Source organism: Acidobacteriota bacterium (genome assembly GCA_040756905.1).
Lineage (GTDB): Bacteria > Acidobacteriota > Aminicenantia > JBFLYD01 > JBFLYD01 > JBFLYD01.
In genome coordinates this window covers 1-57671 of sequence record JBFLYD010000069.1, presented here as the reverse complement: position 1 = coordinate 57671, position 57671 = coordinate 1, and the positions used below count along the sequence as shown (strand labels likewise).

Below are 57671 nucleotides of genomic sequence, written 5' to 3'. Positions count from 1 at the left end.
TCAGATATATAAAAAAGCATCAAATTTTTCTTTTTATTTCCGTTATTTTTGTCATGGGGTGCTTTTTAAGAATATGGGGAATTTCTTCAGTCTATCAGAGAATAGATGATATTCCTGTTGCTAAAGATATTGAGAGAATTTACCATGGAAACTGGAAACCAGACCCTGTCCTTTTCTATCCGATTTTCTTTAATTATATCGTTGCAGTAATATTAAGATTAATTTCAGGATTTCTGTCTTTAATAAGTTTCAATTCTTCTTTTGACCTCTATAATTTCTCATTTGATCATATACTTTTAATTTCAAGAATTGTATCCTCATTGATGGGTTCATTTACAATTCTTCTTGTTTATCTTACAGGAAAGAAGTTGTATTCAGAAGAAGAAGCTATTGGAATTTCTTTTTTATTCTCAGTTTCTTTTATACATATCCTTTATAGCCATCAAATTGTTCTTGATGTTCCAATGACTTTCTTTTATGCCCTATCTTTTTATTTTTGTGCATTAATTATGAAAAAAGGCATGCTGATTTATTATCTTTTAGCTTCTTTTTTCAGTGGTCTTGCAGTTGCCACTAAATACAATGGAATATTCATAATTTTTTCGATTCTTCTTGCACATTTTCTGTATGGATTTGAGGCAAAGAAAAGGTTTTTTAAGATTTTAAGCGATTATAAAATATTTTTAGCTGGAATATTTACAGTTCTTGGCTTCTTTGCTGGACATCCCTATGCTTTATTAAGGTTCAAAATGTTCATAAAAGCTTCAGTTCTATTAACCAATCTTGTTCATGAAACTGAATGGTATTTAAGGCCAATTAAACCAGAGAATTTAATTGAACAAATAAAATTTAATAGATATGTTCAAGGCATCTGGAATATATTTACCACTGAAGGGGCGATATATTTCATTTTAATTTTATTTGGAATTGCTTGGATTTTTTATAAAAAAACCAGAGAGAATTTATTTATTTTTCTGTCAGGACTGATTTATTTTTTTGGAGCTCTTGGATTTCTTGGGTTTTCTCGCTTAAGAGATCTTTCAACTCTTTCTATTTTTTATTCTTTTTTTGGTGTATTTGGCATATTATTCGTCCATTCTCTTCTTAAAAGTAATAAGATTACCAGAGTTTTTTTTTCTATGTTGATCGCTTTTTTGGTAATTTCAATGGGATATAGAGCTTTCTCCAAAGTTTATTACCTCTGGGAAGATGATACAACTCAAATAGCAGAGAGATGGATAAGAAGAAATGTTCCTGAGGAGAGTAATTTTGGAAATGAATGGTTTTTTCCTGTGATATCTGATAAAAATTACAAGTACACTTTCTTTACAAGACCCTATCTTTTCTGGAGAGATTTTCCTCCGTTTGGAAATTTTGATTTTATTTTATCGACAAGTGCCTGTTATTCTCATTTTTTAAAAAACCAAAAATACTATCCTGATTTAGCTCCTGTGTATAAAAATTTAAATTTTAAACATGAATTGATCAAAGATTTTTATTTTAAAGAAATAGAATTCAAGAACCCTGAAGTAAAGATGTACAATGGGAAAAATCAAAATAGAGTGAAACAGAGAATTTCATTACCTTCCGTTATGGCTGATAAAAATCCGGTAAGAGAATTTGAAATTTCTGACGGAAGTGTTTATGGGAAAGATATAAATAGTTTTTTTATTGATAAAAATCAGGAAGTAAAAAGAATATTCATAAGCAGAAAAAAAATACCTCAAATTGCTATATTTATATTTAGTCCAGAAAGCGACGGAGAAGTTTATGTAAATAATTTTTTGTTAAAGAAAGGAATAAAAGTTAAAAAAGGAATCAATTCATATGAAGTTATTGACCCAATGCTTTCTTTTCCTTTCTACAAATATATCTATAAGATAACAATAAAAGCGTCAAAAGAACTAAACAATGCTTTTATAAAACTGAGTGCTGATGAATTTGATATAGCTTCAGAATTCTTAAAATTACAAAACTTTAATATGGCTGAGGAGTTTTTTTTAAAAGCCCTTAAAAACAAGAATAAAAATAAGAAGGATTTAGAAATTTATCTGTACTTGGATTATTGTTCGAAGATGCTCGACAAAAACCAAGAAAGGAAAAAGTATATAGAAAATATTTCAAAAGATAGAGATTTTAAAAAATATCTGAAAATCTTCGATTCCTTCGGGAATGATAAAGAATGGATTAGAAACTTTGAAAAATTCTCAGGAATAGGTTACATATTATATAAAGGGACTCAAACAAATTTGATAGAAGATGACGAGTTTAAATTTATAAATGGGAATTTGATTGAATCAGAAATTTTCTTTAATGGCAAAGCTTTGATGCCCTCGTTCAATCAGAATGGTAACGTATTCGAGGCCGTTTCTTCTGAGAAAAGACTCATCCCTCAAAATTATATAGCTGAATTGTATTTTTATAATCCATCAAGGATCAGAGGTTTAATAGGAGAATTAGAAATTATTTTTAAAAATGAAGAGAAGGAAGAATCGATTAAATTTCCTTTAGACCTTAAGGTAGAAGTAAAAGAAAATTATTCACTGGCTTCCTTTGAATTCAAAAACAAAAGTTTTAAAAACAGAGTTCAATTTGTTATAAAAATTGATGGAGATAAAAATCTGGCTTTTGATTATATGAAAATATACCCAGATTTAAAGAGTTTTTTTAAGAATAAATACACAATGTTTAAAGATTTTATAGAAGACTTAAATTTTGATTAAAATGCCAGACCAAGATGTAAATAATAAAACTTGTATTCTCTGTGGTGAAAAGAAATTAAAGCTGTTGTTCTCAATCGAGAATAACAATTTCTATAAATGTAAAGATTGTAAATTGATCCAGATGAACCCAATTGTAAGACTAAAATCTTTAGGAGAGGACTATGTAGGTTTTGATATTGAAAGATACAAAGAATTTATAAGACTCTTTAGAATACCTCAGTATGAAAGAGAAATCGAGTTTATCAAAAAATACAAAAAAGAAGGCAAGCTCTTGGATGTTGGTTGCGGAACAGGAGGGTTTCTTGAAATAGCAGGAAATAATAGATTTATTTCATATGGAATAGAGCCATCAAGAATTGCATACAGCATTGCCCGAGAGAGAAACAAAGTAATAAGAGGGGAATTAAAGGATATAAACTTCAAAGAAAATTATTTCGATGTGGTGACCATGTGGTCAGTGTTTGAGCATGTACCAGACCCATATTTATTTCTTAATAAAATAAATTCCATAGTTAAAAAAAATGGAATAATTGCCATGCGCATCCCTTCATCCCATGGACTTTTGTCATCTCTTGCAATTTTGCTTTATAAAATTACTTTTGGGAAAATTAAATATCCCCTTATTATTCTTTTCCAATTAAAATGGGATTATAAGCACTATTACTTTTATAATTTGAGAAATATTAAGTTGTTACTCGAGAAGTGTGGATTTGAAGCCTTAAATTACAAGCATGAAAATAGCATCGACACAAAAAATATTGATTGTAGAATGAATTATATTCCTGAAAATTTTATCTTAAGAAAAATGTTCAAACCTATCTTTTTTTTGCTCATTTTATTTTCTGCATTTTTAAATAAGAAAGACGAATTAATACTCATCGCGAGGAAAAATGGAAAAAATCTTTGAAATGGAAGGCTCCTCTTTCAGGAAAAAGTTTGGTTTATTCTTGGCTCCTGTTGCTTTTATTTTAGCTTACATTTCTCCTTTATTTGAACAAAATTTTCAGGCTCATAAAGTGTTCAGTCTGTTTATTCTTGTAGTAGTTTTGTGGGTTACAGAGGCACTGCCCCTTCCCATAACATCAATATTAATTCCTGTAATGGGAATAATTATGGGAATAACAAATTTTAAAGAGTCCTTTGAAGAGTTTGCGAACCCAGTTATATTTTTGTTTTTAGGATGTTTTATTATCGCAAAAGGTATGAGTTATCATAAGCTTGATGAGAGAATTGCTTCCTCGATATTGTCAAGTAAATTTGTGGCCGGAAACCCCATAAGAATTCTTTTCGCTTTCGGGATGGTTACAGCATTTATATCGATGTGGGTCCAGAATACAGCTACCACTGCAATGATGCTTCCGATAGGGTATGGAATTTTCCTTTCTATGTCATCAAAAATAGAAACTCCCCAAGCAAAAAGATTTGGAATAGCTCTTCTACTATCAACAGCTTATTCGGCTTCTATAGGAGGTGTAGGAACACCTGTAGGAACAGCACCCAACATGATCAGCCTGGGTTTTATGTTGAAGTTTTTAGATAAGAGAATTACTTTTTTCCAGTGGATGGAGTTTGGCCTTATCGTTGTTTTTTTAAGTTATCTTATACTTTTTCTTTTTTTTAAAAGATATTGCCCAAAAACTAAAATTCGTGTTGACAGCATTATCAAAAAACAGGGTAACTTAACAAACGGACAGATTAACGTTTTAATTATCTTTTTGATTGTTGTTTTTTTGTGGATTTTTCCAGGGTTTGTTTCGATTGTTAAAGGCGCAGAAAATTCTCTGTATAAATGGTTAAATTCCCATCTTCCAGAATATTCTGTATCGCTAATTGGAGCAATACTAATGTTTATTTTTCCTACAAATTGGAAAAAAGGTGAATTTACTCTTCCTATTAAAGAAGCATTATCGATAGATTGGGGAACACTCCTTCTTTTTGGAGGAGGGTTAACGCTTGGTGGTATGATGTTTAAAACTGATTTTACAAAATTATTAGCAAACTCCCTCGTTGAAAATTTTAAAATAAGTAATGTTGGAATTTTGGCATTGATGTGTATTATTTTCAGCGTCATCTTAACTGAATTTGTCTCAAATACAGCAACCGTGAGTATGTTTATACCAATAGTGATAGCAATTTCAGAATCTCTTAATTTAAATCCAATACCTTCTGTATTGGGGGCAACCCTTGGTGCAAGCTTTGCTTTTGTACTGCCAGTTTCAACCCCTCCAAATGCTATAGTTTATGGTTCTGGATTGATTCCTTTAGTTTCTATGGTAAAAAATGGGATAGTTATTGATTTAATCGGAATAGTTATCATCTGGACAGTTGTTATGACAGTTCCCAGGCTTATTGGCCTTTAGTTTACCTATGCTAAAAATTCAATAATTCAATTAATTAATCAGTTTTTGTTAATTGATGGACATTTGAAAAATCAGGAAAGAATGATTTTGTTAAATCTATATGCCCTTTTAATGTCTCTTTTTCTATTCCGTCGATAAGAAACTTTACCTTTTCAATTGTGGGAAAATTATAAGCGAGTGAATTTACAATGCAGTAGATAGCGGAGAGTTCTGATGTTGTACCCCCTGGAATTCCATCTGAAAACTCCGTTGACAGATTTACAAAAGCTGTTCCATCCTTTGAGATAAAGAGTTCTCTCAATTTAGTTTCCGGAGGGACTGGTGATATAAGTCCCTGCTTAGAGCCTTTTATAGTTTCAATTATTACCTGTTTTGCCTGGTTGGATATCGATGTACTCTTGAATATCTCTCTTTCTTCTAAATGAAACATTGACTCTTCTTCAGATAGAAAGAAAAGCTTTATTTTAATTTTCTCATCCTTCTCCGAAAAAAGCGGGGTTTTTGCTAAATAGATTTCTTTTCCTTCAGACCTTTCTTTTTCTCCTGTGTTTTTTGATCTCACTGCTAAATAGACCCCAGCAGATATAATAATCAATGTAAAGATCAATATGATAAATTTTGAAAATGTCCTGCTTTTAATAGATTTATTTGAACTTTTCTTTAAATACTGGCTTTTTCTCATAATCTAAAAATTCTCTTTTAGGAATTGAGAAATCCCCTTATAGATAGAAGATGAAATAGAATAATGAAAATTTAAGTCCATAATCTTTTTTTCGTCCTCCTGGTTTGATAAATATATCATTTCAATTACCATGGCTGGCATGTTTGTCCCATTCAGTATTTTAAAAGGTGCAGCTTTAGGGTTTCTTTCGGGTATCTCAAACAAGAAATTTAATTCTTTTTGTACTAATTCCGATAAATATTTACTTCTCCCAAGATGCATTATTTGAGCAACATTCCATGGAATGAATGAAATATCTTCATTTCCAAAAGCTTTACCTTTTTCCAAAATTTTATCTGAGCCTGCAAGATATCTTGAATCTTCGTAGGTTGAAGATGGGTTAAAATAATAGCAGTATGGCCCATTCTCATTTTTTAGAAAAGAGAAGTTTGTATGAATACTAATAAATAAGCTGGCTCTTAAATTATTGGCAAATGAAACTCTTTCATCAATTGTCATTTCAGTATCTTCATCTCTTGTGAGGGATATTTTAATTCCCATTCTCTCTTCAATGATAAACTTTAATTTTCTTGCTATAGAGAGATTTATGTCCTTTTCCTTGATCCCTGAGCTACCTATAGAACCATAATCTGACCCCCCGTGTCCAGGGTCAATTACAATGCTTCCTACAGGTTCGACTCTTTTTATTACAATTCTGCTTATATTATTTTTCTGAATAGGATGTAAAGAATTACCTATCAGTAGGAAAGTAATCAGAAATGTCAACTGGACATAAATAAAACGAGCTTTCTCTTTCCCGTTCAATTTCATATGAATATCTTCCATTTCTTGGGGTTAGTTCTTTATATTTTTCTACTACTAATTTTGCACGTTGTTTTTTATAACTTTTCAAATCATTATACCTGCAATATAGGCTTTATCACTTTCTGTTAAATTTTCTACTTTTTTGTACATTTTATTATAAAAATGGAGGCGGTGGGATTCGAACCCACGTCCGAAAGCATTTAGTAACGGGCATCTACATGTTTAGCTTTCTTTTAATCTCGTTTGAATATCCCAGAAAGCAGGAAATATTCAAACCAGCTCTTCTTAAAATTTGCTCCTGAAAGAGAGAACATTCTTTCAGGAACTATCCTGCTTCATCACGCCTCAAAAGCTCCGCAGGAAAAAGCTTAAGAGACGGTTGCCTATTCACTTAGGCAGCAACAGGCAGTGTTTCTGCACTTAATTTTTTCCGCCCTTTTTACAATCATGGCGGCAACTTGACATGCTTCCCATTCTTTCAATACCTCGTCGAGTCCTTTTCGCCCCCAAATTTTCAAATAACAAAAATATCGGTTTCTTCGATATTTACTTCTTATAAAAAATATAAGCTTTTTTGATTTTTTTGTCAAAATTTTTTTACATATAAATTTTAAGAAAATTATGGGGTTCAGTTCCAATTAGCTCAAAATCAGTAAGAAAATTTAATGAAATAAAATATTTAATTATTTTAAAACATCTTGAAGACACACAAGAGAGGGCTTAAATTTCCTTTTTATTTCGATTGCTTTTACCGCAGCGCTGGCTGAAGGAATTGATGTAAAGCATGGAATTCGATAAGTAAAAGCCATTCTTCTAATTTTTATTGCGTCTTCATGTTCGTGTTTCCCTGAGGGAGTGTTTATTATCATTCCCACTTTTCTATTCTTAATGTCCTCTATAATGTTTCTTTTTCCTCTGTAAACTTTCTCCAATGTTTCCACTTTATGTCTGTGCTTTCTTAAATACTGCGTGGTTCCTTCTGTGGCGACAAAATTAAATCCTAAATTGTCAAGCTTCTCAATCAATGGAAGAATCCTCATTTTGTCAGAATCCTTAACGCTTACAAAAATTCTTCCTTTTCCTGGCAATTTAAATCCAGCTGCTTCCTCAGCTTTTAAAAATGCAAGGGGAAAATATCTATCTATTCCGATTACCTCTCCAGTCGAGCGCATTTCTGGACCGAGAACTGGGTCTACTTCGGAAAACTTATCGAATGAGAAAACAGATTCCTTAACTGAATATAGATTTGAAGTATTCGTTTGCAGGTTTAATTGTCTGAGCTTTTCTCCAAGTATTAATCTTGTAGCTATTTTTGCAAGAGGTATTCCAGTGGCTTTTGATATGAAAGGAACGGTTCTTGATGCTCTTGGGTTTACCTCTATAACATATATCTTGGCACCTTTCACAGCCATCTGGACATTCATAAGTCCAACGATTTGAAGCTTTTGTGCCATCAATGTAACCTGATTTTTGATTTCATTTGTGATTTTATCCGGTAAAAAATAGGGAGGAATAACCATCGTAGAATCACCTGAATGTATCCCTACTTCCTGTATGTGTTCCAGTATTCCTCCCAAGAAAGCATTTTCTGCATCAGAGAGAACGTCCACATCGAGTTCAACTGCATCCTCGAGAAATTCATCGATAAGAACAGGATATTCAGAAGAAAATTCCTGAATTGTTTCTAAATATTTAGTAAGCTCATCAGGGTCATGAATTACCTTCATTGCTCTACCACCTAAAACATAGGAAGGTCTGATTAATACTGGATATCCAATTCTTTCCGCTATCTCCAATGCCTCTGAGATCTTTCTTGCCAATCCATTTCTGGGAGAATTCAGATTTAGTTTTTTTAGAAATAAATTAAACTTCTCTCTGTCCTCTGCTTCATCTATAAAATTTGATTTTGTTCCTAAAATTTTTATTCCGTTTTTTTCAAGGGAAACCGCAAGTTTTAGTGGAGTTTGACCTCCAAACTGCACGATAATCCCTTCAGGTTTTTCTCTATTATACACAGATATTACATCTTCTAAAGTAACAGGCTCAAAATAAAGTCTATCAGATATGTCATAATCAGTTGAAACTGTTTCTGGATTTGAATTTATCATAATAGCTTCATACCCTTTGTTTTTTAAAGAAAACACCCCATGAACACAGCAATAATCAAATTCGATTCCCTGACCGATTCGATTTGGGCCTGCACCAAGAATTATTGCCCTTTTTTTATCTGAATTTTTAAATTCATCTTCTTCGTCATAGGTTGAATAAAAATAAGGGGTTTCAGCTTCAAATTCACCAGCGCATGTGTCTACGGTTTTGAATACAGGGAGAATATTTTTCTTTTCCCTTAAATTTCTTATTTCCTTCTCATTCGAAGAGATTATCTCGGCTAATCTTCTGTCGGCGAAGCCCATTTCTTTTGCTTTCTTAAGAACTTGTTCATCTAAATTGTCAATTTTGTATTTCTCCAATTCTTTTTCCTTTTCAACTATTTCTTTTATGTTTCCGATAAAAAATGGGTCAATTTTTGTTAACAGATAAATTTCTTCAACTGAAAAACCTGCCCTTAATGCATCTGCTATAGCCCAGAGTCTTTCAGAGTTAGGAATCTGGAGTTTTTTTCTCAGGGATTCTCTATTGTTTAAATCAAACTTTTGTTCTAACCCAAATTTTTCTATCTCCAGCGACCTGATTGCTTTCTGTAATGCTTCTTTAAATGTTCTTCCAATTGCCATTGTTTCGCCCACTGATTTCATCTGAGTCGTTAGATATTTTTCTTCTTCAGGAAACTTTTCAAAAGCAAATCTGGGTATTTTTACAACTACATAATCCAACGCAGGCTCAAAACATGCAGGAGTTTTCTTTGTTATGTCATTTGGAATTTCATCCAGTGTATATCCGATTGCTAATTTAGCAGCAATCTTTGCAATTGGAAATCCAGTTGCTTTTGAAGCCAGTGCAGATGACCTCGATACACGGGGGTTCATTTCGATGACCATCATTCTTCCATCTTCAGGATTTATGGCAAATTGGATGTTTGAGCCTCCAGTTTCAACTCCTATTTCTTTCATGATATCAATCGAAGCATCTCGAAGGATTTGATATTCTTTGTCAGTAAGAGTCTGGGCTGGAGCTACAGTAATTGAGTCACCCGTATGGATTCCCATCGGGTCGAAATTTTCAATGGAACAAACTATAACAACATTGTCCTTTCTATCCCTCATCACCTCTAACTCAAATTCTTTCCATCCAATTATTGATTTTTCAACTAATACTTTAGAAATCGGACTTATCATAAAAGCCAATGGGACGAACTTGTCAAAGTCTACCCAATCATAGATTATATTTCCTCCACTTCCACCAAGAGTGAATGAAGGTCTTATAACTACAGGAAAACTAAGGTTTTTTAAAATCTCCCGTGCTTCCTTAACATTTGAAGCATAACCAGATTCAGGAACCTCAAGACCTATTTTTTTCATTGATTTCTTGAAAAGGTTTCTATCCTCAGCTTTTCTGATTGATTCAGCATTTACTCCAATTAATTCAACACCATATTTTTTTAAAACTCCATTTTCTTCAAGTTCAAGGGCAAGGTTCAAAGCTTTCTGCCCACCAAGTGTTGCTAAAAGAGCATCAGGTCTTTCAGCTTCGATTATTTTCTTTAAATACTCAAAGGTTAAAGGTTCAAGGTATGTTCTATCCGCAAATTCAGGGTCAGTCATAATTGTTGCAGGATTGGAATTTACAAGAATTAACCTAAAATTTTCTTCCTTAAGGGCTTTTAAGGCCTGGGTTCCTGAGTAATCAAATTCAGATGCCTGACCTATTACTATAGGTCCTGAGCCTATAATTAAAATTGATTTTATATCTTCTCTTTTAGGCAACTTTTTCTCTTTTGAAATCTTGAATTAGTTTTACAAATTCATCAAAAAGATATCTGGAATCTCTTGGACCTGGGGAGCTTTCCGGATGATACTGAACTGAGAAGAGAAATTTTTCTTTTAAGGACAATCCTTCAACTGTGTAATCGTTTAAATTTATATGGGTAATCTCAATGTTTTGTTTTAAAGAGCCAGGGTTAACTGCAAAATTATGGTTTTGAGTGGTTATTTCAATCGCATTCTTTTTGATATTTTTGACAGGATGATTACCCCCATGATGGCCAAATTTTAATTTATAGGTTTTGCCTTCGAGAGCAAGGGCAAGGAGTTGATGTCCAAGACAGATTCCAAAAATCGGAAGCCTTCCTATCATATTTTTTATGTTTTCAATTGCATAAGAAACAGGTTCTGGATCTCCCGGTCCATTTGAAAGAAAAACCCCATCTGGATTAAGATCGAGAATTTCTTTGCATGAAGTTTTTGCTGGAACCACATAAACTCTTATTCCATAAGAGACAAGGTTTCTGAGAATGTTTCTCTTTATGCCAAAATCATAGGCAACGACAAAATACTTGAAGTTAGTCCTTTTTCCATACCCTTTTTTCCATTCCCAGATTCCTTCTTTCCATTCATATGGTTTTTCTGATGTCACATATTTTACCATGTCAATTCCAACGATCGATGGAAGGCTCCTAACTTTCTTTATCAATAAATCATAATCTAAAGTGGTTGTAGAAATTATTGCATTTTGAGCTCCATGAGTTCTTATGATTTTTGTAAGTTTTCTTGTGTCAATCCCAAATATTCCAGGAATTTTCTTTCTTATTAGATATTCTTCAAGAGATTCCTTTTTTCGCCAATTAAAGGGAATATAGGGTGGTTCTTTAATCACAAATCCTTCTACCCATGGCTTTGAAGATTCCACATCTTCCTCATTACACCCATAGTTCCCAATAAGAGGGTAAGTCATAACGACAATTTGACCTTTATAAGAAGGATCTGTTAATATCTCCTGATAACCAGCCATGGATGTATTAAACACAATTTCTCCTTGGGCATCACCTTCATAACCAAAAGAACTTCCAAAAAATATTGTCCCATCCTCAAGTATTAATGCCGCTTTTTTTAGATTTCCAATCATTTTTTACTTTTTACCAGGACCATAAAGAATTTTTCCAGACCTTGCTCCTGTATGATTTCCTTTATCTATAACCAAGATTCCATTAACAATTACATATTCAATTCCTTCAGGGTATTGATGGGGATTTTGAAAAGTAGCTTTATCGATTACTGTTTCTGGATTGAATACAGTTATGTCCGCAGACATTCCCTCCCAGATAAGACCTCTATCCTTAAATTTGAACCTTTGGGCTGGAAATGATGTCATTTTTCTTATCGCATCCTCAAGAGTTAAGATTTTTTCTTCCCTTACATATTTTCCCAGAACTCTTGGAAAAGTTCCGTATGCTCTTGGATGAGGCTTTCCCTCACCAAGTATTCCATCGGGCCTTAGAGCGGACCAGTCAGAATCAATCATAACCCATGGAGTCTTCATAATTGCTTTCACATCATTCTCTGCCATTGAAAAGTAGATTGCCCCAACAGAGCCTTTTTCTTCTACTATCAGGTCAAACACAAATTCAAATGGGTCTTTCTTTGCGATTTTAGCTGCCTCAGATACACTCTTTCCTTCGTATATTTTATTTTTTTCCTGTTTAAGAGATGCTATAAGAATGTTCTCCCATCCACCTGGACCCAGATACATGTTTTCCCATCCTTCTTTCTTATGTAACATTTCATCCTTAATTTTTTTTCTTAATTCTTTATCTTGAAGTCTCGAAAGATATTTTTCCGTTCCGCCTTCATGAACCCAGGGAGGAACTGTAGCGTTTATGCTGGTTGATGAGGCGATGTAGGGATACTGGTCTGCTGTGATATCCAACCCTTTTGATCTTGCCTCTTCGATTAAAGAGATTGCAATTTTGCTGTTGCCCCAGTTTTCTTTTCCGGCAACTTTAAAATGGAATATTTCAACTGGCAAATTCGCCTTCATTCCTATTTCAATTGCTTCTTTTAATGCTTCAACTTGCCTGTCACCTTCATTCCTTATATGGGTTGCATAAATTCCTCCATATTTTGATACAACTTTACAGAGTTCAATCAATTCATCAGTTTTTGCGAATGAACCTGGCGGATAAATGAGTGCGCTTGATATTCCAACTGCTCCATCTTCCATTGCCTGTGCTACTAATTGTTTCATTCTTTCCAGCTCATCATGAGTAGGTTCTCTATTCTCAGCACCTATAACTGCCATTCTTACTTGAGCAGCACCTACATATGTGGCAATGTTAACTGAGATCCCTCCTTTCATTAATTTTTCATAATACTCTTTAAGAGTTGTCCAATCGAGAGTAATACCATAATGCTCAGCCTCTCTTTTCCATTCATTTTTTATGAAATCAGTAAGGGGCGCAGCTGAACCTCCTTCTCCATAAATTAAAGTTGTCACTCCCTGCCTTATTTTGCTTTCTGCATTGCCATCAACGAGAATCGTAAAATCTGACTGGTCAAGAACATCGATAAATCCAGGTGCTACTACCAGACTCCTGGATTCTATGACTTTTTTTGCATTTCCATTTCCAGTTTTTCCGACGAACACAATTTTCCCATCTTTTACCCCAACATCTCCATAGAACCATGGGTTTCCTGTTCCATCGATTATTCTTCCATTTTTGATAATTATGTCAAACTCATATGAAAGCAATAGAAGATTTAATCCAAAAAATAAAACATAAAATCCAATTACCTTGTAAATTTTTTTCAACCTAACCTCCTCGCCATAATTTATGATATTTTATCATAAAAGATTTTTAAGATGATATAATTTATTTTTAAAGAGTTTTTATAATGAAGTTTTTAGCAGATAAAAATGAAATTCTAAAGTAAATTTCTTTTATGATTATAAGTGACCTAGTGTGCTGTCCCATAAATATCTTTACAGGCAAAGAATTTCTCCTTAAGCACACTGAAGGTCACTTCCCCATGTCTGGGGGGTGCTCAGCAAAGTGTGTAAGGGGGCTTGCCCCCATAGGGAAAGTGTCATATCACAATAATATAACAAAAGGCATTTAAGTGAGATGACACTAGGTATTGACTTTTCTAAAATGAGGAATTATCTTTAAATTAGAAAGAAAAAAATAATAAGGAGGTAAATTAAAATGATTGGAATGGATTTTTTGGCAGCTCTCTTTTTATTTATCATCAGTGTTATAGTTTCAGTGATAATGTTCTTTTTGTTGAAAATCAAAATTGGAAAGGGAATAATCGGATTTATTGCTGAAGTTTGTGTGGGATGGTTCGGAGCCTGGCTGGGATGGATTCTCGAGCATTGGTGGATTAAATTATGGGATGTTTACATAATTCCTGCAATCCTTGGCTCCGCTTCATTAATCTTAGTTTTGCATGTTCTATTCCCTCCTCCGAAAGAATAGAAAAGAGATAAAATAGAGCTTTAAAACTAAGTAGTTTTAAACTTACAATCTATAAGTGCTTAGAGAGCTTAAGAGCGTAGATTTTTTATTATCTTTTAAAAAAGTTTTTTGTTCCAACTTATTTTATTTTTGGATATTCGGGATGTTCTAACAAAGGCTAACTGGCGGGGCCGACGGGACTTGAACCCGCGACCTCCGGCGTGACAGGCCGGCGTTCTATCCAATCTGAACTACGACCCCTTTATCTTATTATTATATCATTTTTTTTATTTTTTCAATTAATAATATTTTGAATGGGCGGTAGAGGATTCGAACCTCTGACCCCCTGCGTGTAAAACAGATGCTCTACCGCTGAGCTAACCGCCCAACATTATCCTCTAAAAATTAGCAATTTTTTTATTCTGTTGTCAAATATTTAAGTTTCAGGGTGGAGCTCAAACCTCATTTAACTTTTTTATATTTCTTCAAAAAATATCTTAATAATAAATAAAAAATTAGGATGATTATTATTGTCCATATAAAGAGATGAAAGTTTTTTATTATTTTTACAAGAAGATAAAAGTTTTTGCTCAGGATTATTCCTGCAAAAATTATTAAGGTATTCCATACAGTTATACTGATAAGAGAAGAAAGAGATACCCAAGTAACTTTAATGTTGCTCATTCCAGCTGCAATAAATATAAATGCTCGAATCCCAGGCATGAATCTATTTAACAGTATGGCAAAAATACCCCATTTTTCGAACATTTTTAAAGAAGAATTAATTTTATCGTGTATATTGTTTGATCGTTTGAACTTTAAGAGCCATGTTTCTTTTTTGTTTTTTAATACATTTCCTATGTAAAAATCAAGCATTGAACCCAGAAAACTTCCTGCTGTTACAGCAAAAAAAACTATAAAAAAATTATATCCATAACTTCCAATGAGTATGGCGCCTGCTAAAGTAACTGTGTCTCCTGGAAATGGAGGAAAAATATATTCTACAATTGCAGAAAAAAATAAGATTACCACAACCCAATGAGGTTGAGAAGAAACGAGGAATTTTATTACAGTTTCAATATCCATGAATTTTGAATATTACATTTAAAATAATTTAAAGTCAAAAGAGAGTTGCATTAATTTTGTTTTTTCAATATAATTTCCGAGAAAAAAAATGGAAATAATTGATATAGATCATATTCTCAAGTTATCGAAATTAGAACTATCAGAAGAAGAAAAAGATACATATAAGCATCAAATGCAAAATATAATAAACTGGGTTAGAAAACTGGAAGAACTTAAATGTGACGAACTCGATATTTTAAATTTGGAAGCTTTTACGCTTTTAAGAGAAGACAAGTTAAAACAAGGCCTTGAAAGAGATTCTGCACTAATGAATGCACCAGAGAGAGAAAAAGGTTTTTTTAAAGTTCCAAAAGTCATTGAGTCAAAATGAATATATATGAGTTAAGTTTAAACCAGGTTTCAAGTTTGTTAAAGGAAAATCAGGTTAGACCTGAAGAGGTTCTTGATTCTCTTAAAAAAAGAATTGAGGCGGTAGAAGAAACAATAAAATCTTTCATAACCATTGATTGGGAGCATGCTTATAATAGAGCCAAGGAATTAGAAGAAAGTAATGATAAAAAAGGAAAATTATGGGGATGCCCTGTTTGCATAAAAGATAATATAATAACAAAAGACATTAGAACAACTGCTGGTTCAAGGATTTTAGAAAATTTTATCCCTCCTTATGATGCAACAGTAATCGAGCGATTAAAAGAAGAAGGGGCGATAATTTTAGGGAAGACAAACCTTGATGAATTTGCGATGGGATCTTCAACGGAAAATTCAGCTTTTTTTGTAACAAGAAATCCCTGGAATGTAGAAAGAGTCCCTGGAGGCTCAAGTGGCGGTTCAGCTGCTGCTGTAGCTTCTTTCGAAGCTTTTGGAGCTCTTGGCTCTGATACTGGTGGTTCAATCAGACAGCCAGCTTCTTTCTGTGGGCTTGTTGGTCTTAATCCAACTTATGGAAGAGTATCTCGTTATGGATTGATAGCCTTTGCTTCTTCTCTCGATCAGATAGGCCCGATTACTCGAAATGTAGAAGACTCGATTTTGCTGTTTGAAGTTATTTCAGGACATGATGAAAAAGATTCAACGTCTGCTCATCTTGAAAAATTTAAATTTAATAAAAATAAGAAATTAAAAATTCCTTTTAGTTTCGGGGTTCTTAAAAAAAATTTTTTTGATGGAGTGGATTATGAAATAGAATCAGCTTATAATGAAGTTTCCGAAGAAATAGAGAAAATTGGAGGGGAAAAAATAGAAATCGAGTTTCCACTTCTTGATTATTGTTTGCCAACTTATTATATTATTGCAACATCTGAAGCAAGCTCAAATCTTTCAAAGTATGATGGAGTTAGATATGCATTCAGGCATTCTGATTACAGGAATCTTGAAGAAATGTATATGAAAACAAGAAATACAGGGTTTGGAAAAGAGGTAAAAAGGAGAATAATCCTTGGAACTTTTTCATTAAGTTCTGGCTATTATGAAGATTATTATTTGAAGGCTGTAAAAGTGAGAGAAATGATTAGAAATAGTTTTAATGAAATATTTAAAAAAGTTGAAGTTGTTCTTTTCCCAGCCAGCCCAGAGCCAGCTTTTAAGATCGGAGAGAAAATAGAAGATCCACTAAAAATGTATCTTTCTGATATTTTTACAGTATCATCAAATCTTGCCTCAATTCCTTGTATTTCTATTCCTGTTACTCTTACAAAAAATAATCTTCCTATTGGAATTCAGATTCTTGCAGATCGATTTGAAGAGCAAAAATTATTTATGATTTCTTTGGAGTTGGAAAAAAGATTTTTTTTTGATATAAAGAAGATACCATGTTAAGGAGGGTTTTATGAAAAGAAAAGTTCTTTTAATTATTTTGTTGTTATCGGTATTAATTATAGGGGGATGCAAGTATGCCGCAGAAAAAGCTATTCTAAATAAATACTTCAATGCTGTTCGTTTGAATGATAAAACTACAATGGGATCTCTCGCAGTTGAACCAATGGCTTTCACTTTTAGCAAATGGGAAATAGTTTCAATAAGTGAAGAAAAAGTCGGAGATACTGTCCTTCCAAAATTAGCCGATGAAGAAAAAAAATTAAAAAATCAGCTCGATGAACTCATGAATAGAAGGATAGAAGCTAATGATGAATTAAATTTAGCAAAGAGTAATCTTGAAAATGCTATTGGCCGTGCTGCTCAAAGAAAGTTCCAGGCTGAGGTGGAGGAAAAGCAAAAGATCCATGATGAGTTGTTCAATGAATGGAAAGAGTTACAGAAAAAATACACAGATGCAAAATTAGAATTATCTCAGGAGAAAAAAGTTGTAAATTTGTCGCTCCTTCAGGAAATTCCTGGAGTTGAAGACATGACCGGAACTGTTCACGTAAAAAATGTAGTGGTAAATATAATAAGCCCCCAGGGAACAAAAAAAATTGATATTAATTTAAAAAGATATTTATTAAAAAATGTTCTTGGAAGGCAGTTTCGTGGAAGGTGGATAATATATAAATTTACTCCTGTTGATTAATACTTTTGAGTTTGACAAAAAATTTAGATGGATGGTAATATATAACTCGCACAAAAAGGAGGGAACATGATAAAAAAAGGAAGCTATACAATTGCTTTTATTTTAGCTTTCTCTCTTTTGGTCCTTTCTTACGAACCAGCAAAGAAAGGACAGACAGGCATTTTTAATATACTTTACGCAAAATCGCTCGAAAAGGGAAAGTTCCAGGGAGGTTTATTTTTTGATAATTACGATAGAGAGAATAGAGATACAGATGTCAGTAATTTCAATTTTTCTCTAGCCTATGGAGTTAGTGATAAATTTGAATTGAGTGCTGGAATTAATTTTCTCAGGAGAGTGGAAATTGATAATCTAAGCGATCCTTACTTTTTCAATAGCTTTCCTTATGGAAATAAAGCTTTTCAGGAGGGACTTGGAGAATTAGATATTGGAGGAAAATACAGGATACTGGGTGAAAAAGATAAATTCTCAGGGATTGCCCTAAGTGGGTTTGCTTCAATTCCTTTTTCAAACAGAGAAAAAGGAGTTACAACTACTAAGTTATCAGCAGGAGGTGATTTAATACTTAGCCAATCTCTCGGAGAAAAAGTCTATGTTTCTTTTAATGTTGGATATACGTATCATCAGAGTCCTGATGATGTGGAATTAAGCAATGAATTCAGATATGGAGCTGGTATTGAGGTTCCCTTTGTTTCAAACCTAAAGGGGTTAGCAGAGTTATATGGAAGGTCATACACAAATGATGAATTGAAACAAAAAAACCCCCTGGATCTTGCTCTTGGCTTTAAATATAAATTTCCCAATGGGTTTGGAGTTGGTGTTGCATACAAGAGAAACCTTTCATTCACTGAAAAAGTACAAAGACCTGATGGAGGAATGGCATATTTAATATGGAGTCCTGAAAAGAAAAAAGAATTTCCTCCGCCACCTCCTCCAGTTGAAGAAATAAAGGAAGTTCCCCCGCCACCACCTCCAGCGCCACCTGCTCCCAAGATTGAAATTAAATTTGATGAGGCTTATTTTGCTTTTGACAGTTATGAATTGACTGCTCAGGGAAAAGAGGTTCTTGATAGAGCTTCGAAAGTTTTGAATGCGTATCCTCAGATGGAGGTTCAGATTGAAGGTCATGCATGCAATATTGGAACTGATGAATATAATTTAGCTCTCGGGGAACATAGAGCCCATGCAGTTAAGAATTATCTGGTTAAAGAGAAAGGAATTGATGAAGAGAAATTGTCCACAATAAGCTATGGAGAAGAAAAACCAAAGTATGATAATTCTTTTGAGGAAAAGAGAAGGTTTAACAGGAGAGCTGAGTTTAAAGTAACCAAGGAGAAATAAGGAGGAAACAGGATGAAAATTAAAATAAATTTTTTAGTAGCTCTAATTCTTATTTTTAGTTTATCTCTTATTTCTCAGGAGATATCTTTAGGGACTTTACATTTTCCAATGGAAGTTAAACATGGTGAAAAGATATTAAAGCCAGGCAACTATAGAGTTGTTTTAATAGAGAAAGAAGAGAATTACTATTTTCAGGTTTTTAAAGGTAAAGATCTTAGAATTGAAGAGCTTGGAATTGTGATCCCAAGAGAAAGAAAAGGTCCTTTCAAAGTTGTAAGTGAAACATTAAAAGGAAATGATTATTTCAGAATCAAAGTTTACAGAGAAGATAAGATTATCCTTGGGTATTTTTATTCTCCCAAATAACTAAATTTTTACAATTTCTTTTCGAATAATTATTTTTTTTAAAAATTTTTCTTCAACTTTAACACCGATACCAGGGGATGAGGGTACTTTTATAGTGCCTTTATTTGTAAGTTCAAAGGGAGGGTTAACCAAATCTTCTTTAAAATATCTTCTGCTTTCAGATATGTCATTAGGTAAGATGAATTGTTTCATTGAGCTTAAATGAACATTATGAGCTCTGCCTATGCCTGATTCAAGCATTCCTCCACACCAGAGTGGAATATTTTTTTCAACTGCAAATTTATGTATTTCATTCGCATTAATCCATCCGCCAATTCTTCCAACTTTCATGTTAATTATTTTATAACTTCCCATTTCATGCCCTGCCACAGCTTCGTTTATAGATTTAATACTTTCATCAAGACATATGGGAGTTTTTATGTTTCTCTGGAGCTTTGCATGTTGCCAGAGGTCGTTTTCATAGAAAGGTTGTTCTATCATCATTAGATTATAATTATCCAGTTTTTTTAGAACGCCAATTTGGTCAATTCTATAAGAGCAATTCGCATCAACCATCAATTTTATTTCCGGAAAATATTTTCTTATCTCTTTTACAGTATTTACATCCCATCCGGGTCTAATTTTCACTTTGATTCTCTGATACCCTTTTTTCAAAAAATTTTCAATTTTATTCATAAGAAACTCAACTTTTTCTTCTATTCCCAGGCTAACTCCAGCCTGAATTTTATCCTTTTCTCCTCCCCATAGTTTCGAAAGAGAAATTCCCCTTTTCTTTGCTTCGAGATCCCAGAGAGCTAACTCAAAGCCTGCTTTTGCCATCGGATGTCCTTTGTACTGGCTGGCTATTTTGTGAAATTTATAAGATTCAAGCTCTTTTTCTTTTAAAGCCATAGGAATCAATATGTCTTTTAATACATGCCAGGAAGTTTCAATTGTTTCGTAGCTGTATTGAGGAAGTTTTTCTGATACCACCTCTCCCCACCCTTCGATACCGTTTGAATATAACTTAATAAGTAATATAGTTCTTTCATTTATCCTTCCGAAACTTGTTTCAAAAGGGAAAACTAATGGCAGGCATAAAATTAAAAGCTCAACCCTTTCAATCATTTTATTCGTTTTTCAAGGACAAAGAAGCATTTGTTTTTTTTCTTTATAAAATCGACTATTTTGTATCCATTTTTAAAATAATTAATAAGAGTCTCTCTCAATATTTTTTGGAAATTTAAAATAGCTTTTAAGCCTCGATCGATGATAATTTTTTCAGCATTTTCAGGCACCTGAGCAAGAAGAACTTTTCCTTTTAATTTCATATTTTTGATTATTTTGAAGTTTTCATCGATCTCCAGACATTTTTTATAATCTTCGGCATTATAATTTTTATAATTTCCCCTTATAATTCTGCATGTTCTCTTTTCTTTGAGATTCCACCATGCAAGTAACCTATCAGTTGGAATTCCATGATGCAGTGGAGAGGATGTGATTCCATAAAAATTTGGAAGGTATGTATTGCAGATAACTCCTAATTTATGGAAATTTAAATAGCAATTTATCAACTGAAGAGGGTCGAAAGTCCAGGTAATAGCATCATATCCTTTTTTTATTGCGAATTCTCTTTGTTTGAGTTTAAGTTTTAGCCCGATTCCTATTTTCCTGTATTCCGGAAGAACTGCAAGCATGTGGGAGTGCTGGATGAGTTTTTTCTCATGAATTAAAGGGAAAGAATACACAAACCCGATTAGTTCATTTCCAGAATATGCTCCTAAAACTATTCCTCCCCATTTTTTTGCGAGTATAAATAATGGAATGGGAACAATTTCAATCGGGTCAAATTGCCATGCCTCTTTCTGAATTGTTAATATTTTTTTTAAATCTTCAAGTTTAGTGACTTCCTTTATTTTAATCTCCATTTTACTTGCTCAATAATTCCTTTTTATTCATAATCATTTTGTATAAATCAAGAGTTTTTTCAATCATTGAGTCTAAAGAAAATAATTTTTCAGCCCTATTTAATCCTTTTTTGCCCATTTGTTTCATTCTCTCAGGATTTTTATAAAGAAGATAAATCGCATCGGCTAAAGCCTGAGGATCTTTTGGAGTGACGAGAATTCCATTGACACCATCCTCAACAGCTTCTGGGATTCCTCCTGTGTTTGTAGCAATTATTGGAATTGATGAAGCCATCGCATCTAAAAGAGAAGTGCAGAGGCCCTCTAAATAGGAAGAGAGAACAAAGAGGTCGATGGATTTTAAAAATCGAGGGATGTGTTCAATGAATCCAAGAAATTTAACAACATCATCAACTTTTAAATTTTTTGATAAATTTATCAGAGAATTTCTGAGTTTGCCATCACCTGCAATAAGAATTTCAAAATTATCAATTCTTTCCTTCAATATTTTTGCTGCCTGGAGTAAATATTTATGGCCTTTGTGGTCAGAGAGAGAGGCTATATTTCCTATTAAGAAATAATTCTTTTTAAATTCTAATTTTTCCCGCCAGTAATTCTTATCGCCCTCTAATTTAAATTTATTCAGGTCAATTCCACTGTAGATTGTATGGATAATATTTTCTTTGATCCCATCTTTTAACAGGACTTCCTTTATTCCCTTTGAGACCGTAATGATAGTATCTATTCCATTTATATATTTGAATCTTTTAAAGAGGGTTTTTTTTATTGGGAAATCGACTCTTCGAGAAATTATTTTTATAGGTACTTTTTTAAAACAAGCTGCTAATTTTCCAATGGTTATTGAATGGGAATCATGAAAGTGAACGATATGGGGTGATTCTATTGAATAAATTTTTGCTAATTTAAGAGTGGCTATTAAGTCATACTCTCCTTTTATTTTCAACCCGTATGGGAATACATTTTCTTCTATTGCCTTTCGATAGAGAGGAGAATCTGTTCGGCATACGATTTTTGAGTCAAGCCCTCTAACTTTAAGGCCTTTTGCCAGATTTAATGTCTGGGCCTGGCCTCCTCTCCATGCTTTTCCAGTATCAATGTGAAGGACTCTTATCATTTTTTGTTCTATTCATTTCCCATAATTTCACGTATTTTAAGAAGATGTAAACTGAAGACAGGATTGAAATTATTAAACCCTGGATTCCATCAAAAATTCCCCCGCGCAGGAGATAAAACCTTATAAATGTGAGTGGAATCGAAAATAAAGCAAGAATTATGTTGCTTTTTTTTCTTTCTTCAAACATTTTTTGGGCTGATAAACTGGAATAACTATTTATTCTTTTTACATGGTCTGAGATATTTCTGTAAGAGTAATGAAGGATATTATTTTTGAGTTTTCCTGCTTTTCCTCTTAAAATTAATGATTCATGAACATATTCGCCTTCCCAGTTAGCCTTTTCTTTTCTGAACAATCTCAGTTTCCTGTCTGGGTACCAACCAGAATGTTTTATCCATTTTCCAAGGTAGTAATTTTTTCTTTTTATAAAAAATCCATCCTCTTCAGGCTCTGTTTTCTTCAGTGTTAAAATCTCATTTCTCAATTCCTCAGAAATTCTTTCATCGGCATCAATGCTAAGAATCCATGGAAAAGAAGCTTTTGAGATTGCGAAATTTTTTTGGTTTGAATAATCTGCCCATTCTTTTAGAAAAATCCTCGCTCCCGATGATTTAGCAATTTCGATAGTTTTATCTTTACTGAAAGAATCGACCACAATAATTTCATCAGCAATTTTCTCGATGCTTTTCAATGTTTCAGGAAGTCTGTTCTCTTCGTTATGGGTAATAATACAGACGGAAATTTTCATCTAAAAGATATTAACATAAATTTGATTGTAGAAAAATAGAAAAGGGTGAGAATTATTTATTTTATTATTTCATTAAATTTTATGTTATGAGCTTCAAGGGATTTTCCCATTGCTTTATTGAGTTTTGCAATTGAAAGGTTGTAATCGATTATTGCTTTTAACTCAGATGTTTGGGCTATCGAAAGGTCTCTCTGGAACTGAAGTACCTGATAGTTGGTGCTCAGCCCCACATTCAATTTTTTCTGTTCTGCCTCCAATTTTTTCTCAGCCAATTCCCTTGCTTTTTTTGTTGCATCAAGCTTTTTAAGGTTGGCCTCAATTTCCCTAACAGCTGTTCTTACATCTAAGTTGATCGTCTGTTCTAAGCTTTTAATTCTTAAGAGGGATTGGGATAGTTCCAGTTGAGACCTTGCAAGGTCAGCTTTTATAGGAGCGGTGAAAAGAGGGTATGAAATGTTTAAAGCTACATAATAATTTTTATATAGAGCTTTCAACGCATCTTTAATAGAATCAGTTGTGGAACCTTCTATTTTTCCAATTATTTTTCCAAAAAAAGGATTATTATTTTCATAAATTACCATATCTCCTGATCTCCCTGTGCTCCATACGGAACCTGTTAGATCAAGAGATGGTAGAAGCTGATTTTTATAAAATTTTATGTTAATGTTGTTATTTTCAACATCGATTTTTAACTGTTCCAGCTCAGGCCTTGTTGAAATTGCGGTCTCGATACATTTATCAAGGTCGATTGCCATTTTTTCAAAGCTTGGTTTGCTTGTTGGGACTATTTCAACTTCCCATTTTTCTTCCTCTCCAGGGAGATTTATTATTTTTTTGAGTTGATCCTGCCATAGTTTTACCTGGGTTTCGGATGATAAAATGTCAACCTCTCTATTTGCAACTTCTGCTTCTGCGACAAGAATTTCTATAGGGGCAAGTGTTCCGATTTTAACCTGGATTCTGTTCTGTTCAAGGAGATCCTGTGCTAATTTTAATGATTGTCTTTTGACCTTCAATTCCTCGATAGCAAAAACGAGATTCCAGTAAGCTTCCTGAACCTGGTAGATTAAATCATTTAGTTTTGATTTAACCTGGGCAACGGAAATTTCTTTATTGTTCTGAGCGACTTTAATTTCCTTGGTATTTATCGCTTCTCCAAAATTCCTTAATAGTGGTTGTATAATGTTTACTCTTAACTGACTTGTATAGTTTGGATTATAATCATAGAACCTACTATTGGTGCTGAATATATTGTTATTGAGTGAAACTTGGACATTTGTTCCTAAATTAAATCTTTTTTGAAACGAAAATGAAAAATTTTTTGTGTCCTGAGTGGATACCCTAGCTCCTTCTAAAACAGAAGTGGAGGGTTGATTCATTTGCTGATATGTAGAATTTAAAGAGAAATTTGGGGAAAAAATTCCTTCGCTTTTCAATATTAACGCATCAGATATTTTTGGGGTGAAAATTTCAACGTTTATATCCAGATTGTTTTTCAGGGCTTTTATAATGGAGTCTTCAAGGGATAGCTCTCGTATTTGTTTTTGTTCTTGGGAATAAGAAAATAATGAAAAACATATAATTAAAATTGTTAGAAAGCTAAATCTAATTCTTTTCATTCAAACCTCCTCTTATCAAAATATAATACGATTTGCTCTTCTCTAAAGTTTCAAAGATTTAAATTTTTGTATTTATTAAGATTTAATATTTCTACTTTTAGATTAATAATTTTTCTATTTTTTATATAAACTTTTATTTTTAATTTTCTATTATTTTTCTTTTTTTAGATTTTTACTCATGCCGTTAAAACTTGATGTCCCTAATATATATTCCCCGCCATAGAAAATTGGATTTCAAAATAAGTAGTTGTAACAGCAATAATTACCTTTTCCTTGCAACTGTCTACTAACTGCTGTCCTTTGTTTTTCCGCCTCCCCCTTCTCTTCCTCCGCCTCCTTTAGAGGATGAGCCTCCTCCTGAAGAGCCAGAAGATCCTGAAGAGCCTGCTGAGCCACCTCCCCCTGAACCTCCTGAGCCTGCTGAATGGCCTCCTCTATGCCGATTTGTCCATCTTTTGGAAGATTCAAAGTGTTTTTCCCAATCAATGTTTTTTCTATTGTTATTAAACTTTTCCACTTTCCATTTGGCTATGTTTTCTATTGGTTTTGAAAATCCAACATCAGGTTTTATATGAGTATAAGATTCTTTAATTGTGACTTTAGGAGTTTTAACAGAGTCTCTTGCCTGAATATTTTTGATATTTCTATCCATTGGAGTTTCATAGATAATCTGTATTTTTCCTGAATTGATTAATTTATTTTCTTTTAAGGTTCTGATCAATTCTTCTGGTGGAGAATTACTGCTATTCTTTTCTATATCTTTTTTGTCAATTTTATTTTTTATATCTTTATATCTGAGATATTCGGTTATTTCACCGGTTTTATGAATTCTATCTTTTTCAATGAATACATATTTTTCAATGTCTTCTTCAGGTTTTGTACCAGGCTTTTTTATGGCATCTTTTCTTAATCTCGGTCTCCAGTTGTCCCAAAATTTATCTGACCAATAGTAAGGCTTCCAGGTCGCTCTCTGATAATCCCAGTAAGTCCATGGACGCCATCCATAGTAAGGGCCAAACCAGCCCCAGTAGACCCAGCTTGGAGCCCAGTAACTATAAGGAATCCATATCCAACCCCATTTTGAGGTCCAATGCCAGTAACCATAATGATAAGGAATCCATCCCCACATGTAAGGAGAAACCCAATAAGGGTACCCGCCATACATATACCAGTAGCCATAGTAATAGGGATGCCAGTAGTAGTCTAAATAATATGGTCTCCATCCATACAATCCAAGTTCATCAATGTAACTCCAGTATCCATAGTTATTGAACATCCCTGAAAAGCTTCTCAATGACTTGGGAAGATAATTTCCCTCATGAGTTTCATTGTAATGGGTGTTGATGTATTCATTCCAAATTTCAAAATCTGAATATTCACTGTATTCTTGTTCTTGGACTTTATTGTCGAGAGTAATAAGAAATGCTTTTTTCTTTTTCATTTCAAAAGTCTGTGTCTCTTTTTTCTCATCTAAATATCTTACCTGGACTTTTCCATTTTTAACCTGAATGAAAGTACCATCCTCTTTTTTAGCGATTATGCTAACAGTATGATTTTTGAGTAAAATCCCAGCATTTTCTGTCATTATCTGAAACATTTCAAAGGCTCTGTAACCACTGTGCATAACATATAATCTGCCTTCTTTGAGAATAAACGACGAAACATCGAGTTTTATTTCCTTATTTTCTCTGAGGATTGATTCAATTTCCAGCTCTGTATTTAAGTCAAGCCTTATGACAGTTCCATTATCAAATTGGATTTCGCACCTTCCTTCTTTTCCAGTTAGTATTATGTCTCCTTCTCCAACCGGCAAATTCAGAGTTGCATCTTCATATACATCGTAATCAGTTCTGTAAACTTTTGTTCCTTTTTCTGCATAACTTATATGACCGTAGTAATAGTTATATTTTTCGAAGGAACTGGAATAAGAAATAAGCATCAAAAGACAGAGGGGGATTAGAAAAGCTATATATTTTTTCATCTTTTCCCTCCATTAATAATATAATATTGTTAAAATTAAATTTCAAGTAATAAAAAAATTAACGTGTCTATTGTCTCACCTTGCTTTCCAGTGGTCAATTGTGTGTATCAAGATCAATTCTAAATATTCAAATTGACCAAACTTCTTTTCTTGCTAATGAGAACGTATTTAATTTTAATACATTTCTGCCCCCTCATCCCCCTCTCCCCTAAAGGATAACAGAGTAGACATATTGAATATGCAGATGAAGGAACAGTATTTTTTGATGGGATAGGAAACCTCTCTTTAGATCTTCAGTCAAAACTTCTTCAAGCTGTAGAGGAAAGATGCTTCACAAGAGTCGGTGAGAATGAAGAAAGGAGGACTGATTGCCGATTGTCAGTTGGAAGAGAAAAAGGCAAATATGTAAAAGTTATAAGAGATTTTGGTTAAAAATGTTAATTTTGTTTTGTAGAATTATTGAGGAAAACCCTCAATATTTAATTTACTTAAAAAGAACATTGAAAAAGAAGTAAAATATACTAATATATATTTTGGTGAAATGAAAAAAGAGGAAGGGAAAAAATGAAAGGGAGAAAAAAGATAATTTTTGTTTTTCTTTTAATTAATGTTTTCACTCTATTTTCGCAAGAATATTATTTAGGAAATAGAGCAAGATTTGAATGTGACCTAGTGTTAGGAAAAGATGAAAAGGATGAAAATTATATGTTTGCTGAAATAAATGATGTTAAAGTTGGAAAGAGCGAAAATATTTTTGTACTTGACAGGAAAAACTGCAGAGTTCAAGTTTATGATAAAAATGGAAAATTCCTTAAAGGCATAGGAAGGAAAGGTCAGGGACCAGGTGAATTTTTTGTACCCTCATTTATATCTCTTGATAAAAATGAAAGGCTATTTGTAGTTGATTATAGAAAAGTTCACATTTTTGATGAAAAAGGAGAGTTTATAAAAACATTTAAGATTGATTTCCGAGCCTATAATATCTGCGTAATAGAAGACAAGATCTTACTGTTGGGCTATAAAAACGACAAAATATTTCATTATTTTGATTTCAATGGAAATTATTTAGAATCATTCGGGAATATTTCAATGTTTACTCCAGAATCTCAACCAATTAAATACAAGGAATATTATGAGTTAATGGTGCCCATGGGGTTTATTGTTCTCAAAGATAATATTTATGTAGTAAATCAATTCGAGTACAAGATAGTCATATTTAAAGATAAAAAGCTCGTTGATAAAATAGAGAGATCTTCCTCGTATTTTCCTAAAAGAAAAATAGTAGAAAGAACCTATGAAAGAGGGGTTAGTTTAGGGGTAGAGCCTTGGTTGTTTTGTTTTATTTCAGGTCATAAGAATAGGATTTATATATCATTACTTACATCTAATGGAAATGTGATAGATATATTCAAAGACAAAGAGTACATAGGATCAATAAAAACCAATGAGTCTATTTTAGGGGTTGATGAAAAAGGGAGGTTATATCTGGCTGATAATACAGATATACCAATATTAAAAAGATGTAAACTTACAATAAAATAGTGCTGCACTTAAATATCGAAAACTTGAAAGAATAAATGGAGAAGTAAAGATGATAACTTCAAAAAACAATAAAGAGATATAAACTTTTAGCTCCTAAAAAGTAGAGTAAGGAAGCTATATTGGGAATCACAAAAACAAATAAATGAGGCAGAAAAAAATGACTTACAAAATTTTGCAATTTTGTCTAAATAATAAAAAACATGACAAATGAAAATAGAGGTCTTAAATATAAATTTTCCGATTTACCTGAAATGAGAGGTATTCTAAACCATGTTTATATAAGATTGACAAATGCTTGTAACTCGAGGTGTATTCACTGTTCAGTAGATGCAGGGCAAAGATTAAAAGAAGAATTGAAGAAAGAAGAGATATTTGATCTTGTCGATCAGATATATAGGATGATGGTACCAAGGGTAACTTTTACTGGTGGAGAGCCTACCTTGGTTAATTATTTACCTGAACTGATAAAATATGCAAGTAATAAACCTATGAAAACGCATTTAATGACAAATGGCTACAAAATCGATGAATCATATGCTGAACTATTAGTAAAAAATAATTTAGTGCATATTAATATAAGCTTAGATGGAGCAGGTGAGAAAACCCACGATACTTTTCGAGGTCTAAAAGGTTCGTTTAAAAAAGCAATTAAAGCAATTAGAATATTTAAGGATTTAAATATTTATGTTGAGACAACAACTGTAATTCATGAGGGGAATCGTAATGAAGTCATAGATATTATAAATCTCGGGAAATCTCTGAAAGTAGATAATATGAAATTTCTTCCAATTACGCCCTTTAAAAGAGGGAAATATTGTAATTTTGAAGATTCTTTAACTTATTATATAAACAACTTGAGGAATTTTTTATTTGCATATGATAATATTTATAATAAGCTTATTAAAAAAGACTTGAGTAAAAAACTGCAGAAAGAAGATCTCTTTCGCTGTAACGCTGGCACTGGAATTATTGCAATATCACCCCAAGGGGATGTTTTCCCTTGCAACAATCTTGAAAATATTGTATTAGGAAATATTAGGGCCAAAAGATTAATTGAAATTTACAACGAATCGAGTAATGTTAATGATGTATTTAATGCACTTTCAATCCGAAATTCTGAATGCGAAAGCTGTAAAATTCTTGATTATTGTCATGGTGGATGTGCAATGCTTGCATATAGCTACCACGGAGATTACAAAAAATGTGATATAACAAGAAAGCCATACGTTCTTGAATTAATGAAAGATTACAATAAAGGTGAATTATGAAACAGAAAAAATTATTTCTTTTCGCAACAATAGCTATTTTTTCTTCATTCCTTTCTTCCTATGAAGAAAAAGTTATAAATATCGTTGGGAAAATCTCAATGTTTAAAGCATATAAAAATTGTCTTTACTTTCTAAATTCAAGCGAAGGAAACATTTGGAGATTTGACCAAGAGCTGAAACTTTTAAATAAAATTGGAGAAAAGGGCGAAGGTCCTGGTGAAGTATCTAATCTTTCCAACTTCAATTTTTTAGAAGACAAGATTTACACTTTTTCCCGCAATAGACTTTTAATTTTTGGTTTGGATGGGACTTTATTGAACGAAGTAAAAATTCCACCTACTAACAATTTCTATCTCCTTTTAAAAAACGGCAACTTTATAGAAAAAACTAGAGATTTTTCATATGAAAAAGGAAAAACCATAATCCAAAAAATAAGATTCCTTGATAAAGATTTCAATCAAATAATTGAGATTTTAGATGAGCGTTTAGAAGTCACACCAGGCTACCAATTTGAAGCAATAGAACCATTTATCAGTGTTAAATATTCGGATAAGACCGATCTTGTATACATTTCGAATCCTGTAAGAGATTTTCTAATTATGATTTTCGATGAAAATGGAAAACAGATCGGTAAAGTATTCAAGCATTGTGAAAGAATAAAAGTAAGAAAAGAATACAAAGAAAAATTCGCTGAAACCCTTATTCATGATCCTCACATAACAAGCAAACAAATGGCTGATGCGTTTTTAAAACAACTGCACTTTCCAAAATATTTTCCACCGTTCCATAGCTTCTTTCTGGACGATGAAGGCAATGTTTATATAAGAACTTATAAGAAAAAAAATAATAAAACAATATTTGAAAAATATTCCCCAAAGGGAATCTTCTTAAGAGAATACCTTTTGGAGGATAAATACATTAATATTGTAGATTCCCACCTTTTTATTTCCTTCTCAGCAGGTAATTATTATTATTTATATGAAGATGAAAATGGCGATTATATTTCATACCGGGAAAAACTGTATAAGCATTTCCCAACTCGGATTCAAAGATAAAATTGAGGCTCAAATAGGAAAGGATGAGGGTTCATGAAAGATTTCTATAATGACCTGTTTTTTATGTATATAGACAAATATGATAAATTAAGTAAGATATTTTAAGGACTGCACCCCTTCTCGGGAACTTCTTCAGGCTCAAAAAGATTCATAATTTTTATTCCATTTAAATTTTTGCCATATTTTAATTTTTTGGATTCTGGTACCTCCTATATACTTGTAAACCTCAGCTCAAGATAGAATTCCTGCCCTTACATAAGGGTTTTTCATTTTAAAATTCCTTCGAGTTTAAGGAGTTTCTTTTTTCTCCACAATCCTCCGGAGAATCCTCCAATAGATCCATCCTTTGCAACTACTCTATGACAGGGAATGATTATAGCTATTGGATTTTTACCCAGTGCATTTCCCACAGCTCTTACTGCTCTTGGTCTTCCAATTTCCTCAGCTATTTGAGAATAAGAACTTTTTTGCCATATGGAATTTTAAAGCAAGCGTTTAAAACATTTCGTTCGAAGGGAGAATTTACAAAACATAAGTCTAAAGTCCCATTAAATTTTTTCCTTTTTTTTGAAAAGTATTCTTCGAGTTGCTTTTCTAATTCGGGAAATCCTTCTTCTTTTTTTATAAATTTTATGTGTTCACCTTTTTTAGAAGAAATTTCCCTGGACCGAGAAAAATTTTCAAATGATACCAAACAGATTCCTTTCTCAGTCATGCCTATATAAATTTTTCCAACAGGTGTTATTTTTACGAAATAAGAAATTTTCTTTTCAACCATGAACACTAATTTTATATATTTTTTTCTATTTTTAAAAGAAAAAAAGAGTAATTTTATTTTCTTAAGAATTTCATATTTTGGAAGCAAGTAAATGCTACAAAGCTTCCCTTGTTTCCTTAATGGTCAGCTTGACTTTAAAAAATATTAATTATCTAATATAGTGAAATATTATTGTCCATGCCAATGTTTATTACATTGGAAAAGGTTAATTAGAAGTAGGAGGTCAATATGAAAATAAAAGCAAATAGAAGATTGAGATTTTTAATAATTTTAATATTTTCTATTTTTTCAGCTTCGGTTTTCGGAAATGGGTTAAATTTAAATAGTTTAGGCTCAAAAGCATTAAGTATGGGTGGAGCTTTTGTTGGATTGGCTAATGATTTTAGTGCTGTGTACTGGAATCCCGCTGGAATTGCTCAATTTGATAGCAAATATTCCGGATTTTATTTAACAGATGTTATACCTTCTGGTAACTATAAATATTCCATTTCAGAAATGACTTTAGTCGATACAAATTTCACAAAGCATTACTTTTCAGGTTTAGCTGCTTATTATTACCCATTGGCTGATAAATTGATGGGAGGGATTGGGATATATGCCCCCTCAAATTTAGGTTCAGAATGGACTGGAGCTGATCTGAAAGCCTTAACAAAAGGAAAAACTGTTGATTGGATGAGTAGAATTGGTTTGATATCAATTTCTCCTGTGGTAGCTTACAAAATCAGTGAGAGACTGTTTATTGGTGCGACTTTAAATATAAATTATGGAGCGATGGAATTAAAAACAGTTGCCGGTGGTGAACAATACTCTGAAGAATCAAGTGGATGGGGTATTGGAACAACTCTTGGGATTTTAGCAAAACCCAATGATATGATAAGTTTGGGACTTACATTCAAAACAGCCAGTAAGTTAAGTTTTGAAGGTGAAGCAGTAATGTTGGCCCTTCCAGTACATTTAGGGGTTTCTCCTAAATCGGACTTTGAACGCGATATTACATGGCCAATGTGGCTCGGAGGAGGGATAGCTATTAAACCTTTCCATAATTTTACTTTAACCGCTGATATCCAGTGGACTCAATGGAGTATAGAAGACATAGTAATCACAGATTATAAAGCTATGACATGGAATATTATATTTAGGTTAACTCCAGAAAAAGAAGAGGAGATGAAATTCTTATGGGTAGATAGGACTCAAATTCGTTTTGGTTCTGAGTATCTTATAAATGGGAAAATTGCTTTGAGAGGTGGATATTACTATGATCCCACCCCTGTCCCTGATGAGACTATGAATATTTTACTTCCAAGCTTTACTTTTAACGGAATTACATTCGGATTAGGATACAAAAAAGATAGATTCCAGTTGGATTTTGGGCTTGAATATCTAATGGGCAAAGAAAGGAAGGATATAAAGCCAACAGAAGAAAATATGCCCGGTACTTATGGAATGAATATTGTAATTCCTACTATCTCGATAAGCTTTAAATTTTAAATATATTTTCTTCATTCTAAATGAGAAAGATTTATTTTATCTTTTTGCTCTTTCTTTTGTTTATTTGTTCAATATATGCAAAAGAAACTGGCGAGATCAGCGGTAAGATTGTAGATGAGGAAGGTAATCCTTTGCCAGGGGTAGTGGTTACAGCCAAAAGCCCTAAACTCCAGGGACAAAGAGATACTATTACCGAACAAGATGGTTCCTTTACATTCCCTCTCTTACCTGTTGGAACATACACTTTGATCTATGAACTTCCAGGGTTTGCTACAATTGTTCAAGACAATGTCATAGTTCAATTGGGAATGGTAACCTCCTTAAAGATAGTCATGAGACCAGCAAAAATTGAAGAAAAAGTCTTGGTTGTAGCTGAAACACCATTAATTGATAAAACCTCCACTGATACCAGTTATAGAATAAGTTCAGAAGATTTAGCAATTATTCCTTCCCAGGCTAGAACTGTACCAGATGTGGTTAAATTTACTCCAGGAGTAACTGGAGTAAGATCAAATACTCGACGGGGAACAGCTGAAGTAGGATTGCCAAGTTTTAGAGGGGAGGGTGAGGAAGGCAACAATTGGTTAGTAGATGGTCTTTCTATGAGAGGTGTTAGACTAAACAATGCTGGGATACGAGTTAACTATGATGCTATTGATGAAATTCAGATTATTTCCGATCCTTTCAGCCCTGATCTGGCTTCCACCTTTGGAGGGATAGTAAATGCTGTCACAAAAACAGGAGGTAATGATTTTCATGGTGAACTGGTACTCCTTCTTAGAGATAAAAAATTGCAAGCTTCGAGAGAGACGCAATTATCTATTGCCTCTGAACCGGAGAGATTTTCAAGATATAATTGGTATTTGAATTTTGGTGGACCAATTGTCAAAGATAGATTATGGTTCTTTTTTTCCAACAACATTTTTATTGATCAGGATGTTACTAAGGAGAATTATATTGACTATCTATACATTTCTAAGGGAAGTCAGAGTCTAAAAACCAATAATTTCTTCGGAAAATTATCTTGGGCTTTAACAAATAATCATAACATTTCCTTCAGCAGTGCATATAACAGACCATTTAAACAAAGGGGAGGTATTGGTAGACCCGAGCTCTATAAAATAGATTTCTTTACTGATTATATGTACCGTTTTAATTATAAAGGAATTATTTCTTCTAACACGTTTGTAGAAGCCTCTCTGGGACAGGTAAAGATTGAGTCGTTAATCAGACCTAAGGATGATGATTTGGGTCCGGCCTTATATTTCATTGAAGATGTAGCCCAGAATGTTAACAATTCCTTGGGAAAAGTAATAGATAATGAGCGAAGAGCCGATCTCACTCTTAGACTTACCCATTATCTTAATACAAGAGGTCTTGGAGAGCATGAAGTTGGATTGGGATTTGAATATTATAGGGTTTCTTCTGAGTTTAGAGTGGATTTCTCAGGTAAAGATGAAGATCCTTTTCCAGAAAATGGATTTGATAGCGGGACTAAATATTATTTTGACACCTGGAGAAATAATAGGGGGACTCCCACATTCTTATGGGAATACGGGCCTTTTAATTTTGTTAATTCAATTCGAGGGATAGGTTTATATTTTAAGGATAAAATAACCTGGGATCGATTTACCTTGATGCTGGGATTTAGAAGTGCTACTCAGATAAATTATAATGACAAAGGAAAAGAACTCTGGAAGTGGGATTTAAGAGATTTTCTTTCACCAAGGGCTTCCCTCGCAATAGATTTAGCCAGGGATGGGAAAAACATCCTAAAATTAGGCTGGGGAAAGTTCTCTGATGTAACAACTACTATGCATCTGGGATTTTTTAATCCTCAGGCACCTATTCAATTTAGAAGGTATGGATGGATAGGCCCTTTAAACCCTGATAGAAATCAATTGCACAATCCAATGAATTGGAAGTTTATCAATGAAGAGCATCAAGGTCCTTTTGAGATTTCCGGTAATTTAAAACCAAATTTTCTTACTAAATATTTAGTGGAATTTGATAGAAAACTGGGTGCAAATTGGGCCTTAAAAACTCGTTTTGTCCGGTCTCAGGCAAAGGATCTCCTGGAACTTCTTGGAGTATTCGATCCATCACCTCCCTATTATAAATTCATCTTTGATAACTTTGAGTATAAAAGAAGGGATTATAAAGGGTTTGAAATAGAAGTTAATGGAAAAATCAGGGAGAAATTCGTCCTTAATGCCTCTTATTCATACGCATCTGCTAAAGGGACAAACCCTGGCCAGGTAGAAACTGGCTCATGGAGTCAGGAGGAGGGGAGTACCTATTATGTCGGTCTTTTTGGAAATCACATTTTTGTCCCTGATCTACCTGAATTGCGAGAATTGAAGAAGCTGTTTGACTGGGGATTAGGGGGTTTAGGAGGGAGAGAAATCGGCGATGAAGGTTGGTATGGGAAACTTCCTTACAGTGTGGATCATAATGTTAAAATGAACATTGTATATTTCGCACCGTTTGAGATTGCTTTTTCTACAGCTTTAGAATGGATTTCAGGCTATCATTGGGAAAAATTAGGTCTGGTTCCTTTTTTTGGCTATTATGCATTTCCAGAAGGACGGGGCTCCAGAGAAACTCCTTCCCATCTTTATGTGGATGTTGGAGTTGAAAAAAGGCTTTTACTATCCGATTTTTTTAAAATTTTTCCAGAGAATTTGATCTTTGATGTACGATTGGATGTTTTCAACCTGCTTAATAGTCAAAAACCAATATCATTTGTGAAAGAGGATACAATTGTTTTTGGACATGTCTGGGCCAGACAAGAACCCCGCCAAGCCCGCATAGCTATTAAATTTAAGTGGTAACTTCCCCCTTCGCTCACGGGATAGTTGACTTCTTCACTTTACGACTTAATAAGAGCTTGACAAATGTTTAAATAAAAAATATTATATAAATGGTTGTTTATATATTTATATGAAAGAAATAGTGGATGCCTTAAAAGCTTTAGCAGATGAGCAAAGGCTAAGAATAATAAATGTGCTCATGGATAATGAATTGTGTGTATGTGAAATTCGAGGGTCTTTGCGAATTTCACAACCTCTAATTTCTCATCACCTTTCGATTTTGAGAAATGCAGGGGTTTTATCAACAAAGAAGAGAGGACAGTGGGTTTATTATTTTGTTGATAAAAAGAACATAAAAAAAATTCAAAAGTTAATTCTTTTATCTTTAAAAGAGATGAAAAACCAAAAGCCATTTTCAGACGATGAGGAGAGGTTAAAAAAATGTTTAATCGGAGCTATTTCTCGCAAATGTAAAAAAAATGGAGAGGCAAGAATATGTCCAAACGAAAACATGAAAAGGGAGGCTAAACAATGGAAATGAACGGAAATTTATTAAGAATTGAAAATTTAAAAATTGAAGTCGAAGGGAAAGAAATCTTAAAAGGTATAAATCTTTCGATTAATAAAGGAGAGATTCATGCCTTGATGGGCCCAAATGGCACAGGAAAGAGCACCCTTGCATTCACTCTTATGGGTCATCCAAGGTATGAAATTAAAGAGGGTAGTATATTTTATTTGAATGAGGATTTAACAAAGTTGAATACTTCTCAGAGAGCAAAAAAAGGCATCTTTATGGCATTTCAATATCCTGAAGAAATTCCCGGGGTTTCTTTGGAGAGCTTTCTAAGAAATACATACAATTCAAAGAATGGAAAAGAAATCTCTTTTCTTGAATTTAGAAAAATCCTGAAAGAAAAGATGAAGTTTCTTGAAATGGATGATGTTTTTTTGAAAAGATATGTAAATGAAGGTTTTTCAGGGGGGGAGAAGAAACGAAACGAAATATTGCAAATGGCAGTTTTTGAACCGACCCTTGCAATTCTCGATGAGACAGACTCAGGGCTTGATATCGATTCATTAAAAATAGTATCGATGGGAATTAACAAATTGATGAATCCAGAGCTTGGCATTTTGATAATCACTCACTATCAGAGAATCTTGAATTTCATTAAGCCTGATTTTGTTCATATATTAATGGATGGAAAAATAGTAAAATCAGGAAGGGAAGAACTTTCTAAAATGCTTGAAGAGAAAGGATATGATTGGGTGAGAAAAGAACTGAATAGTCAAAGATTATAAAGAGTTTATGGGATGAATAAAAAAATATTTGAGATAGGGAAAAAATTTATTGATATACCAAATCCTGAAGAATATTCTTACAGGGCAAAAAAAGGCTTATCCAGAGAGATAATAGAGGAAATCTCATATATAAAAAATGAACCAGATTGGATGAGAGAAAAGAGATTGAGAGCTTATGAGATATTCATAAAAAAGCCAATGCCAAATTTTGGCCCTGATTTATCAGGTCTTAATTTTGATGATATTACTTTTTACATAAGACCAGGTGAAATAAAAGCGAGGAGCTGGGAGGATGTTCCTGAGAACATAAGGAGAACCTATGAAAAACTTGGAATTCCTGAAGCTGAGAGGAAGTTTTTAGCAGGAGTTGTAGCTCAATATGAATCAGAAGCAGTTTATGAAAGCTTGAGAACTCATTTAGAAAATAAAGGGGTAATTTTTTGCGACATGGATACTGCAGTGAAAAATTATCCTGAAATTGTAAAAGAATATTTTATGACAAAATGTGTTCCAGATACAGATAATAAATTTGCCGCCCTTCATGGAGCAGTATGGAGTGGAGGGAGTTTTGTGTATGTTCCAGAAGGAGTTAATGTTCCTTTTCCTCTTCAGAGTTATTTCAGGATGAATGCTGCCCAGAGTGGTCAGTTTGAGCATACCTTGATTATTGCTGAAAAAGGAAGCTATGTCCATTATATAGAGGGATGCACAGCACCTTTTTACAGTCTTTCATCTCTCCATTCAGCAGTTGTTGAAATATTTGTAAAGGAGGATGCAAGAGCAAGATATACAACGATTCAGAACTGGAGCAGGGATGTTTATAATCTGAACACAAAAAGAGCAATTGTTGGAAAAGATGGGATTATTGAATGGGTGGGTGGCTCTCTGGGAAGTGGTATTACAATGCTATACCCCGGATCAGTTCTTGTTGGCAGAGGAGCAAAAGCAGAGCATCTTAATATTGCATTTGCTGGAGAAGGCCAGAGAAAAGATACAGGGGCAAAAGTTATTCATTTAGCCCCCCGCACAAGTTCTGTGGTTGTTTCCAAGAGTATAAGTAAAGATGGAGGCGTTTCCACATACAGAGGGCTTGTTAAAATTGTTGAGGGAGCTGAGAATTCAAAATGTAGTGTAAGCTGTCAGGGGCTTATCCTTGATGAAAAGTCAAAAGCAGACACAATTCCAATCCTCGAAATTCACACCGATAATGTTGAAGTTGTTCATGAAGCAACAGCTGGAAAAATAAGCGAGGAAAAGATTTTTTATCTTATGAGTCGGGGGCTTTCGGAAGCAGAGGCCACAGCTTTAGTAGTGAGAGGATTCATCGAACCTGTGGCAAGAGAGCTACCTATGGAATATGCAGTGGAATTGAACAGACTTATCCAGCTTGAAATGGAAGGAGCTGTTGGTTGAAATAGTGTCGTGTCACCTAAATGTCTTTCATTATTCTATTGTGACACGACACTTTCCCTATGGGAGAAAGATCTCCTTAGACGCTTCGCTAAGCACACCCCAGACATGGGGAAGTTCCTTCCCCATGCCCCTTCATGGTGCTTCAGAGGAAGTTGTTTGTAATTGAAGATATTTATGAGACAGCACAATAGCTTGAGATGAAAATAGAGCAAGAGATCCTTGAGAAAATATGGAAGGGTAATCCTGAGTGGTTAAGGGAAAAAAGAGAAAATGCTCTTAAGATTTTTCAGGAGTCGAATTTTCCTGTATGGAAAAGATTAAAGTTAGATTTGAATTTTTGGAATGGACTTAAAATTGATTTTGTCAACTTAACCAAGCCGGGATTTTTTATAAAAAGAAAATCTTCATCAACAGAGTCATTTATTTTTACTGATATTTCCGATGCTCTGAAAAATTATCCTGATTTAGTAAAAGAATCCATTGAGAAGATAGAAATTCATGACCAGGAAAAAAAATTGATGTCTTTACTCTGGCTTCTGTGGAGATCAGGAAATTTTTTATTTGTCCCTGAAAGTTCAAAGTTAAAAGAACCAATTTTTTCATGTACAAGAGCCGATTCGGACATTTTTTCTTTTAATCTGATAATAGGAAAGAAAAACAGTGAGTTTGTTTATCTTGATGAAAGTAGAGCAAGGAATAGTAATAAAACAGGCTTTAGAAACTCTTTAACAGTTGTTTTTCTTGATGAAGGAGCTAAAGCTAAATTAATTCATATACAGAACTTAGGAGAAAAATATCTTAATGTATTTTATGGAAAATCTTTTCTTGGAAATAACTCAAGTATTTTATGGAATCTGGAAGAAATTGGCTCAGAAATTTCCTCAATAAACGTTCAGAGCAATTTGAATGGTACAAATTCAAAAGCCAACCTTACTTCAATGTTTATCAGTAAGCAAAATCAGAAAATTGACCATCTCTATGAAGCAATTCATTCAGGGCCTGGAACGGAGAGTTCGATAAGAGTAAAGGGTTCAATTTTTGATGAATCAATGGCGATTTATCGAGCAAATGCCCATATAAAAAAGGGGGCAAGGAAATCTAAAGTTTCTCAGAAAGGTGATATCCTCCTTTTAGGGGAAAAAGCAAAAGCAGATGCAATTCCATCTTTATGGATTGAAGAGGATGATTGTCAGGCATCCCATGGGGCTTCAGTAGCTCCATTGAATTTCCAGAAAGTATTTTATATGATAACTCGTGGATTGGAAAAAAGAGAAGCTAAGAAACTTCTGATAAGAGGATTTTATGATTCATTAATCAGAAATGTTGAAGATGATAGGATAATAAGCAGAATGGAAAGAGTAATCGAAAAAAGACTTACTGATGTTCAATTCTGAGCTAAACAATTAATTTTGAGGGGTAATAAATGAATGTGAATGAAATCAGAAAAGATTTCCCAATTTTAAGCGTTCTAATAAGAGGAAAGCCTTTAATTTATTTAGATAATGCAGCAACAACTCAAAAGCCTGTTTCTGTTATTGAAGCCATCTCCGAATACTACAAAGCTCAAAATTCAAATGTTCATAGGGGAATTTATCTACTTTCTGAAGAGGCAACTAAGAATTATGAAGATGCGAGGTTTCGAATTGCAAAGTTTATCAACGCTCCTTCTTTTAAAAATATTATATTTGTGAGAAATACAACTGAAGCTATAAATTTAGTTGCATACGCATGGGCAAGAAAATTTATAGGCGAAGGTGATGAGATTCTTCTCACTGAAATGGAACATCACAGCAATTTGATACCATGGCAGTTTATTTCAAGAGAGAAGAAAGCAAAACTTAAATTTATTCCAGTTCTTGAGGACGGAACTCTTGATTCTGAAAGCATCGAGAAACTACTGACAGAAAAGACAAAAATTGTAGCATTGACTCATATGTCAAACGTATTGGGGACGATTAATCCTGTTAAAGAAATAACTAAATTAGCCCATAAAAATAATTCTCTTGTTCTCATAGATGGCGCTCAATCAGCGCCCCACTTCAAAGTCGATGTTCAGGATATTGATTGTGATTTCTTTGCATTTTCCGGACATAAGATGCTGGGACCAATGGGAATCGGAATTTTATTCGCAAAAGAAAAGATTCTTGAAGAGATGGACCCATTCATGGGAGGAGGCGAGATGATAAGTCAGGTCTGGTATGATAGAGCTACCTTTAATGAATTACCTTGGAAATTTGAAGCAGGAACTCCAAACGTAAGCGGAGCAATTGGTTTAAAGAAAGCAGTGGATTATCTTGAAAAATTAGGAATGGATAATGTTAGAAATATCGAAAGAGAACTTACTTTTTATGCTCTCGAAAAAATGAAAGAACTTGACGATATTATTCTTTATGGGCCGATGAAAGAGGAAATAAGGGGAGGGGTGATATCTTTTAATTTCAGAACTATTCATTCCCATGATGTAGGAACAGTTCTTGATTATGAAGGGATTGCAATCAGAGCAGGGCATCATTGTGCACAGCCATTAATGAGAAAATTGAATGTTCCTGCAACTGTTAGAGCAAGTTTTTACATATACAATGAAAAAGAAGAAATTGATATACTTATGAATGCCTTAAAAAAAGTAAGAGAGATATTCAGTCATGGAATTAGATGAAATTTATAAAGAAGTTATATTAGAACATTATAACAAACCAAAAAATTTTGGAAAGCTTGAACAATCCGATTTAGTTTCCGAAGGAATGAATCCATTGTGTGGAGATGAAATTTATTTAGAACTTGCAATATCTGATGGCAGGATAAAGGATGTTAGATTTACTGGTACAGGATGTTCAATTAGCCGTGCTTCTGCTTCTATGATGACAGAAATAATAAAGGATAAGAGTCTTGAAGAGGTAGAAAATATAATAAAAAAATTTAAAGGAATGCTTCTTGAGAATAGAGATGATGTGGAAGAACTTGGAGATCTTAAAGCTTTAAAAGGTGTGAGAGTGATTCCTGTAAGGATAAAGTGTGCAATTCTTTCTTGGGATGTTCTTGAGCAAGGTTTAAAAGAATATATGGAAAGAAAAAAATCAGAATAGGAAGGGAAAAATTCACGAATTATCTATTACTGAAGAAATTCTGAGGATTTGTCTTGAAGAAGCTAACAGAGCAGGTGCAAAACGTATAATAAAAATAAAATTAAAGATCGGTGAGATTACAAACATTGTCCCTGAATGTGTTAGCTTCTACTTCAATATTTTGAGTAAAGGAAGCATTGCTGGAAATGCAAAGCTTGATATAGAAAAGATTCCCATCAGGGGAAAATGTAAGAACTGTAGAAGAGAGTTTTTTGTGGAAGATTTCGCATTCGTTTGTCCAGAATGTATGAGCAGAGAAGTAGAGATGATTTCAGGAAGAGAACTTACGATTGATTTTATGGAAGTTCAATAATGGCAGTAAAAATCATAAATATTTTTACTGATGTGTTGGAAGAGAATGAAAAAATTGCAGCTTCAAATCGAGAAATTTTTGAAAAAAATAATGTTTTTGCAGTGAATTTAATGAGCGCTCCTGGCGCAGGAAAAACATCTTTAATTGAGAAAACGATAGATTTTTTAAAAAACTCAATAAAAATTGCCGTGTTGGAAGGAGACATCACTTCATCCATTGATTCAGAAAGACTCGAAAAATATCATATTCCAGTAATTCAGATAAATACAGGTGGAGAATGTCATTTAAATGCTTATATGGTAAGTGAAGCTCTACCTCATTTCAAATTCAATGATATAGATCTTTTGATTATTGAAAATGTAGGAAACCTTGTTTGTCCTGCTGAATTCAAAGTAGGAGAGGATATGAAGGTTATGATATTGAGTGTTCCTGAAGGTCATGATAAGCCAAAAAAGTATCCTTTAATGTTTAGAGAATCAAGAGTGCTGATAATAAATAAGATAGACCTTAAAGATTTTTGCGATACCGATTTGGAGGTTTTAAAGAAAAATGCTTTAGAAATAAATCCAAGTCTTGAAATTTTCGAAGTCTCGTGTAAGACAGGGGCAGGTATTGAGGAATGGAGCAACTTCCTCGTTAGAAAAATTAAAAGTTAAATAACACACATTGGAGCAGAAAATATGAAATGTTTTGTAACTGGGGGTTCAGGTTTTATAGGGACCCATTTAATTGGGTATCTTGCAAATAGAGGGTTGGAGTTAAAAATCTTAAAACATAGAAGACCTATCAATTTGAATAAAGTTGATAAAAAAACCAAAAAAATTGAAATTATAGAAGGGGATATAAAGAATAAAGATTTGTTAGAAAAAGGTTTGAATGAAATTGATGTTGTATTTCATCTCGCTGCTGCAATGGCTTCTGAGTCAATTTCAGAAAAAAAATTTTATGAAATAAATGTAATTGGAACAAAAAATCTTCTCGATGCTTCGTTGAAAAATAACGTGAAGAGATTTGTTCATGTTAGCTCGGCAGGAGTACTGGGCACAGTGGTTGGGATGATCGCAGATGAAACATATCCTCTGTCACCTATGGATTCATATGAAAGGACAAAAGCTGAGGCTGAGAAAGTATGCAGAGAATATATTACCAAGGAAATGGATGTTATAATAGTTCGCCCTGGTTGGGTTTATGGCCCTGAGGATAAGAGAATTTATAGATTGATTGAGGCGATAAAAAATGGCTATTTTTTTATGATAGGGAATGGCGAAAATCTTCAGACGCCTGTTTATGTAGATGATCTGATTAATGGAATTTTTTTAACTTATGAAAAAGGGAAAAACGGAGAAATATATAACATCGCTGGAGATGAGATTTTGAGTATTAAAGATATGATATTGACAATATATAGAGTTCTGGAAAAAGAATCTGAACCGGTTAATGTACCTTTATGGCTTGGAAAAATTTGTTCTTGGTTATCCCAAAATGCATTTAAGCCTCTTGGAATTGATATTCCTTTGAATAAATCAAGCATCGGCTTTTTTATAAAAAACAAACCTCTTTCAATTGAAAAAGCAAAAAATCATCTAAATTACTCTCCAAAGATAAAATTCTCTGAAGGAATTAAAAATTTAATCAATATAAATCAACATTAAATATAATTTTAATTTGACATAAAAAATTAAAAAATATATTTTTTTCTATTGTTTTCCTGTATTTTTTAAGAGGAGGGGCTAATGAGGATGAGAGCAGTTTGTAAAGTTGAGCCAAAGCCAGGAGCAGAATTAATAGAAATTGATATGCCAGAGCCAGAACCAGATGAAGTTCTTGTAAAGATTAAAGCAGCTTCTATATGTGGAACAGATGTCCACATATACGAATGGAATAAATGGGCGAGTGAAAGGGTGAAAAGATTCCCTCAGATAATGGGACATGAATTTTGCGGTGAAATAGTCAAAACTGGAAGAGAAGCGAAAAGATTAAAAGTAGGAGATTATGTATCAGCTGAAACTCATATTCCATGTAATAATTGCATCCAATGTTTATCAGGTCAACAACATCTCTGCAAGAATCTGAAGATCCTGAGTCTCGATACCGATGGAGCTTTTTCAGAATACATTGCAATTCCTGAAGTTATAGCCTGGAAGAATGATAAATCAATACCTCCTGAATTCGCATCCATTGAAGAACCTCTTGGAAATGCCGTGTATGCAACAACTGTCCATGACCTCATCGGAAGAACTGTGGCCATATTTGGGGATGGACCCATTGGTCTATTTTCTGTTGGAATTGCAAGATTATCAGGAGCTGCTTTGATATTTTGCGTAGGGCTCAATCCGGTAAGACTTAAGATAGCAGAAAAAATGGGAGCCGATTTCGCCTTAAATAATAATGAAATTGACACAGTGTCTTTTATAATGGAGAAAACAGAAGGAAATGGGGTTGATGTTGTCCTTGAAATGGCAGGTGTTCAGGAGACAATAGATCAGGGATTAAAAGTATTAAGGAAAGGAGGAGCTTTTTCAGCTTTTGGAATCACTCCTGATTCAGTTAATGTTGATATAAATAATGGAATAATATTTAAAGGTGCAACAATTTATGGAATAAATGGAAGAGAAATGTTTAATACATGGGTTAAAACAACAAATTTATTGAAATATAAAAGGCTTGATATATCTCCTGTAATAACTCATAAATTTAAGCTTGAAGACTTCAAAAAAGGTTTTGAGCTTATGATGGCAATCCCGAAAGTTTCTGGAAAAATTGTCTTATTCCCATGATCGGAGGTTTAAAATGATAGGGAATGTAAAAGAATTTTTACAGAGAGAAATAAAAGAGGTGTCAGAAGCAGGTCTTTATAAAGAAGAAAGAATTATAGTATCTCCCCAGGGAGCTAACATTTCAGTTAGATACCCTGAGAAGGAGCCTCCAAAAGAGGTTTTAAATTTCTGTGCCAATAATTATTTAGGCCTTGGAAATCACCCTGAAATAATTGCAGCAGCAAAAGAAGGGCTTGAAAAGCATGGGTATGGAATGTCGTCGGTAAGATTCATATGTGGAACTCAGGACATTCATAAAAAATTAGAAAGAACTATAAGCGAATTTCTTCAAACTGATGATACGATACTTTACTCATCATGTTTTGATGCGAATGGAGGATTGTTTGAAACAGTTCTTAAAGAGCAGGATGTGGTTATCTCTGATGAGTTGAATCATGCTTCGATTATCGATGGAATTAGATTATCCAAAGCCCAGAGGAAGGTCTTCAAACATGGTGATATGGAAGATCTGGAGGAAAAGTTAAAAGAGAGCGGTAATTTCAGATTCAGAATGATTGCCACTGATGGGGTTTTTTCTATGGATGGAGATATTGTAAAACTCGATAAAATATGTGACCTCGCTGAAAAATATAATTCCCTTGTTATGGTTGATGATTCCCATGCCACTGGATTTCTTGGAAAAACAGGAAGAGGCTCCATTGAATTCTGCAATGTGATGGGAAGGATTGATGTCATTACATCGACCCTTGGAAAAGCAATGGGAGGAGCTTCAGGAGGGTTTACTTCTGGAAGAAAAGATATAATTGAGATACTTAGACAGCGATCCAGACCATATCTATTTTCCAACACTCTTGCCCCTCCAATTGTTTATGCTGCTATAAAAGCATTTGAGATGCTCTCAAGAACAACAGAGCTGAGAGACCAACTCGAATGGAACACAGCATATTTTAGGGAAAAGATGGTCCAGAAGGGATTTAAAATTAAGGAAGGAATCCATCCCATTGTTCCGATTATGCTTGGAGAAGCAAAACTTGCTCAGGATATAGCTCGGGATTTATATTATGAAGGGATTTATGTGATAGGGTTTTTTTATCCTGTTGTTCCGAAAGGTCAGGCAAGAATTAGAGTTCAGATTTCAGCAGCTCATACAAAGGAGCATCTTGCTAAGGCGATTGAAGCGTTTAAGAAAGTAGGAAAGAGGTATGAAATAATATGATGGGTTAAAGAAGGAAATAGTATTGCTCATAAATTTCAGAAATTTTTTTGTTAGAAAATCCCTTGATCAAATAAAAAAAGATTCGGAAACGTTAGAACACAGGCTTAAAAAGGTTCTTGGTCCTGTTGATTTAATTGCCCTTGGAATTGGTGCAGTAGTTGGAGCAGGGATTTTCGCCACTACGGGAACTGCTGCAGCCGGTTCAGCTCATCATTTAGGAGCAGGGCCTGCCCTAATAGTTTCTTTCATTATCACTGCAATAGCCTGTAGCTTTTCAGCTTTATCCTATTCTGAATTTGCCTCTATGATCCCTATATCTGGGAGTGCATACACATATTCTTATGTAACCTTAGGAGAACTTGTTGCATGGATAATAGGATGGGATTTAATTCTTGAGTATGCTGTCGGAAATGTGGCAGTGGCGATAAGTTGGTCTGGATATTTTAAAGAATTCTTAAGAGGCTTTGGAATAAATATCCCTTCGTATTTATGTGTTGATTATAGGACAGCAGCAAGGACACCTGAAATAATACAATCAGCTCCTGATATATTTGGGTTGCCACTTATCATTAACCTTCCAGCTGTATTAATTGTCGCTTTTTTAACAGTTCTTTTAGTGATCGGAATAAAAGAAAGTTCTACTTTTAACTCAATAATGGTTATTATTAAAATCGTAATTCTTTTATTTTTTATATTAATCGGAGCTTTTTACGTGAAACCAGATAATTGGACACCCTTTGCACCAAATGGATGGAAAGGAATTATGACAGGTGCAGCTCTTATATTTTTCGCCTACATAGGATTTGATGCTATATCAACAGCTGCAGAGGAAAGTAGAAAGCCAGAAAGGGATATGCCAATAGGGATTATCGGTTCTCTTGTGATAACTACTTTGCTCTACATAGGTGTTACTGCTGTTCTCACTGGGTTGATCCCTTATGATAAATTAGCCACAGCAGAACCCCTCGCAACAGCTTTAAATTATTTAAACCTTAACGTGGCCTCTGGGATAATATCCTTTGGAGCTCTGATTGCCACAACAGCAGTACTTCTTGTTTTTCAGCTCGGGCAGCCGAGAATTTTCTTTTCTATGGCAAGGGATGGACTCCTTCCAAAAAGATTTGCTTCTGTTCATCCTAAATTTAAAACACCTCATGTAACCACGATTTTAACAGGAGTTTTTGTTGCGTTTTTCGCAGCTTTCGTTGATATAAATGAAGCGGTAGAGTTAACAAATATAGGGACTCTTTTTGCATTTATTCTTGTTAATACAGGAATAATAGTATTAAGATACAAAGAACCAAATCGAAAGAGACCATTCAAGACCCCTCTCGTTCCTTTAATTCCGATTCTGGGGATTCTTTCAAATTTTTATCTTATGATAAGCCTTCCATGGGTTACATGGATCAGGTTTGGATTCTGGCTTCTTATTGGATTATTGATATATTTCAGCTACAGTTATCACAGAAGTAAGTTGAGAAATCATTATACAGTAAAAAAATAAAAAAAAGAATCTTTTTTCTTTTTTATTTTTGGAATTGTAGATCTAATATTTTTTTTCTGGCATTACACCTTTATTTTAAAAGCTAAAATATTCAGCAAATTTATTATCTTCTGAGCTAAATGCTATTTTAGGTTTACATTTATCTGCCCTGATTCAGAGAAATCTTCATTTAGCTTCAAAAAGCCGAATTTTATAAATTTTACGGATGATAAATTATTTAATGGAGTTAAAATTGATAATGTACCATTTCCAAAGTCAATATCATCAATCAATCCAAGTCCAGCTGTAATGTATTTTTCATTGTTTAACCCCACAAGAAGACCTTTGATTAAGGTTTTATCCTGTATTTCGGATGCAAATTTCGTCAAGATTTTTTCAGGTAATGTTATTTTTTTATGGAATGAATTTTTAAAATAATTTCTAAATCGATTTTCTCTGTAAGATTTTCTCCTCTCCTTTGTTCTGGGTTTCACATCTTTTGATATTGGGAAACATATTGTATTGATTTTTTTATCGCTAAAATATTTTATTAGATGATCAAGCTCATTTTCTTTTAGAAAAAAAACTATGTAATCAGGAGAAGTTATTTCTACTTTTATTTTTTTTAGATAAAAAGCATCATCTCCCGTTACCATTCCTGTCGTATCCACTATTAAATAATCAAATTGAATGGAATTTGAAATTTCATAAATCTTTTTAAAACTAAATATTACCTCATAAACGTTGGACTCAGGAGATGCTCTTCCAACGAAATATAAATAATCTGGTTTTATATCTTCACTCCAGTTCGGAGGATCTATAAAAAGAACAGAGCTTATCGTCGTTGGTGGCCCAATTGTTGACTGACCAACATCACAATCAATAAAATATACTTTATTCTTTTTTTCTATCAGCCAGTTTATTGCAAATCTGGCAAATGTAGTTTTCCCTGAATCAACCCCTCCAATTATAAATATTTTAGAATTTTTTCTCTCTATTTCCTTTAAAAATTCAATCCAGCCTACTTCTGGAATAATTTCATCAACCATTTCGTCTTAATTTTTATAACAAACATGTAAAAAATGGAAGTTTACAAGATGCTACTGATATTTTTTAAGAATCTATAATTTATAAAAGTCTTTATTATTAAATCAGAGTTTACCTTTTGATTTATTTCTGCTAAATTATAAATTTAAAAAAGATGAGATTTGGTAGTTTTGAAATCTTCTTTGCTTCTGATGGAAATTTTTTGCTCGATGGCGGAGCAATGTTTGGAGTTGTGCCTAAAGTTTTATGGGAGAAAAAAAACAAAGCTGATGAATTTAACAGAATTCAGCTTTCCATGAATTCAATGGCAGTGAGTAAGAAGGACATTCTAATATTGATTGAAACAGGAATTGGAGAAAAATACGATTCAAAATTTGAGGAGATTTACGGATTAAATCCTCAAATAAACCTTATAAAATCTTTAAAAGTCATTGATATAGAACCAGAAGACATAAATTTTGTTATAAATACCCATCTCCATTTTGACCATTGTGGTGGAAATACAAAAAAATTCAATAATAAGATTGTTCCAACATTCAGGAATGCAAAATATTTAATTCAAAAGGCAGAATGGGAAAATGCGTTGAATCCGGATGATAGAAGTAAAGCAAGCTATCTAAATGAAAATATTTTACCATTGGAGGAGCACAAAAATTTAGAGCTTGTAGATGGAGATGTGGAAATTGTAGAAGGAGTTTATTTAAAGGCAATCCCAGGTCATACTCGCGGTCATCAATGTGTGTTGATAGATACTGGATCAGAAAGAATCTTTTTTACTGGAGATTTAATACCTACTTCATCGCATGTACCTATTTCCTACGTTATGGCATATGATTTGTTTCCCCTTGAAACAATTAACAATAAAAAAATTATTCTACAGCAAGCATACGAAGAAAACTGGATTTTAGCCTTTTATCACGACCCTGAATATTCAATGGTAAGAGTGGTTAAGGATGCTAAAGAAAAATGGTCTTTTGAGCCTTTTGGTTAAGCATTCACTCTTTTCAACTTCATAACTTTTTCCTTTACTGTTAACTGTTTACAGTTTACCTTTTACTGATTTCATTGTTCCTGAGCATCCACCACTGCAATTGCTGTGAGATTGACTATATCATCCGCCGTAGCTCCTCTCTGGAGCACATGAATGGGCTTATTCATACCGATTAGAATTGGTCCAATAGCTTGAGCTCCTCCAATTCGATCCATCAGTTTGTATGCAATGTTGCCTGACTGAAGATCAGGAAATATTAAAACATTAGCTTTTTCTTTCAATTTACTAAAAGGATATGTTGACTCCATAATCTCAGGGATCACTGCAGTATCAGCCTGCATTTCACCATCGATTATCAGGTTGGGGTCTTTCTGTTTAACAATTTCAGTGGCCATTCTGACTTTTTCTGAAAGGGGGTGTCTTGTTGAACCAAAATTAGAGAATGAAAGCATCGCAATCTTTGGTTCGATGCCTAATTTTTTAACAAATTCCGCCGTTTGTGATGCTATTTCTGCTAAGTCTTCAGCATTTGGCTCAATGTTGACTGTTGTGTCTGCAAAAAACATAATGTCATCTTTGAAGACCATCATGTATAATCCTGATACCTTAGTATATTTTGATTTAACTTTTACAACCTGTAAAGCTGGTCTTATTGTATCAGGGTAATGCATTGTTAAACCTGAAACAAGACCATCAGCATCTCCTTTATAGACCATCATTGAAGCAAAATAGTTGGGATTTTTCATCATCTCCCTTGCCTCAACCAGGGTAATGCCTTTTCTATGTCTCATTTGATAAAATTCTTCTACATACTCATTAAATTTTGGAAAAGTTTCTGGGTCAATGATCACTACTTTTTTAATTATATCCAATCCTAATTCTTTTATCTTTGATTTAATGATTTCCTCTTTGCCAAGAAGGATTAGAGTTGCCATCCCTTCATCCAGGATCATCTGACATGCTCTAAGAATATTTTCTTCTGAACCTTCAGGATAAACAATTTTTTTTGGAGATGCTTTTGCCTTGTTTATGAAAACTCTTCTTATTTCGTAAGTTCTTCCGAGTCTTTTTTCTAAAATTTGCTTATATTCATCTATATCGATTTGGATTCTTGCCACTCCTGTATCCATCGCAGCTTTTGCCACAGCAGATGCTTCCCATATTAGAACCCTCGGATCAAATGGTTTGGGAATAACATAATTAGGTCCAAATTTAAATTTTTCGTTTCCGTATGCTCTACATACTACATCGGGAACATCCTGTTTTGCTAAATCTGCTAAAGCTTTAGAGGCAGCTAACTTCATTTCATTATTGATTGCCCTTGCCCTCACATCTAAAGCTCCTCTGAAAATAAAAGGAAAGCCCAGCACGTTGTTTACCTGGTTTGGAAAATCAGACCGTCCTGTTCCCATTATTAAATCATCCCTTACAGATATGGCATCAGGATAAGGTATTTCTGGATCTGGATTTGCCATTGCAAACATGATCGGTCGATCGTTCATTGACTTAACCATTTTCTTAGTGACAAGATTTGGACCTGACACACCGATGAAAACGTCTGCTCCTTCGAATGCTTCTTCAAGAATTCTGCATTTTGTATCAACAGCGAACTCTTCCTTGTAAGGGTTCATCCCTTCTTTTCTTCCTTTGTATATCACGCCTTTAGTATCCACCATTATAATATTTTCCTTCTTTGCTCCAAGAAGAACATAGAACTTAGCTATAGCAATCCCTGAAGCTCCAGCTCCATTAATAAGAATTTTTACTTTTGAAATATCTTTTTTCTGTAATTCGAGGGCATTTATAAGACCTGCACCTGATATTATTGCTGTACCATGCTGATCATCATGGAATACAGGTATATTCATTTCTCTTTTAAGCGTTTCTTCAATATAAAAACATTCAGGAGCTTTTATGTCTTCTAAATTTATTCCACCAAAGGTTGGCTCTAATAATTTAACAACTTTAATAACTTCATCTGGATCCTGAGAATCGATGTCGATATCGATTGCATCTATATCTGCAAATCTCTTGAATAAAACACCTTTTCCCTCCATAACTGGTTTTCCTGCTAAAGCTCCAATGTTACCCAGACCTAAGACTGCTGTCCCGTTTGAGACAACTGCTACAAGATTTCCTTTCATGGTATAGATATAAGCATCATCAGGATTTTTTTCTATTTCTCTACATGGTTCAGCAACTCCTGGAGTATAAGCTAAAGATAATTCCCTTTGAGTTGTACAGGGTTTTGAAGGTATTATTTCCAATTTCCCCTTTCTACCCGTTGAATGATAATCCAATGCTTCCTGTTTTCTTATCATTTTATATCTCCTACTTTTTATTTATAAATTATTAAGAATCTTTATTCTATTTGAAAAAAAAATAAAATTCAATTTTTTTCTATCCCATGAAAAGATACGACAAAATTTATTTACAAGGAGATTTACAGGAAAACACACTAATTACCTTGACATCCTTCGGATTAAAACTATAATTTAAACCTTGGAAAAGCGAAAATCTATGAGCGTAGTTTATTTTATTCCGTTAACTTTAAAAGATGATCCACAAAAGATTGAAAGGGCAGTTCTGAAGCTATTTAGAGCCACTGGATTGCCTGAGAAAATTCAGAAAAATGATGTAGTAGCCATTAAAATGCACTTTGGAGAAGAAAAAAATCATGGATACATCAAGCCACGTTATGCAGCTGTTGTATCTAAAGAGATTATAAGAGTTCAGGGAAAGCCTTTTTTTACAGATACAAATACCCTTTACGTTGGAAAAAGATCTAATGCTGTGGACCATTTGTTATTGGCTTATAAACATGGGTTTATACCCGATGTTCTCTATGCACCTGTTATAATTGCTGATGGATTGCTGGGGAATGCTGAAGTTAAGGTAAAGATTAATGGTAAACATTTTAAAGATGTCCCAATTGCTCGTGAATTGGCCTTTTGTGATGGAATTGTGAGTCTTAATCACTTTACAGGGCATGTACTCACTCATTTTGGCGCGGCTTTGAAGAATCTTGGAATGGGAGGCTCTGCCCGAAGTGGCAAGTTACTACAACATTCAGCTGTTAAGCCCGTAGTTAACCCCAGGAAGTGCACTGGCTGTGAGGTCTGCATTCCCTGGTGTTCAACTGGAAGCATAAAAATGGATGGAGATAAGGCTATTATTAACCTTGAAACCTGCATTGGCTGCGGTCAATGTTTAAGTGTCTGTAAGTTTGAAGCAATTTCATTTAAATGGAATGAGTCCTCTGAGCTGGTTCAGGAAAAGATGGTTGAACATGTTCTTGGTGTTCTGAAGGGAAAGGAAGATAAATCTACTCATATCACATTTCTAACACATATAACAAAAGAATGCGATTGTATGGCTGAGGATGAGCCTGCAATTATGGAAGACATAGGTCTACTGGCAAGTAATGATCCAGTAGCACTGGATAAGGCATCTCTTGATTGTATAGAAGAGAGGATAGGGAAAGAGTTTGGGGAACTTATTTCAAGAAGTTACTTACCCCTAAATCAGATAAATTATGCAGAGTTACTAAATTTGGGGAGCCCTAACTACGAGCTTCAAACCATGAAGGTTTAAATTTGATGTATACAATTTAATTTTGGTAATATTTATAAGATGATTTTAAAGGTTAAAATTTTAATTTTTCTTACATTAATAATTTATAACTTCGGTGTTTATCGTTCTTCATTCTATGAAATTAATATTTCAGAAGAAGCTGCTGAAAGGGCAGCTAAGCATATTGAAAGGATTAAAAGGGGAGAGAAGAGACTTTTTAAGTTTTTCTTAAAAAAAGAATACTTTACAGAAGAAGAGATCAATTCCTACATTTATTACAGAATGAAGGAAAGGACTCCTTCTGAGATTAAAGAGGTAAGGATTTTTTTTGGTACCAATGGGGTCTTGGCAGGTTTTTCAAAGATTGACCTAACAGATTCTACGATAAAAAATTTACCTGAATTTTTTAAAGGAGAGTTCCCTGTGGCTTTTGAAGGAAAAATTTTAAGTGAAGAAGGAAAGATAAAGTTAAAAATTAATAAGCTCATGATATCAAATGTACTTGTTTCTCCATTGCTGGTAAATCAATTGACAGATTTTTTTTCAAAAGGGAGAAGAGATAATTATAAGTCCATAAATGAATGGTTTGACCTTCCTTATGGGATAAAAAGAGTTTTAATTAAAGATAAAAAGCTTATTGTTTTTTATTAAAAGTTGAGATTGAAATTATCTTCGAGTGTAAAATACATAAAAGGAATAGGTCCAAAAAGGGAAAGAATCTTTAAAAAAGCTGGGATAAACACAGTAGAGGATTTACTTTATTATTTTCCTTTTCGGTATGAAGACAGGAGGAAATTCCATAAAATAAGCGAGCTTGTAGAAAATGAAAAATCTGCTATAGTCGGTGAGGTTTTTTCAAAGAATCGAATTATTACTCCAAGAAGGGGATTCCACATTTTTCAGGTTGTTGTAAGTCAGAATGGAGAAAAATTGTTGTGTGTCTGGTTCAATCAACCATATCTTGAGAATGTCTTCTGGAGAGGTAAGAAAGTTGTTTTATTTGGCACAGTTAAAAAAAATCCTTCTTCATCAGTAAAATGGAAAATGGAAAATCCTGAATATGAAATAATAGATTTAGAAGAAAGTAGTTTTTTAATGGGAAGGATAATTCCAGTGTATGAGAGAATTTATAACATCTCCGGGAAGGCTATAAGGAAAATCATTTATAATTTAATTAACGATATCAAAGATGTTTATGAAAATCTTCCTGAATCCATAAGAAAGAAATATAATTTCCCTGATCGATTTATCTCCCTTAAACAAATTCATTCTCCTTCTACTGACTGTTCAATTGAAGAACTTAACAATTTTTCTTCCGTCCATCACAGAAGGGTTATATTTGAGGAACTTTTTTTGTTTGAGCTCGGACTTGCATATTTTAGGGAAAAGACATCCCAATTTAATAAAGGAAGAATGTATACATTTACAGAGAAAATAGAATCCGTATGGAAAAAAATTCTTCCCTTTGAATTAACCGAGGATCAGAGGAAATGTCTGGATGAAATCAAGAAAGACCTTTTGGACTCCCAGCCCATGAGAAGGTTGCTTCAGGGAGAGGTTGGGAGCGGAAAAACTGCGATTGCTCTCCTTACCTCAATTTTTGTGATGGAAAATGGGTATCAGGTTGCATTTATGGCTCCAACAGAGATACTTGCCGGACAGCATTTTTTGAGAATTAAAGAAATTCTTAAGGATTTACCATACAGAGTATTGTTTCTTACAGGAAGCACTTCAAGGAAAGAAAGAGAAAAAATTCTAAAAGACTTAAAAGAAGGAAGACCATCATTGGTAATCGGGACCCATGCCCTTTTTCAAAAAGATGTTGTGTATGGAAATTTAGGATATGTCATAATAGATGAGCAACATCGTTTTGGAGTTGCCCAGAGAACAACTTTATATTTAAAAGGAAAAAAGACAGACCTTTTAGTAATGACAGCAACTCCAATTCCCCGTTCCCTTGCTCTTACAATTTACAGTGACCTGGATTTAAGCACAATGAGAGAATTGCCAAGGGGAAGGATTCCCATTAAATCTCATATTATTCATGAAAAAAATATTGACAAGCTGTATTCATGGATTAAAGAAGAACTAAGAAATGGTAATCAGGGTTACATTGTTTTCCCACTGATTGAAGAATCTGAAAAACTCGACCTGAAGGCTGCAGAAATTGAATATGAGAATCTTTCGATGCTTTTTAAGGATTTTAAACTTGGCTTAATTCATGGAAGATTAACCACCAGAGAAAGAGAGAGAATAATGAGAAACTTTGAAAAAGGAGAGATTAATTTATTAGTTTCAACATCCATTATTGAAGTGGGAATAGATATATCAAATGCAACTTTTCTCGTTGTTGAGAATGCCGACAGATTCGGATTAGCTCAATTACACCAGTTGAGGGGGAGGATAGGAAGAGGTGATAAAGAATCTCATTGTTTCTTTGTTTTACCAAAGAAAGCAGGGCAGGAAGCAAAAAGAAGAATTGAAGCTTTGATAAAGACAAACGATGGATTTAAGATTGCTGAGGAAGACCTCATTTTGAGAGGACCGGGACAGGCCTTCGGAACAGCCCAGTGGGGTCATCTTAACTTCAGAGTTGCCGATGTTGTAAAGGATAGTGGAGTTCTTGAAATTGCGAAAGAAGAAGCTTTTAGAGTTATAAAAGAAAAAGATTTTTCTTCGCCTGAGCTGAAAAGATATATAGAAGAATTGGACAGGAGAGAAAAAGAGGTTTCCTTCAGTTGAATGATCAAAGCATTCGTGACGGTTTTCAGGGACCTTCGGTTTCTTGGCCACCCTTACTGCCTGGAAATATAACATATTAATTTATTTTACTATAATAATTTGGGTACTTAATGAGATTATTTTAATTTAAGATTTATATATTTAATATTTTCCAAATGAGGAAATAAGTGCTAAGAGTGATTGGTGGGTTGTACAAAGGAAGGAAGTTAAAGACAATTAAGGACCCAGACTTAAAGCCGACAAAAGATATTGTTAAAGAAACACTTTTCAACATATTAGGAAACGAAGCTATAAGAAATTCCTGTTTTTTAGATGGGTACGCAGGAACTGGAAATATCGGTATTGAGGCCTTCAGTCGGGGCGCACGGGAGGTGTTTTTTATCGAGATAAGTCGAAAGTTTGCTAGGATAATTAAGGAGAATTTAGATTTATGTGGAATCTATAAAAATTACAAACTCATAATAAACGAATTCAACAGAGGAGTTATTGAGATTAGTAAAATGCGAAAAAGCTTTGACTTAATTTTTTTAGACCCACCCTATGAAATTTTATCCGAAAGAGATCCTCTAAAGGTAATAAAAAAAAGAGATATTCTAAAAAAAGATGGACTTATAATACTCGAACATTCAAAAAAAATTCAGTTTGAAACAAAATATTTTAAATTAAAAAATTTAAGGAAGATCGGAGACACAGCTTTATCTTTTTTTGTGCATTATTAATAAGGTATGACATGGGTATCCATCTTTCCTTCTGTATTGACCCCCATCACTGTTAGAACCCAGATTGTTTTGGCACCTCAGATTGCACCAAAATAAAGTACAGGTCATGGTTTTTAATAAATATACTTACCATAAATGGAGACGAAAGGAAATGCTTCGTAATACACGTTATCCTTGACTCTTCCGATCTACATCAAAAGTCTCCAGAGAGATACAAACGACATATTGACATATGAAATTACAAGTGCTTAAATAAAAAGCATCAAAAAGAGGAAAAAGGGGATGTACCTTTCATCAAAATCTCATGTGGAAAAACTCCTCTCCTTAAAGAAATCCAATGATTTCTTAGATATATTACTTTCTGATTACCTTAAAAAATTTACCAATCTCGCTGATGTATCCTTCGGCTCATTCTTTATCTTCAAAAAAGAAAAAAATGATTTCTCCCTAATTACAATGAAAAAAACAGGAGAATATGAGAGAAAAGAGAAAATCCTTAAAAAAGTGCAGGAAGGAAAAAAAGGAATAATTTCCCATGTCATTCATACAATGAAACCATACATAACAAATGACTGTGAAAAAGATCCTCTCCATATATCATTTAGAAAAGAGAAAATCCTCTCAGAGATGGTCATTCCTTTTGATATAGATTCAGAAAGAATAGGAATTATAGTTTTACCCTCAGAAAGAAAAAATCACTTCAAAGAATCCCATCTAAAAAGATTCGAACCTCTCATAAATCGATTTCTCTCCGATTATCTTTTCCTCTTAGAGTTTTTTAGATACTTAAAAGAGAAAAAGGGATTTAAGAAAGATTCATATTATATCAGACAAGGCTCTCCAAATATTATTTTATACAATTGTAGTGCTACAATTATGAATTCCATAAAAAACATACTAAATTCCTTTAACACAATCGATACTTATCACCTAAAAGAGATAATAAAAATTTTAGAAGAAAAACCAATTGAATTTATATTCATGGATTGTAATTTCAAATGCTCACTAAACAGATGTTGGAACCTTTTCCATCTTTTAAGAAAAAATCCAGGAACTGCCCTTGGGATAATAAGACCTCTTGGAGTTAAATCTTCAAAAACACTCATTTCAAGCTCCTTTTTATGTTCTTTTTTCCCTCTTGAAAACTTTACACCCACAAAGAATAACATTATAAATCTGATAAAGAAATCAAAGTATTATGCATGTTCTTCAAATTGGGGAGTTCATCAAAGTCAAAACACCTATAAAGTAGCAAAAGTTCAAAGACATATCGTAGAGAATCATTATAAAGAATTTAATCTTCTCTCCTTAGCAAAATAGGGAGTGCACCCCTAAAAGTGGACACTAAATTAAGACACATTTTCAATATATAACTCATTTCCCAACCTATCTTCAAATTCAACTGGCGATAAATAACCAATTGATGAGTGAAGACGCTTTTTGT

At 33.5% G+C, this 57671-nt stretch carries 49 protein-coding genes, 2 tRNA genes and 1 other RNA gene; 33 read left to right on the top strand and 19 right to left on the bottom strand.

Going from position 1 to position 57671, the window contains the following annotated elements:
* Positions 1-53 precede the first annotated feature (53 nt).
* From AB1410_12030 to AB1410_12020, 3 genes are read left to right on the top strand one after another with little or no spacing between them, the layout of a single operon-like run.
* On the top strand, positions 54-2723 hold the full coding sequence (locus tag AB1410_12030) for a glycosyltransferase family 39 protein (protein ID MEW6457427.1): 2670 nt from the start codon (positions 54-56) through the stop codon (positions 2721-2723).
* A gap of 1 nt (position 2724) precedes the next feature.
* Positions 2725-3630: a class I SAM-dependent methyltransferase gene (locus AB1410_12025; protein MEW6457426.1), complete on the top strand. Its 906-nt coding sequence runs from the start codon at positions 2725-2727 to the stop codon at positions 3628-3630.
* A complete protein-coding gene (locus AB1410_12020) occupies positions 3614-5083 on the top strand; it encodes an SLC13 family permease (protein ID MEW6457425.1) in 1470 nt (489 codons plus the stop codon). Before AB1410_12025 ends, AB1410_12020 begins: the two co-directional genes overlap by 17 nt.
* 34 nt (positions 5084-5117) lie before the next feature.
* Here AB1410_12020 and AB1410_12015 read toward each other — a convergent pair whose 3' ends face one another.
* From AB1410_12015 to AB1410_11990, 6 genes are all read right to left on the bottom strand, one after another.
* Positions 5118-5765 carry a GerMN domain-containing protein gene (locus tag AB1410_12015; GenBank protein ID MEW6457424.1) on the bottom strand — a complete coding sequence of 216 codons (648 nt, stop codon included), beginning with the start codon at positions 5763-5765 and terminating at the stop codon, positions 5118-5120.
* Positions 5766-5768: 3 nt separating this feature from the next.
* The gene (locus AB1410_12010) at positions 5769-6575 is read right to left on the bottom strand and encodes an N-acetylmuramoyl-L-alanine amidase (protein MEW6457423.1); all 807 of its coding nucleotides are present in this window, start codon (positions 6573-6575) and stop codon (positions 5769-5771) included.
* 154 nt (positions 6576-6729) lie between these two features.
* Positions 6730-7077: a transfer-messenger RNA gene (ssrA, locus tag AB1410_12005) on the bottom strand.
* A 175-nt stretch (positions 7078-7252) separates the two neighbouring features.
* The gene (gene carB / locus AB1410_12000; GenBank protein ID MEW6457422.1) at positions 7253-10453 is read right to left on the bottom strand and encodes a carbamoyl-phosphate synthase large subunit; all 3201 of its coding nucleotides are present in this window, start codon (positions 10451-10453) and stop codon (positions 7253-7255) included.
* Positions 10446-11591 carry a glutamine-hydrolyzing carbamoyl-phosphate synthase small subunit gene (gene carA, locus AB1410_11995; protein ID MEW6457421.1) on the bottom strand — a complete coding sequence of 382 codons (1146 nt, stop codon included), beginning with the start codon at positions 11589-11591 and terminating at the stop codon, positions 10446-10448. Before carA ends, carB begins: the two co-directional genes overlap by 8 nt.
* A gap of 3 nt (positions 11592-11594) precedes the next feature.
* Positions 11595-13274, bottom strand: a complete 1680-nt coding sequence (locus tag AB1410_11990; protein MEW6457420.1) for a D-aminoacylase — start codon at positions 13272-13274, stop codon at positions 11595-11597.
* Positions 13275-13668: 394 nt separating this feature from the next.
* Between AB1410_11990 and AB1410_11985 the strand changes: the two genes are divergently transcribed.
* Positions 13669-13941, top strand: coding sequence for a hypothetical protein (locus AB1410_11985; GenBank protein ID MEW6457419.1), 273 nt, complete (start codon positions 13669-13671; stop codon positions 13939-13941).
* A gap of 162 nt (positions 13942-14103) precedes the next feature.
* Here AB1410_11985 and AB1410_11980 read toward each other — a convergent pair.
* The 3 genes from AB1410_11980 to AB1410_11970 form a co-directional block, all read right to left on the bottom strand.
* Positions 14104-14181: transfer RNA gene (locus tag AB1410_11980), tRNA-Asp, on the bottom strand.
* A 54-nt stretch (positions 14182-14235) separates the two neighbouring features.
* Positions 14236-14307: transfer RNA gene (locus AB1410_11975), tRNA-Val, on the bottom strand.
* 75 nt (positions 14308-14382) lie between these two features.
* Entirely contained in the window at positions 14383-15006 is a 624-nt protein-coding gene (locus tag AB1410_11970) for a DedA family protein (GenBank protein MEW6457418.1), read from the bottom strand.
* A gap of 88 nt (positions 15007-15094) precedes the next feature.
* Between AB1410_11970 and gatC the strand changes: the two genes are divergently transcribed.
* The 5 genes from gatC (at position 15095) to AB1410_11945 (ending at position 19219) form a co-directional block, all read left to right on the top strand.
* On the top strand, positions 15095-15376 hold the full coding sequence (gene gatC, locus AB1410_11965) for an Asp-tRNA(Asn)/Glu-tRNA(Gln) amidotransferase subunit GatC (GenBank protein MEW6457417.1): 282 nt from the start codon (positions 15095-15097) through the stop codon (positions 15374-15376).
* Positions 15373-16821 (top strand): Asp-tRNA(Asn)/Glu-tRNA(Gln) amidotransferase subunit GatA, encoded by a 1449-nt coding sequence (gene gatA, locus AB1410_11960; protein MEW6457416.1) that lies wholly within the window; start codon positions 15373-15375, stop codon positions 16819-16821. Before gatC ends, gatA begins: the two co-directional genes overlap by 4 nt.
* A 10-nt stretch (positions 16822-16831) precedes the next feature.
* A complete protein-coding gene (locus AB1410_11955; GenBank protein ID MEW6457415.1) occupies positions 16832-17512 on the top strand; it encodes a hypothetical protein in 681 nt (226 codons plus the stop codon).
* A 66-nt stretch (positions 17513-17578) separates the two neighbouring features.
* On the top strand, positions 17579-18853 hold the full coding sequence (locus AB1410_11950; protein ID MEW6457414.1) for an OmpA family protein: 1275 nt from the start codon (positions 17579-17581) through the stop codon (positions 18851-18853).
* Between the two features lie 12 nt (positions 18854-18865).
* On the top strand, positions 18866-19219 hold the full coding sequence (locus AB1410_11945; GenBank protein MEW6457413.1) for a hypothetical protein: 354 nt from the start codon (positions 18866-18868) through the stop codon (positions 19217-19219).
* Here the strand turns inward: AB1410_11945 and menC are convergent, their stop codons facing one another.
* The 6 genes from menC to AB1410_11915 all read right to left on the bottom strand — a co-directional run bounded on the left by menC (position 19220) and on the right by AB1410_11915 (position 26588).
* Complete coding sequence (gene menC, locus AB1410_11940) at positions 19220-20326, bottom strand: o-succinylbenzoate synthase (protein MEW6457412.1); 1107 nt, start codon at positions 20324-20326, stop codon at positions 19220-19222.
* Positions 20323-21126: a GNAT family N-acetyltransferase gene (locus tag AB1410_11935; protein ID MEW6457411.1), complete on the bottom strand. Its 804-nt coding sequence runs from the start codon at positions 21124-21126 to the stop codon at positions 20323-20325. Before AB1410_11935 ends, menC begins: the two co-directional genes overlap by 4 nt.
* Before the next feature lies 1 nt (position 21127).
* The gene (locus AB1410_11930; GenBank protein ID MEW6457410.1) at positions 21128-22240 is read right to left on the bottom strand and encodes a glycosyltransferase family 4 protein; all 1113 of its coding nucleotides are present in this window, start codon (positions 22238-22240) and stop codon (positions 21128-21130) included.
* Positions 22218-22988: a glycosyltransferase family 2 protein gene (locus AB1410_11925; protein MEW6457409.1), complete on the bottom strand. Its 771-nt coding sequence runs from the start codon at positions 22986-22988 to the stop codon at positions 22218-22220. The genes AB1410_11930 and AB1410_11925 overlap by 23 nt, the downstream gene beginning before the upstream one ends.
* Positions 22989-23044: 56 nt before the next feature.
* Positions 23045-24607, bottom strand: a complete 1563-nt coding sequence (locus tag AB1410_11920) for a TolC family protein (GenBank protein MEW6457408.1) — start codon at positions 24605-24607, stop codon at positions 23045-23047.
* A gap of 286 nt (positions 24608-24893) precedes the next feature.
* Positions 24894-26588, bottom strand: a complete 1695-nt coding sequence (locus AB1410_11915) for a DUF6600 domain-containing protein (GenBank protein MEW6457407.1) — start codon at positions 26586-26588, stop codon at positions 24894-24896.
* Positions 26589-26819: 231 nt separating this feature from the next.
* Between AB1410_11915 and AB1410_11910 the strand changes: the two genes are divergently transcribed.
* The 4 genes from AB1410_11910 (at position 26820) to AB1410_11895 (ending at position 30453) form a co-directional block, all read left to right on the top strand.
* Complete coding sequence (locus AB1410_11910; protein MEW6457406.1) at positions 26820-27020, top strand: sigma 54-interacting transcriptional regulator; 201 nt, start codon at positions 26820-26822, stop codon at positions 27018-27020.
* Between the two features lie 240 nt (positions 27021-27260).
* The gene (locus AB1410_11905; protein MEW6457405.1) at positions 27261-28130 is read left to right on the top strand and encodes a 6-bladed beta-propeller; all 870 of its coding nucleotides are present in this window, start codon (positions 27261-27263) and stop codon (positions 28128-28130) included.
* Between the two features lie 200 nt (positions 28131-28330).
* A complete protein-coding gene (locus tag AB1410_11900) occupies positions 28331-29398 on the top strand; it encodes a radical SAM protein (protein MEW6457404.1) in 1068 nt (355 codons plus the stop codon).
* Positions 29395-30453 (top strand): 6-bladed beta-propeller, encoded by a 1059-nt coding sequence (locus AB1410_11895; protein MEW6457403.1) that lies wholly within the window; start codon positions 29395-29397, stop codon positions 30451-30453. The genes AB1410_11900 and AB1410_11895 overlap by 4 nt, the downstream gene beginning before the upstream one ends.
* 266 nt (positions 30454-30719) lie before the next feature.
* Here the strand turns inward: AB1410_11895 and AB1410_11890 are convergent, their stop codons facing one another.
* Positions 30720-30863 carry an MGMT family protein gene (locus tag AB1410_11890; GenBank protein MEW6457402.1) on the bottom strand — a complete coding sequence of 48 codons (144 nt, stop codon included), beginning with the start codon at positions 30861-30863 and terminating at the stop codon, positions 30720-30722.
* A gap of 35 nt (positions 30864-30898) precedes the next feature.
* On the bottom strand, positions 30899-31231 hold the full coding sequence (locus AB1410_11885) for a hypothetical protein (GenBank protein ID MEW6457401.1): 333 nt from the start codon (positions 31229-31231) through the stop codon (positions 30899-30901).
* Between the two features lie 228 nt (positions 31232-31459).
* On the opposite strand from AB1410_11885, the gene AB1410_11880 reads away from it, so the two are divergent.
* The 14 genes from AB1410_11880 to AB1410_11815 all read left to right on the top strand — a co-directional run bounded on the left by AB1410_11880 (position 31460) and on the right by AB1410_11815 (position 47176).
* The gene (locus AB1410_11880; GenBank protein MEW6457400.1) at positions 31460-32719 is read left to right on the top strand and encodes an outer membrane protein transport protein; all 1260 of its coding nucleotides are present in this window, start codon (positions 31460-31462) and stop codon (positions 32717-32719) included.
* A 20-nt stretch (positions 32720-32739) separates the two neighbouring features.
* Entirely contained in the window at positions 32740-35553 is a 2814-nt protein-coding gene (locus AB1410_11875; protein ID MEW6457399.1) for a TonB-dependent receptor, read from the top strand.
* Between the two features lie 109 nt (positions 35554-35662).
* Complete coding sequence (locus AB1410_11870) at positions 35663-36073, top strand: metalloregulator ArsR/SmtB family transcription factor (GenBank protein MEW6457398.1); 411 nt, start codon at positions 35663-35665, stop codon at positions 36071-36073.
* The gene (gene sufC / locus AB1410_11865; GenBank protein MEW6457397.1) at positions 36070-36831 is read left to right on the top strand and encodes a Fe-S cluster assembly ATPase SufC; all 762 of its coding nucleotides are present in this window, start codon (positions 36070-36072) and stop codon (positions 36829-36831) included. The genes AB1410_11870 and sufC overlap by 4 nt, the downstream gene beginning before the upstream one ends.
* Positions 36832-36843: 12 nt before the next feature.
* Positions 36844-38244: a Fe-S cluster assembly protein SufB gene (gene sufB, locus AB1410_11860; protein MEW6457396.1), complete on the top strand. Its 1401-nt coding sequence runs from the start codon at positions 36844-36846 to the stop codon at positions 38242-38244.
* A 197-nt stretch (positions 38245-38441) separates the two neighbouring features.
* On the top strand, positions 38442-39638 hold the full coding sequence (locus AB1410_11855) for a SufD family Fe-S cluster assembly protein (GenBank protein MEW6457395.1): 1197 nt from the start codon (positions 38442-38444) through the stop codon (positions 39636-39638).
* A gap of 29 nt (positions 39639-39667) precedes the next feature.
* On the top strand, positions 39668-40900 hold the full coding sequence (locus AB1410_11850) for a cysteine desulfurase (GenBank protein MEW6457394.1): 1233 nt from the start codon (positions 39668-39670) through the stop codon (positions 40898-40900).
* Positions 40887-41327 (top strand): Fe-S cluster assembly sulfur transfer protein SufU, encoded by a 441-nt coding sequence (gene sufU, locus AB1410_11845; GenBank protein ID MEW6457393.1) that lies wholly within the window; start codon positions 40887-40889, stop codon positions 41325-41327. The genes AB1410_11850 and sufU overlap by 14 nt, the downstream gene beginning before the upstream one ends.
* Entirely contained in the window at positions 41302-41679 is a 378-nt protein-coding gene (gene hypA, locus AB1410_11840) for a hydrogenase maturation nickel metallochaperone HypA (GenBank protein MEW6457392.1), read from the top strand. The genes sufU and hypA overlap by 26 nt, the downstream gene beginning before the upstream one ends.
* A complete protein-coding gene (hypB, locus tag AB1410_11835; protein ID MEW6457391.1) occupies positions 41679-42335 on the top strand; it encodes a hydrogenase nickel incorporation protein HypB in 657 nt (218 codons plus the stop codon). The genes hypA and hypB overlap by 1 nt, the downstream gene beginning before the upstream one ends.
* A gap of 24 nt (positions 42336-42359) precedes the next feature.
* On the top strand, positions 42360-43331 hold the full coding sequence (locus AB1410_11830; GenBank protein ID MEW6457390.1) for an NAD-dependent epimerase/dehydratase family protein: 972 nt from the start codon (positions 42360-42362) through the stop codon (positions 43329-43331).
* An 81-nt stretch (positions 43332-43412) separates the two neighbouring features.
* Positions 43413-44456 (top strand): L-threonine 3-dehydrogenase, encoded by a 1044-nt coding sequence (gene tdh, locus AB1410_11825; GenBank protein MEW6457389.1) that lies wholly within the window; start codon positions 43413-43415, stop codon positions 44454-44456.
* A gap of 13 nt (positions 44457-44469) precedes the next feature.
* Entirely contained in the window at positions 44470-45672 is a 1203-nt protein-coding gene (gene kbl / locus AB1410_11820; protein ID MEW6457388.1) for a glycine C-acetyltransferase, read from the top strand.
* A gap of 22 nt (positions 45673-45694) precedes the next feature.
* Positions 45695-47176 carry an amino acid permease gene (locus tag AB1410_11815; GenBank protein ID MEW6457387.1) on the top strand — a complete coding sequence of 494 codons (1482 nt, stop codon included), beginning with the start codon at positions 45695-45697 and terminating at the stop codon, positions 47174-47176.
* Between the two features lie 122 nt (positions 47177-47298).
* On the opposite strand, the gene AB1410_11810 is transcribed toward AB1410_11815, so the two are convergent.
* Complete coding sequence (locus tag AB1410_11810) at positions 47299-48204, bottom strand: Clp1/GlmU family protein (protein ID MEW6457386.1); 906 nt, start codon at positions 48202-48204, stop codon at positions 47299-47301.
* 152 nt (positions 48205-48356) lie between these two features.
* Here AB1410_11810 and AB1410_11805 point away from each other — a divergent pair, with 152 nt between their 5' ends.
* Positions 48357-49193, top strand: coding sequence for an MBL fold metallo-hydrolase (locus tag AB1410_11805; protein ID MEW6457385.1), 837 nt, complete (start codon positions 48357-48359; stop codon positions 49191-49193).
* Between the two features lie 71 nt (positions 49194-49264).
* On the opposite strand, the gene pta is transcribed toward AB1410_11805, so the two are convergent.
* Complete coding sequence (pta, locus tag AB1410_11800; protein ID MEW6457384.1) at positions 49265-51514, bottom strand: phosphate acetyltransferase; 2250 nt, start codon at positions 51512-51514, stop codon at positions 49265-49267.
* A gap of 199 nt (positions 51515-51713) precedes the next feature.
* Between pta and AB1410_11795 the strand changes: the two genes are divergently transcribed.
* The 5 genes from AB1410_11795 (at position 51714) to AB1410_11775 (ending at position 57547) form a co-directional block, all read left to right on the top strand.
* Positions 51714-52787 (top strand): DUF362 domain-containing protein, encoded by a 1074-nt coding sequence (locus AB1410_11795; GenBank protein ID MEW6457383.1) that lies wholly within the window; start codon positions 51714-51716, stop codon positions 52785-52787.
* 39 nt (positions 52788-52826) lie between these two features.
* Positions 52827-53417 (top strand): hypothetical protein, encoded by a 591-nt coding sequence (locus AB1410_11790; protein ID MEW6457382.1) that lies wholly within the window; start codon positions 52827-52829, stop codon positions 53415-53417.
* 9 nt (positions 53418-53426) lie between these two features.
* A complete protein-coding gene (gene recG, locus AB1410_11785; GenBank protein ID MEW6457381.1) occupies positions 53427-55508 on the top strand; it encodes an ATP-dependent DNA helicase RecG in 2082 nt (693 codons plus the stop codon).
* A 167-nt stretch (positions 55509-55675) separates the two neighbouring features.
* The gene (rsmD, locus tag AB1410_11780) at positions 55676-56227 is read left to right on the top strand and encodes a 16S rRNA (guanine(966)-N(2))-methyltransferase RsmD (GenBank protein MEW6457380.1); all 552 of its coding nucleotides are present in this window, start codon (positions 55676-55678) and stop codon (positions 56225-56227) included.
* A gap of 282 nt (positions 56228-56509) precedes the next feature.
* Complete coding sequence (locus tag AB1410_11775) at positions 56510-57547, top strand: GAF domain-containing protein (GenBank protein MEW6457379.1); 1038 nt, start codon at positions 56510-56512, stop codon at positions 57545-57547.
* The last annotated feature ends 124 nt before the right edge of the window (positions 57548-57671 follow it).

Excerpts from the sequence above, each read along its gene's own strand:
- AB1410_12015 (MEW6457424.1), bottom strand. The coding sequence starts at position 5,765 with ATGAGAAAAAGCCAGTATTTAAAGAAAAGTTCAAATAAATCTATTAAA.
- AB1410_11850 (MEW6457394.1), top strand. The coding sequence starts at position 39,668 with ATGAATGTGAATGAAATCAGAAAAGATTTCCCAATTTTAAGCGTTCTA.
- AB1410_11875 (MEW6457399.1), top strand. The coding sequence starts at position 32,740 with ATGAGAAAGATTTATTTTATCTTTTTGCTCTTTCTTTTGTTTATTTGT.
- AB1410_11930 (MEW6457410.1), bottom strand. The coding sequence starts at position 22,240 with ATGATAAGAGTCCTTCACATTGATACTGGAAAAGCATGGAGAGGAGGC.
- AB1410_11925 (MEW6457409.1), bottom strand. The coding sequence starts at position 22,988 with ATGAAAATTTCCGTCTGTATTATTACCCATAACGAAGAGAACAGACTT.
- AB1410_11945 (MEW6457413.1), top strand. The coding sequence starts at position 18,866 with ATGAAAATTAAAATAAATTTTTTAGTAGCTCTAATTCTTATTTTTAGT.
- AB1410_11790 (MEW6457382.1), top strand. The coding sequence starts at position 52,827 with ATGATTTTAAAGGTTAAAATTTTAATTTTTCTTACATTAATAATTTAT.
- AB1410_11985 (MEW6457419.1), top strand. The coding sequence starts at position 13,669 with ATGATTGGAATGGATTTTTTGGCAGCTCTCTTTTTATTTATCATCAGT.
- AB1410_11950 (MEW6457414.1), top strand. The coding sequence starts at position 17,579 with ATGATAAAAAAAGGAAGCTATACAATTGCTTTTATTTTAGCTTTCTCT.
- AB1410_12025 (MEW6457426.1), top strand. The coding sequence starts at position 2,725 with ATGCCAGACCAAGATGTAAATAATAAAACTTGTATTCTCTGTGGTGAA.
- AB1410_11870 (MEW6457398.1), top strand. The coding sequence starts at position 35,663 with ATGAAAGAAATAGTGGATGCCTTAAAAGCTTTAGCAGATGAGCAAAGG.
- menC (MEW6457412.1), bottom strand. The coding sequence starts at position 20,326 with ATGATTGAAAGGGTTGAGCTTTTAATTTTATGCCTGCCATTAGTTTTC.
- tdh (MEW6457389.1), top strand. The coding sequence starts at position 43,413 with ATGAGGATGAGAGCAGTTTGTAAAGTTGAGCCAAAGCCAGGAGCAGAA.
- AB1410_11955 (MEW6457415.1), top strand. The coding sequence starts at position 16,832 with ATGAAAAGAAAAGTTCTTTTAATTATTTTGTTGTTATCGGTATTAATT.
- pta (MEW6457384.1), bottom strand. The coding sequence starts at position 51,514 with ATGATAAGAAAACAGGAAGCATTGGATTATCATTCAACGGGTAGAAAG.
- sufB (MEW6457396.1), top strand. The coding sequence starts at position 36,844 with ATGAATAAAAAAATATTTGAGATAGGGAAAAAATTTATTGATATACCA.
- AB1410_11935 (MEW6457411.1), bottom strand. The coding sequence starts at position 21,126 with ATGGAGATTAAAATAAAGGAAGTCACTAAACTTGAAGATTTAAAAAAA.
- AB1410_11795 (MEW6457383.1), top strand. The coding sequence starts at position 51,714 with ATGAGCGTAGTTTATTTTATTCCGTTAACTTTAAAAGATGATCCACAA.
- carA (MEW6457421.1), bottom strand. The coding sequence starts at position 11,591 with ATGATTGGAAATCTAAAAAAAGCGGCATTAATACTTGAGGATGGGACA.
- sufU (MEW6457393.1), top strand. The coding sequence starts at position 40,887 with ATGGAATTAGATGAAATTTATAAAGAAGTTATATTAGAACATTATAAC.
- AB1410_12030 (MEW6457427.1), top strand. The coding sequence starts at position 54 with ATGGGGTGCTTTTTAAGAATATGGGGAATTTCTTCAGTCTATCAGAGA.
- AB1410_11805 (MEW6457385.1), top strand. The coding sequence starts at position 48,357 with ATGAGATTTGGTAGTTTTGAAATCTTCTTTGCTTCTGATGGAAATTTT.
- AB1410_11920 (MEW6457408.1), bottom strand. The coding sequence starts at position 24,607 with ATGAAAAGAATTAGATTTAGCTTTCTAACAATTTTAATTATATGTTTT.
- AB1410_11970 (MEW6457418.1), bottom strand. The coding sequence starts at position 15,006 with ATGGATATTGAAACTGTAATAAAATTCCTCGTTTCTTCTCAACCTCAT.
- AB1410_12010 (MEW6457423.1), bottom strand. The coding sequence starts at position 6,575 with ATGAAATTGAACGGGAAAGAGAAAGCTCGTTTTATTTATGTCCAGTTG.
- AB1410_11855 (MEW6457395.1), top strand. The coding sequence starts at position 38,442 with ATGAAAATAGAGCAAGAGATCCTTGAGAAAATATGGAAGGGTAATCCT.
- AB1410_11915 (MEW6457407.1), bottom strand. The coding sequence starts at position 26,588 with ATGAAAAAATATATAGCTTTTCTAATCCCCCTCTGTCTTTTGATGCTT.
- gatC (MEW6457417.1), top strand. The coding sequence starts at position 15,095 with ATGGAAATAATTGATATAGATCATATTCTCAAGTTATCGAAATTAGAA.
- gatA (MEW6457416.1), top strand. The coding sequence starts at position 15,373 with ATGAATATATATGAGTTAAGTTTAAACCAGGTTTCAAGTTTGTTAAAG.
- hypB (MEW6457391.1), top strand. The coding sequence starts at position 41,679 with ATGGCAGTAAAAATCATAAATATTTTTACTGATGTGTTGGAAGAGAAT.
- AB1410_11900 (MEW6457404.1), top strand. The coding sequence starts at position 28,331 with ATGACAAATGAAAATAGAGGTCTTAAATATAAATTTTCCGATTTACCT.
- AB1410_12020 (MEW6457425.1), top strand. The coding sequence starts at position 3,614 with ATGGAAAAAATCTTTGAAATGGAAGGCTCCTCTTTCAGGAAAAAGTTT.
- AB1410_11810 (MEW6457386.1), bottom strand. The coding sequence starts at position 48,204 with ATGGTTGATGAAATTATTCCAGAAGTAGGCTGGATTGAATTTTTAAAG.
- AB1410_11775 (MEW6457379.1), top strand. The coding sequence starts at position 56,510 with ATGTACCTTTCATCAAAATCTCATGTGGAAAAACTCCTCTCCTTAAAG.
- AB1410_11895 (MEW6457403.1), top strand. The coding sequence starts at position 29,395 with ATGAAACAGAAAAAATTATTTCTTTTCGCAACAATAGCTATTTTTTCT.
- AB1410_11885 (MEW6457401.1), bottom strand. The coding sequence starts at position 31,231 with ATGGTTGAAAAGAAAATTTCTTATTTCGTAAAAATAACACCTGTTGGA.
- AB1410_11830 (MEW6457390.1), top strand. The coding sequence starts at position 42,360 with ATGAAATGTTTTGTAACTGGGGGTTCAGGTTTTATAGGGACCCATTTA.
- AB1410_11880 (MEW6457400.1), top strand. The coding sequence starts at position 31,460 with ATGAAAATAAAAGCAAATAGAAGATTGAGATTTTTAATAATTTTAATA.
- sufC (MEW6457397.1), top strand. The coding sequence starts at position 36,070 with ATGAACGGAAATTTATTAAGAATTGAAAATTTAAAAATTGAAGTCGAA.
- kbl (MEW6457388.1), top strand. The coding sequence starts at position 44,470 with ATGATAGGGAATGTAAAAGAATTTTTACAGAGAGAAATAAAAGAGGTG.